Origin of the sequence: Vibrio artabrorum, from assembly GCF_024347295.1 — a bacterium.
Taxonomy (GTDB): Bacteria; Pseudomonadota; Gammaproteobacteria; order Enterobacterales; family Vibrionaceae; genus Vibrio; species Vibrio artabrorum.
Genome location: NZ_AP025459.1, coordinates 1211100 through 1268770 on the forward strand (window position 1 = coordinate 1211100; position 57671 = coordinate 1268770).

At 42.0% G+C, this 57671-nt stretch carries 53 protein-coding genes, 2 tRNA genes and 4 pseudogenes (2 of these 59 cut by a window edge); 21 read left to right on the top strand and 38 right to left on the bottom strand.

The window, feature by feature from the left end:
• A protein-coding gene (locus tag OCU36_RS19400) for an amino acid ABC transporter permease (RefSeq protein WP_261840127.1) crosses the window boundary here: on the top strand, positions 1-24 show its end. It extends 900 nt beyond the left edge of the window; 24 of the gene's 924 nt are visible here — the last part of the coding sequence; the start codon falls outside the window, past its left edge; it ends in the stop codon at positions 22-24.
• A 128-nt stretch (positions 25-152) separates the two neighbouring features.
• Here OCU36_RS19400 and OCU36_RS19405 read toward each other — a convergent pair whose 3' ends face one another.
• On the bottom strand, positions 153-491 hold the full coding sequence (locus OCU36_RS19405) for a zinc ribbon domain-containing protein YjdM (RefSeq protein WP_261840128.1): 339 nt from the start codon (positions 489-491) through the stop codon (positions 153-155).
• Positions 492-657: 166 nt separating this feature from the next.
• Positions 658-1821, bottom strand: coding sequence for a threonine/serine exporter family protein (locus tag OCU36_RS19410; protein ID WP_261840129.1), 1164 nt, complete (start codon positions 1819-1821; stop codon positions 658-660).
• A gap of 177 nt (positions 1822-1998) precedes the next feature.
• Between OCU36_RS19410 and OCU36_RS19415 the strand changes: the two genes are divergently transcribed.
• Positions 1999-2073 (top strand) — tRNA-Gly (locus OCU36_RS19415).
• 37 nt (positions 2074-2110) lie between these two features.
• Positions 2111-2185 (top strand) — tRNA-Gly (locus tag OCU36_RS19420).
• Between the two features lie 256 nt (positions 2186-2441).
• On the opposite strand, the pseudogene OCU36_RS19425 reads toward OCU36_RS19420, so the two are convergent.
• From OCU36_RS19425 to OCU36_RS19460, 8 genes and pseudogenes are all read right to left on the bottom strand, one after another.
• Positions 2442-3094: pseudogene (locus OCU36_RS19425) on the bottom strand (IS3 family transposase).
• Positions 3095-3163: 69 nt separating this feature from the next.
• Positions 3164-3334 carry a hypothetical protein gene (locus OCU36_RS19430; RefSeq protein ID WP_261840130.1) on the bottom strand — a complete coding sequence of 57 codons (171 nt, stop codon included), beginning with the start codon at positions 3332-3334 and terminating at the stop codon, positions 3164-3166.
• A 469-nt stretch (positions 3335-3803) separates the two neighbouring features.
• On the bottom strand, positions 3804-4898 hold the full coding sequence (locus OCU36_RS19435) for an ArsR/SmtB family transcription factor (RefSeq protein ID WP_261840131.1): 1095 nt from the start codon (positions 4896-4898) through the stop codon (positions 3804-3806).
• A gap of 95 nt (positions 4899-4993) precedes the next feature.
• On the bottom strand, positions 4994-6256 hold the full coding sequence (locus tag OCU36_RS19440) for a RidA family protein (protein ID WP_261840132.1): 1263 nt from the start codon (positions 6254-6256) through the stop codon (positions 4994-4996).
• Between the two features lie 56 nt (positions 6257-6312).
• Positions 6313-7218 (bottom strand): carbamate kinase, encoded by a 906-nt coding sequence (gene arcC / locus OCU36_RS19445; RefSeq protein WP_261840133.1) that lies wholly within the window; start codon positions 7216-7218, stop codon positions 6313-6315.
• A gap of 140 nt (positions 7219-7358) precedes the next feature.
• Positions 7359-8582, bottom strand: coding sequence for an arginine deiminase (locus tag OCU36_RS19450; RefSeq protein ID WP_261840134.1), 1224 nt, complete (start codon positions 8580-8582; stop codon positions 7359-7361).
• 107 nt (positions 8583-8689) lie between these two features.
• Positions 8690-9679, bottom strand: coding sequence for an ornithine carbamoyltransferase (gene argF / locus OCU36_RS19455; protein ID WP_261840135.1), 990 nt, complete (start codon positions 9677-9679; stop codon positions 8690-8692).
• Positions 9680-9692: 13 nt separating this feature from the next.
• Entirely contained in the window at positions 9693-10940 is a 1248-nt protein-coding gene (locus tag OCU36_RS19460; protein ID WP_261840136.1) for an MFS transporter, read from the bottom strand.
• A gap of 514 nt (positions 10941-11454) precedes the next feature.
• Between OCU36_RS19460 and OCU36_RS19465 the strand changes: the two are divergent.
• Positions 11455-12009: pseudogene (locus tag OCU36_RS19465) on the top strand (IS3 family transposase); the annotation flags it as partial.
• Between the two features lie 148 nt (positions 12010-12157).
• On the opposite strand, the gene OCU36_RS19470 reads toward OCU36_RS19465, so the two are convergent.
• The gene (locus OCU36_RS19470) at positions 12158-13522 is read right to left on the bottom strand and encodes an NCS2 family permease (RefSeq protein WP_261840137.1); all 1365 of its coding nucleotides are present in this window, start codon (positions 13520-13522) and stop codon (positions 12158-12160) included.
• Between the two features lie 211 nt (positions 13523-13733).
• Positions 13734-14108 (bottom strand): annotated as a pseudogene (gene copI / locus OCU36_RS19475) (copper-resistant cuproprotein CopI); the annotation flags it as partial.
• Positions 14109-14467: 359 nt separating this feature from the next.
• Between copI and OCU36_RS19480 the strand changes: the two are divergent.
• Positions 14468-14686 carry a hypothetical protein gene (locus OCU36_RS19480; RefSeq protein ID WP_261840138.1) on the top strand — a complete coding sequence of 73 codons (219 nt, stop codon included), beginning with the start codon at positions 14468-14470 and terminating at the stop codon, positions 14684-14686.
• Positions 14687-14723: 37 nt separating this feature from the next.
• The gene (locus OCU36_RS19485) at positions 14724-15242 is read left to right on the top strand and encodes a DUF6622 family protein (RefSeq protein WP_261840139.1); all 519 of its coding nucleotides are present in this window, start codon (positions 14724-14726) and stop codon (positions 15240-15242) included.
• 195 nt (positions 15243-15437) lie between these two features.
• On the opposite strand, the pseudogene OCU36_RS19490 reads toward OCU36_RS19485, so the two are convergent.
• From OCU36_RS19490 to OCU36_RS19505, 4 genes and pseudogenes are all read right to left on the bottom strand, one after another.
• Positions 15438-15608 (bottom strand): annotated as a pseudogene (locus tag OCU36_RS19490) (IS6 family transposase); the annotation flags it as partial.
• A gap of 687 nt (positions 15609-16295) precedes the next feature.
• Positions 16296-17408 carry an NADH:flavin oxidoreductase gene (locus tag OCU36_RS19495; protein ID WP_261840141.1) on the bottom strand — a complete coding sequence of 371 codons (1113 nt, stop codon included), beginning with the start codon at positions 17406-17408 and terminating at the stop codon, positions 16296-16298.
• A gap of 252 nt (positions 17409-17660) precedes the next feature.
• Positions 17661-18473 (bottom strand): crotonase/enoyl-CoA hydratase family protein, encoded by an 813-nt coding sequence (locus OCU36_RS19500; RefSeq protein ID WP_261840142.1) that lies wholly within the window; start codon positions 18471-18473, stop codon positions 17661-17663.
• A 100-nt stretch (positions 18474-18573) separates the two neighbouring features.
• Positions 18574-19767 (bottom strand): multidrug effflux MFS transporter, encoded by a 1194-nt coding sequence (locus OCU36_RS19505; protein ID WP_261840143.1) that lies wholly within the window; start codon positions 19765-19767, stop codon positions 18574-18576.
• Positions 19768-20033: 266 nt separating this feature from the next.
• On the opposite strand from OCU36_RS19505, the gene OCU36_RS19510 reads away from it, so the two are divergent.
• From OCU36_RS19510 to OCU36_RS19525, 4 genes are all read left to right on the top strand, one after another.
• Complete coding sequence (locus OCU36_RS19510; RefSeq protein WP_261840144.1) at positions 20034-21125, top strand: PQQ-dependent sugar dehydrogenase; 1092 nt, start codon at positions 20034-20036, stop codon at positions 21123-21125.
• A gap of 448 nt (positions 21126-21573) precedes the next feature.
• Entirely contained in the window at positions 21574-21783 is a 210-nt protein-coding gene (locus tag OCU36_RS19515) for a cold-shock protein (RefSeq protein WP_004737278.1), read from the top strand.
• 117 nt (positions 21784-21900) lie between these two features.
• Entirely contained in the window at positions 21901-22440 is a 540-nt protein-coding gene (locus OCU36_RS19520) for a YaeQ family protein (protein ID WP_261840145.1), read from the top strand.
• Positions 22433-23014, top strand: coding sequence for a hypothetical protein (locus OCU36_RS19525; RefSeq protein WP_261840146.1), 582 nt, complete (start codon positions 22433-22435; stop codon positions 23012-23014). Before OCU36_RS19520 ends, OCU36_RS19525 begins: the two co-directional genes overlap by 8 nt.
• 156 nt (positions 23015-23170) lie before the next feature.
• Here OCU36_RS19525 and folE read toward each other — a convergent pair whose 3' ends face one another.
• On the bottom strand, positions 23171-23824 hold the full coding sequence (gene folE, locus OCU36_RS19530; RefSeq protein ID WP_261840147.1) for a GTP cyclohydrolase I FolE: 654 nt from the start codon (positions 23822-23824) through the stop codon (positions 23171-23173).
• Positions 23825-24042: 218 nt separating this feature from the next.
• Between folE and moeA the strand changes: the two genes are divergently transcribed.
• The 7 genes from moeA to OCU36_RS19565 all read left to right on the top strand — a co-directional run bounded on the left by moeA (position 24043) and on the right by OCU36_RS19565 (position 33165).
• The gene (moeA, locus tag OCU36_RS19535; RefSeq protein ID WP_261840148.1) at positions 24043-25278 is read left to right on the top strand and encodes a molybdopterin molybdotransferase MoeA; all 1236 of its coding nucleotides are present in this window, start codon (positions 24043-24045) and stop codon (positions 25276-25278) included.
• A 12-nt stretch (positions 25279-25290) separates the two neighbouring features.
• On the top strand, positions 25291-26040 hold the full coding sequence (moeB, locus tag OCU36_RS19540) for a molybdopterin-synthase adenylyltransferase MoeB (RefSeq protein WP_261840149.1): 750 nt from the start codon (positions 25291-25293) through the stop codon (positions 26038-26040).
• A gap of 265 nt (positions 26041-26305) precedes the next feature.
• Positions 26306-28441, top strand: coding sequence for an LruC domain-containing protein (locus OCU36_RS19545; protein WP_261840150.1), 2136 nt, complete (start codon positions 26306-26308; stop codon positions 28439-28441).
• Between the two features lie 11 nt (positions 28442-28452).
• Positions 28453-29052, top strand: a complete 600-nt coding sequence (locus tag OCU36_RS19550; RefSeq protein ID WP_261840151.1) for a hypothetical protein — start codon at positions 28453-28455, stop codon at positions 29050-29052.
• A gap of 184 nt (positions 29053-29236) precedes the next feature.
• Positions 29237-29551 (top strand): hypothetical protein, encoded by a 315-nt coding sequence (locus OCU36_RS19555; RefSeq protein WP_261840152.1) that lies wholly within the window; start codon positions 29237-29239, stop codon positions 29549-29551.
• Positions 29552-29628: 77 nt separating this feature from the next.
• Positions 29629-30477 carry a sulfurtransferase gene (locus OCU36_RS19560; protein WP_261840153.1) on the top strand — a complete coding sequence of 283 codons (849 nt, stop codon included), beginning with the start codon at positions 29629-29631 and terminating at the stop codon, positions 30475-30477.
• Positions 30478-30861: 384 nt separating this feature from the next.
• Positions 30862-33165, top strand: a complete 2304-nt coding sequence (locus OCU36_RS19565; protein WP_261840154.1) for a bifunctional diguanylate cyclase/phosphodiesterase — start codon at positions 30862-30864, stop codon at positions 33163-33165.
• 86 nt (positions 33166-33251) lie between these two features.
• Here the strand turns inward: OCU36_RS19565 and OCU36_RS19570 are convergent, their stop codons facing one another.
• On the bottom strand, positions 33252-34256 hold the full coding sequence (locus tag OCU36_RS19570) for a sugar-binding transcriptional regulator (RefSeq protein WP_261840155.1): 1005 nt from the start codon (positions 34254-34256) through the stop codon (positions 33252-33254).
• Between the two features lie 458 nt (positions 34257-34714).
• On the opposite strand from OCU36_RS19570, the gene tal reads away from it, so the two are divergent.
• Positions 34715-35665, top strand: coding sequence for a transaldolase (gene tal / locus OCU36_RS19575; protein ID WP_261840156.1), 951 nt, complete (start codon positions 34715-34717; stop codon positions 35663-35665).
• A 90-nt stretch (positions 35666-35755) separates the two neighbouring features.
• Positions 35756-37750 carry a transketolase gene (tkt, locus tag OCU36_RS19580; RefSeq protein WP_261840157.1) on the top strand — a complete coding sequence of 665 codons (1995 nt, stop codon included), beginning with the start codon at positions 35756-35758 and terminating at the stop codon, positions 37748-37750.
• Positions 37751-37975: 225 nt separating this feature from the next.
• On the opposite strand, the gene OCU36_RS19585 is transcribed toward tkt, so the two are convergent.
• The 4 genes from OCU36_RS19585 to OCU36_RS19600 form a co-directional block, all read right to left on the bottom strand.
• Positions 37976-38167 (bottom strand): DUF3185 family protein, encoded by a 192-nt coding sequence (locus OCU36_RS19585; RefSeq protein ID WP_261840158.1) that lies wholly within the window; start codon positions 38165-38167, stop codon positions 37976-37978.
• Positions 38168-38412: 245 nt separating this feature from the next.
• The gene (locus tag OCU36_RS19590) at positions 38413-38769 is read right to left on the bottom strand and encodes a hypothetical protein (protein ID WP_261840159.1); all 357 of its coding nucleotides are present in this window, start codon (positions 38767-38769) and stop codon (positions 38413-38415) included.
• A gap of 129 nt (positions 38770-38898) precedes the next feature.
• A complete protein-coding gene (locus tag OCU36_RS19595; protein ID WP_261840160.1) occupies positions 38899-39279 on the bottom strand; it encodes a hypothetical protein in 381 nt (126 codons plus the stop codon).
• Positions 39280-39602: 323 nt separating this feature from the next.
• Positions 39603-40220, bottom strand: a complete 618-nt coding sequence (locus tag OCU36_RS19600) for a nucleotidyltransferase domain-containing protein (protein WP_261840161.1) — start codon at positions 40218-40220, stop codon at positions 39603-39605.
• Positions 40221-40443: 223 nt separating this feature from the next.
• Here OCU36_RS19600 and OCU36_RS19605 point away from each other — a divergent pair, with 223 nt between their 5' ends.
• Positions 40444-41112: a class I SAM-dependent methyltransferase gene (locus OCU36_RS19605; protein WP_261840162.1), complete on the top strand. Its 669-nt coding sequence runs from the start codon at positions 40444-40446 to the stop codon at positions 41110-41112.
• A 116-nt stretch (positions 41113-41228) separates the two neighbouring features.
• Here OCU36_RS19605 and OCU36_RS19610 read toward each other — a convergent pair whose 3' ends face one another.
• The 6 genes from OCU36_RS19610 to OCU36_RS19640 form a co-directional block, all read right to left on the bottom strand.
• Positions 41229-41765, bottom strand: a complete 537-nt coding sequence (locus OCU36_RS19610; protein ID WP_261840163.1) for a DUF4823 domain-containing protein — start codon at positions 41763-41765, stop codon at positions 41229-41231.
• 557 nt (positions 41766-42322) lie between these two features.
• On the bottom strand, positions 42323-42805 hold the full coding sequence (locus OCU36_RS19615; RefSeq protein ID WP_261840164.1) for a tetratricopeptide repeat protein: 483 nt from the start codon (positions 42803-42805) through the stop codon (positions 42323-42325).
• A gap of 134 nt (positions 42806-42939) precedes the next feature.
• Positions 42940-43461, bottom strand: a complete 522-nt coding sequence (locus OCU36_RS19625) for a GNAT family N-acetyltransferase (protein WP_261840166.1) — start codon at positions 43459-43461, stop codon at positions 42940-42942.
• A 178-nt stretch (positions 43462-43639) separates the two neighbouring features.
• Positions 43640-43882 (bottom strand): hypothetical protein, encoded by a 243-nt coding sequence (locus OCU36_RS19630; RefSeq protein WP_261840167.1) that lies wholly within the window; start codon positions 43880-43882, stop codon positions 43640-43642.
• A 207-nt stretch (positions 43883-44089) separates the two neighbouring features.
• The gene (locus OCU36_RS19635; protein ID WP_261840168.1) at positions 44090-44503 is read right to left on the bottom strand and encodes a VOC family protein; all 414 of its coding nucleotides are present in this window, start codon (positions 44501-44503) and stop codon (positions 44090-44092) included.
• A 182-nt stretch (positions 44504-44685) separates the two neighbouring features.
• Entirely contained in the window at positions 44686-45051 is a 366-nt protein-coding gene (locus OCU36_RS19640; RefSeq protein ID WP_261840169.1) for a hypothetical protein, read from the bottom strand.
• Between the two features lie 181 nt (positions 45052-45232).
• Between OCU36_RS19640 and OCU36_RS19645 the strand changes: the two genes are divergently transcribed.
• On the top strand, positions 45233-46258 hold the full coding sequence (locus tag OCU36_RS19645; RefSeq protein ID WP_261840170.1) for an IS110 family RNA-guided transposase: 1026 nt from the start codon (positions 45233-45235) through the stop codon (positions 46256-46258).
• A gap of 381 nt (positions 46259-46639) precedes the next feature.
• On the opposite strand, the gene OCU36_RS19650 is transcribed toward OCU36_RS19645, so the two are convergent.
• The 10 genes from OCU36_RS19650 to OCU36_RS19710 form a co-directional block, all read right to left on the bottom strand.
• A complete protein-coding gene (locus tag OCU36_RS19650; protein WP_258638835.1) occupies positions 46640-47131 on the bottom strand; it encodes a GNAT family N-acetyltransferase in 492 nt (163 codons plus the stop codon).
• Positions 47132-47741: 610 nt separating this feature from the next.
• Positions 47742-48170, bottom strand: coding sequence for a hypothetical protein (locus tag OCU36_RS19655; protein ID WP_261840171.1), 429 nt, complete (start codon positions 48168-48170; stop codon positions 47742-47744).
• Positions 48171-48319: 149 nt separating this feature from the next.
• Positions 48320-48727 (bottom strand): bleomycin resistance protein, encoded by a 408-nt coding sequence (locus OCU36_RS19660; RefSeq protein ID WP_261840172.1) that lies wholly within the window; start codon positions 48725-48727, stop codon positions 48320-48322.
• Between the two features lie 603 nt (positions 48728-49330).
• A complete protein-coding gene (locus tag OCU36_RS19670) occupies positions 49331-49834 on the bottom strand; it encodes a GNAT family N-acetyltransferase (RefSeq protein ID WP_261840173.1) in 504 nt (167 codons plus the stop codon).
• A gap of 141 nt (positions 49835-49975) precedes the next feature.
• Positions 49976-50659: a hypothetical protein gene (locus OCU36_RS19675; RefSeq protein WP_261840174.1), complete on the bottom strand. Its 684-nt coding sequence runs from the start codon at positions 50657-50659 to the stop codon at positions 49976-49978.
• Between the two features lie 140 nt (positions 50660-50799).
• On the bottom strand, positions 50800-51324 hold the full coding sequence (locus OCU36_RS19685) for a PTS sugar transporter subunit IIC (protein WP_130347454.1): 525 nt from the start codon (positions 51322-51324) through the stop codon (positions 50800-50802).
• 288 nt (positions 51325-51612) lie between these two features.
• Positions 51613-52763, bottom strand: a protein-coding gene (locus tag OCU36_RS19690; protein WP_261840176.1) for an IS3 family transposase whose coding sequence is annotated in 2 segments (ribosomal slippage) — positions 51613-52520 and positions 52520-52763 — 1152 coding nt in all. Because the reading frame shifts where the segments join, the coding sequence is not laid out codon by codon here.
• A 2367-nt stretch (positions 52764-55130) separates the two neighbouring features.
• On the bottom strand, positions 55131-55931 hold the full coding sequence (locus OCU36_RS19695) for a hypothetical protein (protein ID WP_261840177.1): 801 nt from the start codon (positions 55929-55931) through the stop codon (positions 55131-55133).
• Between the two features lie 1197 nt (positions 55932-57128).
• Positions 57129-57371, bottom strand: coding sequence for a hypothetical protein (locus OCU36_RS19700; RefSeq protein WP_049877489.1), 243 nt, complete (start codon positions 57369-57371; stop codon positions 57129-57131).
• 159 nt (positions 57372-57530) lie between these two features.
• Positions 57531-57671, bottom strand: the end of a protein-coding gene (locus tag OCU36_RS19710; RefSeq protein WP_050907594.1) for a DUF6602 domain-containing protein. The gene runs 633 nt beyond the window's last position; the window shows 141 of its 774 coding nt (coding positions 634-774); its start codon lies off the right edge, out of view; its stop codon occupies positions 57531-57533.

Here is a 57671-nt window from a genome sequence, read left to right on the forward strand (position 1 = left end):
TCAAATATTCAATTTAACCAATAACGTCATCAATTAGGTGCTACGCATTTTAGAGTCGGTTTGATAGCCAATATTAACAGCGAATAGGTTTGACCAATCACGGTTCATTCGCTCAACAGACTGTGACTAAACACGTGAGTTCCGGTATCAAGTCACTGCTTTTTTACGTATTTAGCCGTCACTAACATTTCACCACCACCATCAAGTTTACAATCCAGTTGGTGATCCTTTCCTTCAATGATGCGTCTGATAACGGCTTTGGTACCAATCTTCAGAACCGTCGAGCTTCCTTTCACTTTTAAATCTTTAGTAAAAGTCACTTTGTCTCCGGCATCTAATACTGCACCGTTGATGTCTTTAACTCGGGCAGCTTCTCTTGCTAGACGCTCCTCATCTGGGTTCCATTCATAGGCACACTCAGGACAGATTAGGTTGTTTTGGTCAGGGTAGACATATTCAGATTGGCATTGCGGGCAAGGAGGTAAAGACATAAATTTCGACTTCATTTAAATTAGAATTAGAGCCATTTTAATGACTCAGGGATGGCTTAGCGAGCACAAATCCGGATCGCTTTCGCTACGTGAGCCAATGGCTGTAAACAACACAGGCTAACACAAGCCCAGCGGCGAAGCTGTGTTTGTGTTAGCCATTGAAAAGTTAATGTTCCACTTTTGGCGAGTAGATAGAGTAAGCCGTAATTTGCCCCGCGACAATTGCCGAGAACATGAATAATGCAGATAAACCGATGCTGGGTATCGGCAAAACAGACTGCTCAAATACCGACTGGCTGGCACTGACAAGCACACGACTACCCGGTACTAGAATAATGATCCCTTGCACAATATAAATCGAGCCCGTCAGATCCATTTTCTTCGCAATCCAAGTTCCGTAAAGCGTAATCAGCACGGTTGTGACCCAAGTACCCACAACCCAACCGCTGTCAAAGCCCAGATAAAATGGCCCCCACATGCCCAGAACAGCAACCGGCAAGCCAAGCATGATATCTTTAGGACGCGCATTAAATATCACGCCGATAGACACTGAAATCAGCACCAAGCCTGATATGTGCATCCACATTGGGATCGCATTGGTATAATCGATGGATACCGCTTGTCCCCATATCGCTTCACCAATATTGAGGCCGATAATAATCCCAACAAACAGCTTAATCAGGGTTAAAGCACTCTGCCCAAGTAAACTGGTACCAGAAACTAGATCATTGAATGCTAGACACTCTAATGCGTTAGCGATGGACAAGCCCGGAACAAACAACACGATCGAGGCAATACACAAAGCCCATACCGGTATCGGTAAGCCCGTACTCGCTAAAAAGGCCACTGCAATACCGGTTAACAAGGCCGAAATGAACTCAACCGCGATGGCACGACGTGAGTGCAAAACTTGCTGACAGGCCCAAACCATCAACCCCAATAACGCAGAAAAACCAACCGCTTCCAATGTACTGCCTACCAACATCAAATACGCAGGTGGGATCCCCATATTGGCAAGTGCCGTTACAAATTTTGAATAGCCTACGGGTTCTGGTACCGGATCACTGCTCGGTTGATTAATACGAATAATCGTATTGGCTAACAAACTCAGGTTGATCGAAGCTATCTTTTGACGCTTGAGAATAACGGCGTTGTTATGATCAGGAAATTGATAATTAATCGCGGTTGGCGTCGCTTGGATCATGACATCAACACCATGCTTTTTTGCATAGAATTGAGTGTACTTTTCAAGCTTATATGGAGCACAACCACTACGGTGTAGAGTATCACCAATTTCAACAATTTTGTTAATTCGGTACTGGGAAGGCATGGGGACTTTAGGGGAGAACAAATGTGCGGTCAATGTACCAAACGATAGAAGGAATGACGAGACTTTTGCGTGAAAAACTAGCGTTGTGGTGGTTATACGAGCACTTAGAATAAAAATGAAAGAAAAAGGTTTCGTTTTCAGTTAGATGTGGCATTATCAAACTCGTTAAGACGATGCGCGTACATCGTATAATGGCTATTACCTCAGCCTTCCAAGCTGATGATGCGGGTTCGATTCCCGCTGTACGCTCCAGTCTTCTTAATGCCTCAGTCTTACTCTAAGACAGTGTGCGTGCATCGTATAATGGCTATTACCTCAGCCTTCCAAGCTGATGATGCGGGTTCGATTCCCGCTGCACGCTCCAACTTTTCTCTCCTGCTCGCAATATCCCAATCTTTTGAAATTAAAGCGCTTTTTTGCGTGATTTTGTTTTGCTGCTATTCAGGTTTTTAGATGATTCTATTTTGCCGATCTAGACTGGGGACCAAGTGAAAAATATACGATTTTGTCCTCATTGTTTCTGGCCCCTCAGAATTCACAAGTCCAATATTATAAAACCTAATGTCAAAAGTTGTGGTTTAGTTGTGAAATGATCTGCTCCAGTTAGACTGGACACTGCATTAAGCGACATATTGTTTTTCAAAGTTAACTGGGCTTAGATACCCAAGAGCACTGTGCCTCTTGTTCGATTATAATCAACTTCGATATACTCAAAGAGTGCTTGACGCATCTCTTCTCGCGTCATTATCGGCTCGTATTGGATGGCTTCTATTTTATTGAGTGGAAAAAGCTTTCAACAAAGGCGTTATCCCAGTAATTTCCCTTCCTACTCATACTTTGTTTTAAATTATGAGCTGCGATTAAGTCTCGGTCAGCAAGTTCGGAGCAACGGGAAGCCTATGCTTACTGTCTGTCGTGCATTTGAACTTACGGGCTGCCTTCGCAACTAATCCCTGACGCTTCATGCTCGCGGTGATGGTTTTTACATCGTGCTTATTACCATTTTCTTCAAGTTCTTTTTGAATACGCCTTGCACCATCACGTTCCTTTTTATCATCAAAGACTTTACGAACTTTGATATCAAATTACTTGCGGTGCTCGTTTCGTTGAGTGACTTTATTGCGATTATCAATCCAGTAATAAAACCCACTTCGAGAAACCCCAAACACATTAGCCATACGGACAATCTTATATTGCATCAGGTGTTCGAGCATAAACTCATAGCAATCTACTTTAGATTTTTCGTGAAGTAGATGGCGGCCTTTTTTACGATATCTAGCTTTTCAGCTTGCTCTGCTAATAATCGTTTGAATTGGGCATTTTCGGTGGCGAACTCCCTTTCTCAATCACTGACTTTCGCATCTTTTTTAACGGCTTTACGCCATCCATAGCTATGGGATTTATATAAAAATAGCTGCTGTGCAGCAGCGGCGACACCCACTTTCTCTGCTAACTTAAGTGCTTCAGCTTTAAGTTCAAGATCATGTTTGATTCGTGCTTTCTTAGTTGCCATTGTTCACCTCGTTAGTCATTGGACTCATTTAACTCAGTGTCCAAAACTTCTGGTGCGGATCACATCTTATTGATCTGACAAGTATTGTCTCTCATTTTGGTGTCCAGCGCCATTAGACCAGTACGTTTGAATGCACTACAAAGTGGGGACAAAAAGGGTAAAAAATTAATCTCAACCCTACAGATAACTAAAGCTTAATATAAGTTAGTGTGCAACTTATGTAATTTTCATATAATTCAAGCCCGTCCGTAACGACGATATAGAGCTTAAATTACGAAGATATAATAAACCCCTATTGCTTAGGCATACTTCACGACACATAGGGTTTGGAGTAAAATATACAATTTCCTTTAGGGTAGATAACCAAATAGGTCTGGTATAAAAAGAGAAAGCAATTTAGAACATCATTACCCTCCCTTATTTAATTAGCACCTAACAAAACGTCAATACTAGTCAATATAATATCTTTCTACTTTTTCATTAGACCACTATAATTAGTTACATCAATTAACCTGCTAATTATATTAGACAATTTTTCTTTGTCAGAAAAATAAAAAACCTCATGCTTAATTCTCTTCCTGTGAAGAAGATTTGCATTTCTAAGAATTTTTATATGCTTTGAGATATTCCCAATTGTTAAGCTATATCTAGCTGTCATCTGAGAAGTAGTCATAGGATTATCTCTAGTATCTATAAGTATTGATAGCCGGACTTTATCTGAGACAGATTTTAATTCATTCACCAGTTCTCGATCTACGAAGTTGTCTTCTGATTGGTTTTCATAAGACAGAGCATAGCTTAAGTTCAATTGCTCACTAAATGTATTCATATAATTATGCGGAAATAAAAACATCGAACTGTATACATTTATTTTCTTTATGGCACGATGAAAAGGAAAGTTAAACACAGGATATTCATTAATATTAGAGTATATAATTTGACCATATACGCAGGATAAGTTTTTATTTAATGATTTTAGAAGTATATTTGTATTACCATCCACTTTATACGATAAAGAAGATAGTGCAAAATCAGCACCCACCCTATTAGTGTGCCAGATAGAACGATAAACTTTTTTCCAAAACACGTTAATTGTATTAATTATTTGAGCTCTAATTTTATCCCGTGAGTATATAAAATTATACAGTTCTCTTTTATCGACATAAGAAGGATAAAACTGAGACATATCTAAAGATAATTCAGGAATATCAAGTAAACTCTGAAGCATTGCATCATCAAATTTGTGTTCACCAATTAAAAACTTACAGAACTCTAAATCACTGAGAGACGAAATATCCTCAAGAATGCTATCTATAGATCGCGGTATATTTTCTTTAGCATCAAGGCTAGTTACCATATCAAGTATCAACAACCAATCGTAAGTAATTTTTGAATAAGCAATAATATCGTCATAAAGCTCTTTAGAAATGACACTTACGATACTATTTAGCCTTTTATTCGTTATCTTTTTATCTTTGTTTTTTGCGATCGCATGTAAACAAGCCACCACATCAAATGCAGGACTATTCCGATAAGAGATCTTAATAGTATTGGTTGTACTCATTGCATTCATTGTAAAAAAATCCCACTACATTTTGTTAGCCTACAAGAAACGGCCACCATGATTCCAGAGTTTTAAGGTGACCGTAGTTCAAAGTATTATAACTTCGGTGGCGTACCTTCACCGTTGGAAAGAATCGCATCGATCTGTACTGAAGCACTCATTGGGATATCAGCCACACCAATCACGGTTCTTGCCGGCATATCACCCTTGAAGAACGTTGAGTAGATTTCATCTACTGCGTTTAAATCGGCAACATCTTTAAGCTGGATATTGATCTTAACAATGTCATCCATTTCATGACTGATGCTTTCAACAATCGCTTTGATGCTCTTCAGACATTGTTCTGCCTGCTCTTTCGCACCGCCAGCAACAAGCGCACCAGTTGCAACATCAACAGGAAGCTGAGCAGATACGTTGTTGTAGTGAGAAAATGCCACCGACTGAGTTGATAACGGGCTCTTAGGTGCTGCATCCGTGTTATTGGCTTTGATACCAATACCGTGTCTGTCTTCAACTGCTTGCGGTGGAGTACCGTCACCATGTGAAACTGTTGCATCGATTTGAACCAGTGCGTCCATCGGCAGGCCGGAAGCGGCAACCACTGAACGTGCTGGCATGTAACCAACTGTTCTTGCGATAGAAGAACTAGGAAAGAAGGTGGTGTACGCTTCATTTACCGCTTCTACGTCGTCCAGATTTTGAACATGAATGTTAATTTTGACGATGTCATCAAAAGGTACGTCGACACCTTCCATGATGGCTTTGATGTTTTTAAGACACTGAGTAGCTTGCTCTTTTGCGCCGCCAACTACGATGTTGCCTGTTTTAGGATTAACCGGTAGCTGAGCAGAGATGTGGTTGTAGTGCGAGAACGCGACAGAGTGAGTAGAGAGAGCGCTCACTGGTGCGCCTTCTGTGTTTCTTACTAACTTAATTAAGTCACACGGCTCCTGAGTACCAGAGCCTTCACCGTTAGTGATAACTGCATCCATCTGAACCAGAGCACCTTCCATTGGAAGGGCTGCTACTGCTAGTGCTGTGCGCGTTGGCAGATAGCCCGGGAAAAAGCCAATGTATTCTTCATCGATAGAATCAATATCCATGATATTTTTCATGTAAACATTGATACGAACCACATCAGTCATAGCGTGACCGATGCTTTCAACAATTGCTTTGATGTTCTCAAGACACTGTGCCGCTTGCACTTTTACGCCGCCTTCAACCATAGAACCGGTTTTAGGGTTAAGAGGAAGCTGTGCAGAGATATTGTTGTAGTGAGAAAATGCGACAGTTTGTGTAGATGCTGAACTTTCTGGTGCATTGCCTGTGTTTCGAGAATTTTTAATAATACCGCTCATGTCGATATTTCTCCTATTTATATAGGCCTAGTTTATAAGCTAACAGACTAGAAACGTTACTTGCTGATATGAGTACCTGTACTTCGGTTCATCACGTCTAAAGCCAGATACAAATCACCAATATGTCCAGTACCACCAGTTTCAGCAAAATTACAACATGCTGCTACTTTTGGACCCATTGAACCGGCCGCAAACTCATAAATTCCAATCTCATCAATAGTAACTGCTTCAAGTTTTCTTTCAGTTGGCAACCCCCAATCAACACACGCGTGAGTACCATCAGTAAGAATAAGAAGATCTGATGCTCCTACTTCATTAGCAATAAGCGCAGCGGTCATGTCTTTATCAATGACCGCTTCAAATCCGCTTAAAGTGCCTTTATTATCAATGACCGGAGCCCCACCACCTCCGCCACAAATTACAATGTGATCTTGCTCTAAAAGACATTTTATTGCATCAGATTCAACAATGGCCTTTGGTGCAGGGGAAGGAACTACCCGACGCCACTTATTGCCGTCAGGTTTTATCACCCAATTATTCTCTTCTGCTAATGAAACTGCTGTGTCCCGATCATAGATAGGACCAATAAACTTACTTGGATCAACAATGGCCGGATCATTCTCATCTACAGCTATTTGTGTTAATACTGTTGTAACATGCTTACCTGGTAATTTATTTTTAAGACTCTGTTGTATTAAGTAACCAATCATGCCCTGAGTTTCAGCCCCTAAGACATCAAACGGATATGACGGGCAATCTTGATATGCTAAGTTCTGAAGCGCAAGTAAGCCCACTTGCGGACCATTTCCATGAACAACTACCAATCGATATTTTTCATGTAATTTTGCCAAAGCTTCTGAAGTAGCAGAAATGCTCTTTTTTTGATTATCACAACTCATTATCTCACCACGTTGTAATAAGGCATTCCCACCGACAGCTACAACTAAAATTGGCTTGTGCATATTAAAAACCTCATTGATTGATATCATTAAACTTACTTAATTTTAGTTTAATAAGGTGTTGAACGAACAAATATTCATTCATTTAATATATCTAATTATTCAACACCTAATATTTTAAATTTCACTTAGGATTTTCGTTACTACAGTGCTTTAACTCTTAGTAAAGGCATAGACATACAACGAGGACCACCTCTTCCTTTTACTAGCTCAGCATCCGGAACTTTGATTACTTCAATACCAATATCTTCTAATTGTTTATTTGTAATATCATTACGAGAAAAAGCGATTACCTTTCCCGGAGCCAAAGTTAGTACATTCGCGCCTAAATTCCACATTTCACGAATGCCATCAACTAAATCACCATTTCCACAACTAATTAGCGTAACATGCTCGACTTCCAGAACTTGCTCAAAAATAGTTTTTAACTCTCCGCTCATTAATTCAATACTTAACTGTTCATCAAATAACTCAACACAGTAAACATTTATTTTTTCGCGGTCATCCATCATGGCATTTATTATAAACTTGTCGTGATCAACCATGGTCATGATGTCATCTAAGTGCATAGTTGATCGTTTTTTCTCAACCATATCAAAAACAACGACTCGTTCGAATCCATTTCTTAGCAGCTTTTCTGATAGGTTCTCAATTGCTCCGAAAGTCGTTCGTTCAGAACAGCCAATAGCGACCACTTTTTCAGACAATACCGCTACGTCCCCACCTTCAATACCATATTCTGCATCATCGTCGTACCAGTACTTAATATCGGAATTCACAAATCTTGGAACATATTTATGAATATATTTCAGTAGAAGTGGCTCTCGTTCTCTGAATCGCTTACTCATTCTAGAAATAATAGTACCATCACCCACACTTATGCTATTGTCACGCATATAATATACTGCTGACAATGGATCAACTACGTATGGATAATCACTCATAAGATAATTCGCCAGAGTTGGTTTATCAAATGAAAGTTCGTCTTTCCTTATACCTTGTAATACAACATCAATAAATTCTTCCTGTTTTTTTTCGATATATAATTTTTTAACTGCTAACTTTATAATTTCCGATTTTATATGACTTAAGCTAATAAATTCATTGATAAACTCTTCTTTTGCCTGAGGAATAAGCATTGCCTCAGAAAATAGATCTCTCATATAGACTACTTCAACACCGTTTTCTCTTAGCGCATTAGCAAAAAAATCATGTTCTTTTTGAGCAACCGGAAGGTACGGAGTGTCTTCAAACAACATATCTTGCAAATAGTCTGGATGAAGACGATTTAATTCTTCTCCAGGTCTGTGTAGCAGAACTCGCTTAAGTTCTCCAATTTCAGAGTGCACTTGAATATATTTTTCCATTTTAATAGCCTCTCAAAGATATAGCAGGCACAAACAAATCGAACATCATACCTGCATATTATTTTCCGTTTATTTAATTTTTAAAGTATCTATAAAAATATAGAATATTAGATGGTGGCAACCATAATAGATTTGATAGTGTGCATCCTATTTTCAGCTTCATCGAATACTACTGAATATTTCGCCCGGAACACTTCATCAGTCACTTCCCTACAATCAATATCCTGCTCATCAAGCGCTTTTTTAGCGAATGTAGTTTCAAAGTCATGATAAGCCGGCAAACAGTGCATAAAGATACAATCTTCAGTCCCAATATTGCTTACTAACTCTTGTGTTACCTGATATGGCTTCAGCAACGTTACACGTTCACGTAACTTATCTTCTTCACCCATTCCGGCCCATACGTCTGTGTAAATGACATCTACATCATTCAGTACTTTTTCATCGCTCACCAGTTCAATTTGGGCTCCAGTTTCTTTGGCAACAGCGTTTACTTCCTTAAGAATCGTTTCATCTGGATACAGTTCTTCCGGACCAAGAGCCACAAAGTGCATTCCCATCTTAGCTGCGCCATACATCCATGCGTAGCACATGTTGTTTCTCGTATCGCCAACAAAAGCAATTTTGACTTTATTTAATGGTTTATGAACATGCTCTTCAATAGTCATTAAGTCTGCTAAAATCTGTGTTGGGTGATCTACGTCTGTTAATCCATTCCACACAGGTACACCTGCGTATTTAGCAAGCTTTTCGACAACACTTTGTTCGTAGCCTCTGTACTCAATACCATCATAGTATCGACCTAGTACTTTCGCCGTATCTTCTAATGACTCTTTCTTACCCATTTGTGAGCTATTCGAATCTAAGAATGTTACATGAGCACCTTCTTGTCCTGCACCAACTTCAAACGCGCATCTAGTACGTGTTGATGTTTTTTCAAATAAAAGAACAATTTCTTTTCCATCAAGAAGTTTATCATTTATACCAGCCCGACATTTAGATTTCAGGTCATGAGATAAATCTAGTAAATACCTAATTTCCAATGGTGAAAAATCCATTAATGTTAAGAAACTACGACCTTTTAAGTTGATAGCCATATTTATATATCCCCTATGATTGAGTTGATTCAATGAAGTAAAAATTTTGTTGTTTAACTTGACGGTATAAAATTGCTGCAATTACAAATCCAAGGAAGGAAATAGCGATCATATAAGAAAATATATAATGATAACCCTTAATGCCTGGATAGTTGTCAATTAACCACCCAAACAATATATACACAAATGATTCAGGCATAAATCCGATAAGAGAGATAAAACCCATTGCTGCCCCGCTGTATCTTATTGGTACTTTTATTTCGTCTACAATTGCAAAATAGACACCGCGAGTCATGAATACAGCCAAGCCTAGCAGACATATCAGTCCAGTAATTGGAATAAGCAAATTTTCTGACTGAGGAAAAACAATAAATGCAGCCAGACATAAAATAGGAACAATATTTGCAAACATTACAACTCGGACTTTAGATCCTGTTTTATCCGCAATAAAACCACTTATCAGCCCGCCAAATAAAGCTAAGCCATATGTTCGTATGAGTCCTACTGTCGCAGCTAGTGACGCAGACGCTCCATAGTAATTAGTAATGTATGGTGTAAAATAACTTAGGCCGCTATACAGTGTATATGATGAAAAGATTATTAAAGCCAACATCCAAAGTTCTTTACTTTTAGTTACTACTAAAACTTCTTTAAGAGTTGCTCCCGTTTTCTCCCCTTTAGTTGCATCCTGACTAGGTATCGCAATCCAAACAAACACAGCCCCAATAAGCTCAAGCACTGCATAGCATAAGATTACATTTTGTAACCCTAAAACTCCGGCTCCGAAGTAGTTAAAGACACCGACAATCAATAGTCCATAGATTATTGGTAGTAACCCACGACCTCCTTCTAAGATTCCAAATAATTTTCCTTGATCTTCGCTACTTCCCAACAACCTTGTTGCTTTCATCAATGCAGCCCAAAATGTAAGAGATGTAGTAGCACCCCATATGGAATAAATTAATACCAAAGATGTAAATGAGGGCGGTAATGTATAAAACCATAAGCCTATTATTCCTCCTGAAAAAAGAGAAAAACTCAGCAAATATCTTGCAGATACTCGGTCTGCTAACCATCCCCCAGGAAAATAACCTATCATGGCTATAAATCCATAAACACTCATCAATATACCCATTTCGGTATTATTTATATTCAAACTTTCCAACAATAAATCATAATAGATATAACTCAAATAAGGTAATTCATAAATAACAGAACCACTTATTATAAGAGCAATCATTGCTTTTATTTTATGCTTCACAACAACTCCATAAATTTAGTTTCAAACTAGGAATTATTATATAAATCTAACCTTAACTTTATATAGACCAGAAAAGAATCAGAAAATCACTTATAAAACAAACACTTAAACCACAAGCCCAATCGATCATGAAATTTAAACCCCATAAAATCAATAGGTTAAGTTAAGATTAAGAACGCAACAAAAACATAATAATTGTTCTACCGTGTAATCATCATCTCAGTTTTGCTACCATTCTTTTACCATTTGGAAAAACTCAACTTAGCTTCTAACAATAATAATTACTCAGAAATTACCTATTGCGTACTGTTGTTCGTAAATAAAGAACTACTTTTAGGTACGAGTAACCTATCATCTTCTTTATAGAAGCATATAAAAGAAATCAGCATGTAGATTGACCAGAACAGATCGGATAATTCAAATCCTGCATAATCAACTTGGTTAGAAAATGTCTGACGTTTAATCTGAACTTGATGAACACTTTAGCTATGAAAAACGTACCCCTGTACCTGACAATAAAAGTCATGACGGTGCAAGGCGTATTCAAAAAGAACTTGAGGCAAATGGTAATAAGCACGATGTAAAAACAATTGCCGTGAGCATGAAACGCCAGAGCTTAGTCGCGAAGGCCGCCCGTAAGTTCAAATGTACGACAGACAGTAAGCATAGGCTTCCTGTTGCCCCGAACTTGCTTGAACAAGACTTTAATGCGACAGCACCAAATCAAAAATGGGCTGGAGATATCACCTATCTCGCGACTAGCGAAGGTTGGATGTATTTAGCCGTTATTATCGACCTGTACTCACGGCAAGTCGTTGGTTGGTCAATGAGCACCAGAATGACCGCCACTCTGGTCTGTGATGCACTATCAATGGCATTGTTCCGCAGAGGCAGCCAGAAGACGTGATTATCGATAGTGATAGAGGGAAGCCAATATTGCTCAAAAGACTACCGAGATTTAATCGCAGCTCATAATCTAAAACAAAGCATGAGTAGGAAGGGGAATTGTTGGGATATAGAGGTTATATTCTATGATCTTAGTAACCGAGTTCTGACTCATGCTGGAATTGACTATTTTACCGATTCCATTTAGTGCCGCTATTAAGCTACTCGTCATAAGACAGGGTGACGAACAACCTCACCTTTTATTCTGCTCGCCATAAAAAAATACCCAGCGAAAGGCTAGGTATTAGTGAAAAGTGTTTTAGCCATTTGCTTTAAATTGCCCAGCCACCCGCGTAGAAAGCAACGAGAGCTATCGTGATCAAGACGATACCTAAGTTTAACTTTTTCCATTCGCCTGCAAATACGCGACCGACCACTAAACATAAGAAACCAAGCATAATACCGGTTACAATGTTACCCGTCAGTACAATGAATACTGCACACACCAGACCGGCTAGTGCATCCACAGAGTCATCGAAATTCAGTTTGCGAACGTTACTCAACATCAATAGACCAACATACATCAGTGCAGGTGACGTTGCGTAAGCCGGAACTAGGTAGCTAATTGGGGCCAAGAACAATAGGAATAAGAAAAGTACACCTACCACTACTGCTGTTAAACCCGTTTTACCACCCGCAGCGGTGCCCGCTGCAGATTCAATGTAAACCGCTGCTGGAGCGCCACCGACTGCGCCAGAAACAATACTTGAAACCGAATCAGTAGTGAGTGCCTTACCGCCATCGATAATGTTGCCATCTTTATCAAGAAGGTTTGCTTGGCCGGCTACTGCGCGAATCGTACCTGTCGCATCAAAGATAGCGGTCATCACCAACGCAAGCACACTTGGCAGAACGATAGGATTAAGCGCCCCCATGATATCCATAGAACCTATCAAAGAGTCTTCACCACCAAAGCTTGGTAGAGCAAAGAAGCCTTGATATTGAACAGCAGGGTCAAAGATCAAACCAAATGCTGAGATAGCGATGATCACCAGTAAGATCCCCCCCGGCACCTGACGTTTCTCTAAGCCGAAAATAGCCGCAAGACCCAGCATCGACATGATAACAGGGAAAGACGTGAATTCACCGAGTGTTACTGGCAAGCCCTCTACTGGATTTTTGATCACCAAGCCAACACCGCTTGCTGCGATAAGCAGTAAAAATAAGCCAATACCGATGCCAGTGCCGTGTGCAATACCTTCAGGTAAATTGGTTAAGATCCACTGACGCACACCTGTCACGGTGATAGCAGTAAAGATAAGGCCCATAAGGAAGACTGCGCCCAGCGCAACGGGGATAGAGATGCCCTGCCCGAGTACCAAACTGAAAGCAGTAAAAGCGGTCAATGAAATGGCACAACCAATCGCCATTGGCAATTTTGCCCAAAGCCCCATCAACAATGAGCCAAATGCTGCAACCAAACAAGTGGCAATAAATACTGAGCTTTGATCAAAACCTGCTGTACCTAACATGCTTGGTATAACAATGACTGAATAGACCATAGCCAAGAAGGTTGTTAACCCAGCTAAAACCTCACGACGTACATTACTGCCACGTTGTGAAATTAAGAAGAAGTTATCTAACCAACGACCTTTTGCAGGTGTATCACTTGCTTGGGGGACGTAATTCTCGGACATGCTATTTCCTTTGTAGTACTAAAGAATGCTCAATAAGGAGCGTTCTTAATCAAAAATTTGAGTGACAATTTTAAAGGCGAGAAAATACAGGTAAACGTTTACGTCTGCAATAGTTATCACTAAAGGTTTAGTGTTTTAAAGCTCTAACCCAGTAGCTAAGCAGCATACCTAGCTGTTATTTATTCCAACTAGGTATGCACCTATATTCAAACTATAAAGTAACTTTTTTCACCATCCCCGCTTCCGCATGACCAGGAATATTACATGCAAACTCTACCTTGTTGTCACCATGAAAATGCCATAGCAACTGCTTCGCTTTTCCCGGCTTAACGGTGACGGTACTACCCGAATCATGGGCGTGATTCCCCATATTTTTCATCATTTCACGGTGTACTAACTGCTCTGAGGCAGAGCCAATCGAGAACTCATGATCAATCTTACCAGTATTCATGACAACGAATTGCACCACGTCATTAGGTTGAATATCCACTTGATTTTTGAATGTTATTTTCATGTCATCACTCAGCAGAACATAAACAACTTTATCGGGATTCGCGCCTTTAGCTGGCATACCTACTTCAGACATCAAGCAACTGAATAAATACTTAAAATCCTTGTCCTTTCGCCCTTCATATCAATGATATTAGAGTGTATAGGTAGATAGAAAAACTTAATTCCCATACCAATCAAATGACTCACATTCTTACAATCCTATGTCGGAAATTTTGGCGGTTCCGGCGTAGACCCCCTATATGAAATGATTTAGCAAAATTTTGGCGGGTTCCGGCTTACAACCCCATTTCGGGGGTTGGGCAAAAACAGCCCAATGAATCAGAACAATTGTATTGGAAAAACTCTAAAGTCATGACTAACTTTGCTTGACCACTTAAAGTCTAATATGTAGACTTATTTCTCTATTAAGGTCTATTTTTAGGACTTGCAAATATGACACTTAATGAGTTTACTAAGAAGAAACACATTAAAATAAGCGATGTTGTCGCAATGAGTGGCTTTGGCCGTAGCACCTTGTTTAACTGGTGGAGCGATCCTAAAACACGCACTAGAGCTATAGTGGTAATTTTAGGTTGTGTTGAAGCAAAAAAATACACACTTTTCCTAAATAATGCCGAAGTTAGAGAGCTTATTATTTCGTTAGATACGTAGTTTAAGTAAAGATTTCGCCTGTAAAAGAGATTAAAAGATGTTTATTGAAATAGTTAGGAATACACCTGTTTGGGTATGGTTTCTTTTTGCCTATTTAGTCCGTCGCGGGATTACATCATTAAGACCAAGGGAAGTGTCTGTTGGAAGATTATTGATTATACCTATGCTTTTCTTTATATGGGGTATTTATGGCATCACAACAACTGTACCGTTGACTAGCTTAACCTTAACCATAGTTGTCGCTTCTCTTGTGGTAGGAGTATTAGGTCTTCTATTAGTTAATAGAGTCTTCATTAGTCAGGCTAAATATGACCCCAATACGATGATGTTAACACTACCGGGACAACCCATTTCTCTATTACTGATACTCTTTGCTTTTATTTCACATTATGTATTTTCTGCTTTTATTGCAGTTGATCCCCAAATCGTGAGCTCTGCTTCTTTTATCACAGTTTTCTGTGTTTTATCAGGAGTTAGCATCGGTTCTTTTTGGGGCAATACGTTAGGAAACCTTAATGTTGTAGTAAAAACGAGAAAATCAACTACTGCAGTTTAAGATGTATCGCCGATTCATTCGTATTAGCGATACATAGTTGTTCTTATGGCAATATAAGAACTCTCGCCTGTGACAGCGTAGCTGCTTAGGGCAGGAAGAGGTCAGAGAAGTATCTTCGAAAAACTAATAGACGAGCTAAAACGGTTCTGTCGCAAATCTAATTAGAGGCGTGGCAGACCAACCCTACAGATACAATTATACTGCGAGTGCGTAGAATCGCTCAAAGGCCGTCTGCCCTTCAATATCTATCTGCTCTTGTTTTAACATCGTCCACACTTCTCGACCATGCAAACTGGCCAAGGCTCCTTCCGTTGACTTCCAACCCAGCGCTTGACGTGTTTTTTGCTTCACCCAACGGTTGAACTGGAGGCAAAGCTAGACATCAACATCGTAACGATGCTGAAAACCGTAATCCAAGTGATTCGGAATGTGTTTGTCATAGCTTACCTTTGATTTTGGAGCGCAAAGTATAAAGGTTTCCCTAAGGGTAAGGTCAATGCCATTGTGCTGATATTTGCCTGACCGTTGAAAAAGTTCTCATTTACAACCATCATTTGTCGATTATTTGACCTTAAAGCTTATATACTTTCAAAGATAGTTCTGAATACATAAAAAGTGCAAGTGGCCAACTGATTTAACGTGTTTTTCAATATAAATGGGACACAGGTCTTTTGACACAAATCTGTGGTTATACTTTATCAACAGCTGTCGTAATCCGTTATCGCCGACTTTAGCTTTGAGAAATCTGAGTCATACCAATCACAGTAAGTAAGTGCTCAAAAATAGCGCAGGATAAAAACTTGAGAACAAGGCCGCTCTTTTCGACAAGCAGCTTCGATAAGTCGTTATTCTACAAGCAAACATTCTAACGAAGTTATCGAGGTTTTTAACAAGCTAAAATGACCCGTGATTGACTACGATGAGTATTACATGAATACAGTTTCAAATTCCGTTTCATAGAATACGAAATAAATAAAAGCCTGCGCGATTACACAGGCTCAAACTTAGATTCGGCGATAAATTTCGGCTCTCGCTCGGAGTTGGGTTCAGCAACTACATACGAGCAAGCTGCACTTTTCGGTCTTTATTCACCACGCAGAAGTTACCACGCTTAGTACGACACTTAGAGCATCGCTCACATTCTACCGGGCTTCTATCTCCGTCCTTCCAACGCTTAACTAAATGCGGTTCAGAAAGCAGCGGTCTTGAAAGGGCAAAGTATTCTATGCCTGTGTTGTTGGCAATTGCTTCGATAGCATCAAAATCCGTCAGGCCGCCAACCGTGATCACGGGAATATTAACGTCTTGGCTGATCGCATCGCCATACTCATGGAAGTAGCCTTCTGCTTGAATGGTAAAACCATCGTGCGACTCGCCAATCATAGTGTCTGCTTTACCATGAATATTACCTGATACGACAATGCCATCCACGCCCACTTGTTCAAGCTTTTTACACACAATACGTGTTTCGTCAAAGGTGACACCACCTTCAAAAAACTCCGATGCAGTCAGCTTAACTAATATAGGGAAATCATCCCCCACCAGCTTACGCGTCGCGGTATAGATCTCTAACAAGAATCTCATGCGGTTTTCTAAGCTACCGCCGTATTCATCTTCACGTTGGTTGTAATAAGGACTTAAGAACTGGTTAATCAGGTAAGTGTGAGCGGCATGAATCTCAACGCCATCAAAGCCTGACTTTTGTGCTCTCAAAGACGCTTGAGCAAAGGCATCAACAATGTAGTCGATCTCGTCTTTGGTCATCGCTTTGCCTAGCGTTTGAGTTCCTTTTTCTGGCACTTCACTTGGTGCGTAGATCACGCGTTCGCCAAGATCATACGTGGTTTTGGTGCCACCATAAGCCAATTGCATCACGATTTTAGAGTCGTTATCGTGCACTAGTTGAGTCAGCTTTTGATACTCTGCAATGAATGAATCGTTATACATCCCCATCATGCCTGCATTTGGCTTTTCTTCTTCAACGATGTTCGCGTAACCCGTCACGATCAGGCCGACTTCGCCTTGAGCCAGCTCTTCATAGATAGCGTACAGTTTATCTGTCATATGCCCATCTTCAGTGGCCATATTTTCCCACGTTGCACTTCTCATGAAGCGGTTCTTTAGTCTCATCTTGCCAATGTGGGTTTCTGTAAACAAAGTGCTCAAGTGTCTTCCTCTCAAAATCGTATTACGCGAGTTACCCATTAAACATGGGCACTGATTCAGTGCGGATACTACCGAGAATAAGATAGGGAAAACTTAATCTAGATTAAGAGAGTGGCACTCTCATATGAGAAAGAGAGAAAAAAGATAGGGAAATGAGAATACACGAAGGGCGCCCAGTTTTAATAAACGACTGTGTTCAATTTTATTTAGACTAAGCCAGTAGTTCTCACAAGAGCTGCGACTTGCTAATGGCTATTTAAACTTTCTGGCGACGTATGGGCGTGGTTTGTCTGGATGCATTTCACGTTGAGCAGCAATCGCCCTGTTCTTACCTAACCCTACCTTTATCTGATACCAAGTCTCGTAGAACACAGCCATGCCAGGGCTTGACCACCAAGTCTTGTTGTAGAGTTTCTTGTTAGCAGCGACAACATCTGGCGACCGATGCGCGCACTCAAGTGCCAATGCATAGGCTTCTGCGTAAGGGTCTTCGGCAATCTTTGTCACCAATCCATATTCTTTCGCGGTTTCACAGTCGATCACTTTAGCGGTCATTGCCATTTCTAAAGTATGATCTTTACGCATTAACTCTCGAAATGCGATAGCGCCCCCCATATCCGGAATCAACCCCCACTTTGCTTCCAATATTGAGAAGTTCGCATCGGGGCTAGCAATTCTAAAATCACCGCCACAGACCAATTGCAGACCACCTCCCCAACAACGACCATGAATCGCAAAAATGACCGGGCATGGAATATCTCGCCAACCCAGTGAAAAGCGTTGTGCAGCGTTAGGCAATATCGGTAGCCATTTGAACAAGAGCTTCATTGCCCCAGATTTACTCGTTAAAAGGGACTTAACATCAAGCCCTGAACAAAAATCAGCTCCCTCGCCTTTCACTATTACGGCGCGAATTTCGGTGTTCTTTTTCAGCTGAGTCACCATATTATTCACGCCTTGGAACATTGCCATATCAATAGCATTGAGCTTATCGGGCCGATTCAACACAACCGTCGCAATTTGGTTTTCATCGATAGAACAAGTAATACGGTCGAGATTTGGCATGGTGGCTACCTTTTTAGTGGTCAGACCTTTAGGTTATACATTTTATTAACCTATGCCAAATTTACACATTCAGAAGCGAGAACTGTGTTGTTCTCACTCATTAGCTTAACTGAGATTCTCTTGCTTCTTGGGTGCCAAAACCACGAAAAATATTAAACAAAGTAATCAGTGTGAAAACAGTGATCACAATCGATAAGTGCCACGCTTCGCCTAAACCTAGCTTAACCAATCCCATACTCACGATCGAAGACACGATCATTTGCCCACCGCCAGACATGGCAGCAGCGGCACCAGCATTCTTATGATATGGCAACATCACTAAAGACTGAGCACAAGGTAACGCGATACCATTACCCAATATCATCAAGAATTGACCAAGCATTAGGTACAGAGGATCAAGTGGACAAAAGAAAAGCCATAAGGCCGCGGAAAAGTGTAATACCGGCGTACACAGCAGTGTTTTCTTGTTGCCTAATATAGGACGGATACGACTACAGAAACTCGTTCCTCCGAGCATACCTAGCGCAGGAATCACCGCCCACATGGCATATTGATCCGACGTCATACCAATCTGGTTTTGCATGATGAACGGCATCACTGAGACCGTCGTGATCATCAAGCTAAAGTTAAGCCAACCGATGCTCGCAAAACTCATAAAATAACGAGAGGTCAGTAACGCTTTATATTGAAAGAACATGGTCTTGGGGGAAGGGATCGCCGAGAGCCTATTCACGGTCTCATTAAACTTGAACACCAATACAAACCAAGCAAGTGAGACGTATCCAAGTAACGAAATAAACACCATGTGCCAGCCGAAATGGAAGTTAATAAAACCACCAATAACCGGCGCGAATAGAGGCGTTATCGATGCAACCATCGCGATATAAGACATCGCCAAGGGCAAATCTGCCCCACTGAATCTATCTCGCGTGGAGGCGCGAGCCAAAACCGCGCAACAACCAGTCCCCAAACCTTGCAGGAATCGCCCCATCACCATACTGGTAAAGGAGTGACTGAAGAAGATGATCATCAATAATCCAAGCATAGCGATTAATAAACCACTCAGCAGAACCTTTTTACGCCCTAAAGCATCCGAGATAGGACCATAAATAAACTGAGAAGGCCCGAAACCTAACAAATAGACACTCACCAACAACTGAGCTTGCTCTAGCGAGACATCAAAATCTTTCGCGATCCAAGGTAAAGAAGGAAACACCAAGCCCATACTGAGCTGGCCAATACTGATGACCAAACATGCCAATAAGATAGATTTAAAATCAAATCCACGGCTCATAATGTCATGTGTCCAAGATAAGAGATGGCTTTGTTATCTGCAGGATAAAATAAAGACAAAGAAAACAGATGAGATGTTGCAGAGTGAATATTCATTGTGAGCCGAATTAACCAAAAAAAGGTGTTCGTGTAAACATACGCTAGCTTGTTTATTCATACAATATTAGTTGAGTAAATATGTGGATAGTCACATTTTACTCAAGCGAACGGTCCACTTGTCACCCACAAGCTAAACTAATACAACATCATCACATCCGAGGTGCTTTAATGATCACTTATCGCCCAGCGCTCTACCTTGCCAAAGTACTCATTGCATCAAGCGCAGTCGCTTCCCCCTCTGCTTTGGCATGGCAAGCCGAAAAGATCACTGACGGACTCAAAGTTCCTTGGGGGCTGGCTTATGTCAATGAGAGTTCTATGCTGATCACAGAAAAAGCGGGAAGCATTAAACATGTTGATTTGCAAACGGGGGATCAAAAGACGTTATTTAGATTGCCAAATGTTTGGGCCAAAGGCCAAGGTGGATTATTGGATATCGCACTGTCCCCTTTTGAAATGAGCAAGTTCTACGTCACTTACAGTAAAAACATCGATGGTGAAGGCGTAACGACACTGGCTTCTGCTAATTACAGCAATAATGAAATCACCAATTGGACAGACGTGTTGGTGTCGAAATCCAGAACGGGCACCGGACGTCATTTTGGTAGCCGTATCACCTTTGATGATAGCCACCTGTATTTTTCAATCGGCGACCGTGGTGACCGAGACAACGGCCAAGATACCATGACTCACGCCGGATCAATATTGCGATTGAATGCCGATGGCAGCACACCCAGTGATAACCCATTCACGGATAACAGCAAGGTGCTCAATGAGATTTGGAGCTATGGTCATCGTAACCCTCAAGGGCTGTATTACGATTTCCCGACACAAAAGCTGTGGTCGATTGAACACGGTCCGCGCGGTGGTGATGAAATTAACCTAATCAAAGCCGGCGCCAACTACGGTTGGCCAATCACCTCCCACGGAAAAGAGTATTGGGGCCCTATTAGCGTTGGCGAGTCTGCAACCAAAGAGGGTGTTGCAGCACCTAAAAAAGTCTATGTTCCTTCAATCGCTCCGGGCAGCTTGGTGGTTTACCAAGGAGAGAAGTACCCAGAACTAAAAGGCAAGCTGCTGGCTGGCGCACTAAAACTGACTCACATCAATATTGTGACCGTCAATGAACAAGGTGAAGCCATCGAAGAAGAACGCATTTTAGAGGCGTTGGGGGAAAGAATAAGAGACATCGAAACGTCACCAAACGGCGACATCTTCTTCAGCACCGATAATGGCAACCTGTACCGCTTGAAAAAGTAGTCGAGAGCTCTTTCAAGTAAACGCGTTTGCCTTACCACGGCATTGATCAATACAAGCCGTTAAACGCAGTCTCAACACCCAATGAACGGCTTTTAATTTGCAAAAATGAACGCACCAAAACAGAGCAATTACTCCAAATTCGTCATCAATTTCAACTGCCTTTTTCACAAAAACAACAACAAACCGCCATATAATTGTAACTCTATGATATTTAAGGAATGCAAAGTTTGACTGGTCCCAAATTTCTGTAATCTTTACCTATGGATTCGATTGACTATCCCTTAATTTGATTTAGACTCCAAATCGGCTAGAAAGAAAGTTCTTTGTATATAAACATTTCGTTGGATTACTAGTAACCCCGTTGTGTTGTACGCAATAGCAATAAACTTTTCCACGCTATCAGTGCCACAATTGGCTCAAAATAAAAATTTAATTTTAGGATATCATCATGTCTAACACAGTTACTGGTACAGTAAAATGGTTCAACGAAACTAAAGGCTTCGGCTTCATTCAACAAGAAAACGGCCCAGACGTATTCGCACACTTCTCTGCTATCACAGGCGAAGGTTTCAAAACTCTTGCTGAAGGACAAAAAGTTGAGTTCGTCGTATCTCAAGGTCAAAAAGGCCCACAAGCTGACAGCATCAAAGTACTTTAATTCAGTATTTTAAAGCTTTCTAAAAATAGCCAGCCTCTGCTGGCTATTTTTTTACCCGCTATTCAGAGATTTAAGGTAATATTCCCCTTCACTATTTCTACCTAAGACACCCTCTCAATGGCTCTCAAACCGACAATCTATAAGTTTCGTATCTCTTTAACCGATATGAATCGCGACTATTACGACTCTTTTAATCTAACGGTTGCACAACACCCTTCTGAAACAGAACAGCGCATGATGGCGCGTGTCATGGCTTTCTGTATCAATGCCTCTCCTGAACTTGAGTTCACTAAAGGGTTGTCTAGCATTGAAGAACCTGATTTATGGCAGAAGTCGTTAGATGACCAAATCCTAGAGTGGATTGATGTTGGCGAACCCGATCCAGAGCGTGTGAAAAAAGCGACTCGCTTATCAAAGTCTGTGCGCGTCTTCAGTTTCAACACAAAGTCGAACGTGTGGTGGGAGCAAAACAAAGGCAAATTCGGTTATCTAAAAGCTCAAATTGTCCGCTTGGATAACACCGGTATCGAGCAGCTCGCTGAAATGACACAGCGCACAATGGATCTTTCTGTCATGCTATCGGGTAACTCTGCGTTCGTTAACAGCGACACGCAATCGGCAGAAGTCACGTGGGAAGAGCTACAGAGTAATGATTGAGAGCCCAAATCAGACTGAATCTCAGCCCCAAACTCAACTTGAAGCTTGTTTGCAGCTTGCTGGTCTCAATTCAGTCAAAGCGTTGAAGACAGACTATGAAAAAGAGTTAAAGTCATTTATTGACGAAAACCATGCTCTTTTTAAACACGCCCGTGATAATAAGCCTGACAACTCAGAGCGACAAACTTTGCTTGGACTGCTAACGAAAATTCATATCGATGTCAGCTACCGTTTTGAAAGTAGCAAAGAAGTCAGCGAAGTGATGCAAAATGTCTTCGAGAACACCTTGGGCCAAGAGCATAGCGGCAAGTTTCAACATTCTCACTCACAGCAATTAAAATTGGTGACGCACTTGTGGTTATTCATTCAAGGACGACTCGGAATGGATTACAGCTTGGCTAATGATCACGCGGCAGTCACGGCCAAACTCCTGTCTCGTTTATCACGAAGCACAGACGATGAAATTCGAGTGGCGTTCATGGGCAGCTTTTATGATGGTTTGCATCTTTATCAAGCAGAAAACAAACCATCAGGGCTTTATCACCACTTAAAGCGCCTATTTAACCTTTCTTAAGTATGCCACCAGCGGCTGAGTCGGAAGCAACTATCCCCACAGCCGCAAACTCATCCCACAGACACAAAAAAGCCCCGCTATTGCGAGGCTTAAGTATTTTCAATCAACATCCGTTTACAGCGGACAAACTGGGTTCATTGAATCATACCAGTATCATTAACGCAGACCGTGTAAAAACTCGTGTCGCGTTGCCGGGTTCGATTTAAAAATCCCCCCCAGAGCTGTGGTCGTCGTTTCACTGGTTGCATCCATAACACCACGCGATTTCACACAGTAGTGGACCGCATCCATCGTAACAGCCACATCATCGGTTTCGAGTAGCGTTTGTAATGCAACCAAGATCTGCTGAGTCATACGCTCTTGAACTTGTGGGCGCTGTGCGAAGAAGCGAACGATTCGATTGATCTTTGAAAGACCAATGATCTTACCTTGAGGAATGTAAGCAACTGCGGCTTTACCATCAATTGTCACTAAATGGTGTTCACAAGTACTGGTCACGGTAATGTCTTTTACGCGTACCATCTCACGAACGCCCATCTTGTTTTCAATGACGGTAATTTTAGGGAAGTTGGCGTAATCCAAACCAGAGAAAATTTCATCAACGTACATTTTAGCAATACGTTGCGGTGTTTCTTCCAGGCTATCGTCCGTAAGATCAAGTTCAAGGAGAGTGAGAATCTCGCGCATATGGTGTTCGATTCGTTCCTTCTTCTCTTCTCGGCTAACCTGATTAGGACGCATTGGTGTCTCTAACCCGCGGCTTGCTAGCGCATCTTTAACTAACTTCGCTGATTCGCTAAGACCTGACATTGAACTTCCTCTTTTATAACCCCTTCTGGATGGCAAACAAGGATACTAGGAATTTTGAATAAATACAGCCATATTTTAAAGGCGGTCATTATTTACGGGGCCTAAACTATGCTAAAGTGGCGGTAATTTCACGGGTGAATTAGGCGTAATGTGATCATTAATGAGTCACCATCGCCAACCACAAAATCAAAAATAATGACTATCAAAGGATTTCAATTATGGGCTGTTGCGACGCTCCGGGCTTGATGCCAATTGAAGATGCGCTAGATAAGCTGCTATCACCAATCAAACCCATCCAAACGACTCTGTCTCTGCCTCTTGCTGAAGCTCTCGGTTATGTCCTTGCTGAAGACATTCTTTCCCCTATTTTTGTTCCTCCTTTTGATAACTCAGCAATGGATGGTTACGCGCTGCGCCTAACGGATCTAAAAAACAGCAGAGTCCTGCCATTAGCGGGCAAATCTTTTGCGGGTCAACCGTTTGAAGGCGAATGGCCTAGCAACACCTGTATTCGCATTATGACGGGAGCCAAGATCCCTGAAGGGTGTGACGCTGTCATCATGCAAGAAAATACCGTCGAAACGGACGCTGGGATAGAGATTCAACAAGACGATATCAAGCTGAACAATAACATCCGCCCAACTGGGGATGACATCAAACAAGGTGATATTGTGCTGAGCCGTGGCGAACGTTTAACGCCTCGCGATATTCCAATGATTGCGTCGTTGGGGGTCAGTCACGTGACGGTGTTACATAAGCCGAAAGTCGCTTTCTTCTCTACGGGTGATGAGTTAAAGCCATTAGGTCAGCCTCTTGAAGACGGTCAAATCTACGACAGCAATCGTTACGGTATTAAACCGCTGATTGAAGCGTTTGGTTGTGAAGCGATCGACCTCGGCATCATCCCCGACTGCCCAGCAACACTGAAAGAAACCTTCGAGAAAGCTCAAGAACTCGCAGATGTTGTCATCACGTCTGGTGGTGTGAGCGTTGGTGAGGCGGATTACACCAAAGACATCCTTGAAGAGCTTGGTCAAATTGGCTTCTGGAAACTGGCAATCAAACCGGGTAAACCGTTCGCATTCGGTGAATTGGATGACGCATGGTTTTGCGGCCTGCCGGGTAACCCAGTATCAGCGATGATGACCATGTATGTTTTGGTCCAACCAATGCTGGCTAAATTAGCCGGTCACTCGGCATGGACAGCGCCAGAATCGATTCCAGCGATAACAAAATCTGCATTCAAAAAAGCCCCAGGCCGCACGGATTACCAACGTGGTATCTACTCGATTGAAAACGGTCAGTTTGTCGTCGAAACAACAGGTAACCAAAGCTCCGGCGCTTTCCGCTCAATGAGTTTAGCAAACTGCTTTGTGGTACTGGAGCGTGAACGTGGTCGTGTTGAAGTTGGTGAAACAGTTCAGATTCAATTGTTTAACTCGACGCTTTACTAACGAGGCTTGCTGATGGAAATACTGTCTGATGCAGAAATGCTTCGCTACAACCGCCAGATCATTCTTAAACAGTTTGACTTTGAAGGCCAAGAAGCGCTGAAACAGAGCTCGATCTTGGTGTTAGGCGCCGGCGGCTTAGGTTGTGCCTCTGCTCAATATCTTGCAACGGCAGGCATTGGTAAGCTGACGCTTATCGATGATGATGTTGTCGAACTTTCAAATTTGCAGCGACAAGTGCTTCACACTGACGCTGATATTGGTAAGAAGAAGGTTAATTCAGCTGCTGAGTCTTTACAGGTGTTAAACCCGCACTTGACCATTGAAACGGTTGATCGCAGGCTTGATGACCCAGCGCTTGCTCAGTTGATTGAAGCACACTCACTGGTACTGGATGCCAGTGATAACGTTGAAACGCGCAATCAATTGAACCGTTTATGCTACGCATCGAAAACGCCTCTCGTATCGGGGGCTGCAATTCGTATGGAAGGCCAAATCAGCGTATTCACTTATCAAGATGAAAATGCACCGTGTTACCAGTGCTTGAGCGCTCTATTCGGCAACGCGGCTCTAAGCTGTGTCGAAGCCGGCGTTATGGCGCCTGTTGTTGGCATGGTAGGCGCGGCTCAGGCTTTAGAAGCGATTAAAGTTATCGCCCAGTATGGACAACCCAAACAAGGCAAGCTGTTGATTCTCGATGCCATGTCTCACAGCTGGCGTGAAATGAATTTAATGAAGATGCCTAATTGTTCGGTGTGTAAATAGCCTGAGCCAACGAGCCATTTTCTCGATATTCAAGCCATCACTTTCAGCCTTGATGTAATTCAGGGCTTTTTTGTATCTAAAATTCGACCACCAAAGGAGCATCATTTTGCAATAACCGATATAAAAGTCGTTTTATTTAAATTCTCATTTTGAGAAAGTCCCCCTAAATCGAAACTTTCAATACAAAAAAGACCAATAATCAACACCTTAAAACTGGCACGTAACTTGATTGAGTACCTAGACCTTCCATGACAAGGATGTAGATATGAGAATCACAACGTTAAGTTTGCTATTAAGTGCACCATTGGTCGCCAACGCAGCGCCATTCGATACCTGCCCGAGTCAGGCTTACTTGTTTCAGTCAAAGCCCGTCGAAGTTTGGGGCGTGAACCTAGTCACTGGATCAACCACTCTGTTAGAAGATGATACGGGGATGGATGGCAACATCAATGGTGTAGGTTTCGATTTTGCAGACAGATACATCTACGGTTACGACACCACCAACAAACGCCTAGTTCGTCTTGGAAAAGACTTCCAAGCAGAAGTCATCAATACCAGTGGATTACCAACCGATCACACCTTCTATGTCGGTGATGTCTATGACCACGTGTATTACCTTTATCGTACTGGTAAAGGGTTATTCACGGTTGACCTTTCTCCTTTAGATAGCAACCCAAATGCAACCGTAACGGTAACTAAAGTTTCAGGTAGCCCTGCCACCGTCAATTTGACTGACTTTGCTTTCCATCCAAGTGATGGTTCGCTGTATGGTATCGATAATAACTCGGGTGGCTTGTACCAATTTAACCCAACCACAGGTGCAGAAACTTACATTGGAAACACCGGAGAAACGGGGACATTCGGCGCAGGCTATTTTGATGTAAACGGCTACTATTATGTATCTCGAAATCAAGACGGTAAGATCTACCGAATCAACTTATCTCCCGACAACGCAACCAATATTGCAGCGGGGATTGTTCCAGCCGTTGAGTTTGTCTCGAATGGCCCTTCGTCTAATCAAAATGATGGCGCGCGTTGTGCGAATGCGCCGGTCGTCGATGAAGATTCCAACATCGACTTCGGTGACGCGCCAGACAGCTATTTAACGTTACTGGCCAGTAACGGTCCTCGACATGAACTGGATGGTATGACTTGGCTAGGCACAAACGCTCCCGACGCCGACCTCGATGGCTACGTAACACCACAATCGGATGAAAGTATCGGTATTGATGATGAGTGGGCAAACGGTGGTATCGGTTTTGTCACCGCTCTGGAGGCTGGACTGGATTCAAAAGTGGTGATTGAAGCTTCAACAACCGGTTACCTTTCGGCTTGGATAGACTGGAACCAAGATGGCCGCTTCGATGGCGCCAACGAGCAAGTATTTACAGACTATCTGTTAGCTGCTGGCGAAAACGACCTGTTCCTCAATGTCGATATCAACGCACTGACCGGAACGACATGGGCTCGATTTAGATTCAGTCAACAAACCAACTTAAGTTACTTTGGCGGCTCAACCTCTGGTGAAGTGGTCGATATTCAAGTCGATGTCCTTAACGATGGTGCCACAGCTCGTTACTTCCCTAGTGCTTCTGGCTACGCAACGCTCGCATACGAGGATAACTGGCCATATAAAGCTGACTACGACATGAACGACGCCGTAATCCTGTATCGAATCACTGAGATCCTTAAAGACGGTAAAGTGATTAAATCAACGATTGATGGGCGCTTGGCTGCGGTTGGAGCAAGTTACAGAAATGGTTTTGCGGTTCGCCTACCAAACTTGGCGCCATCGTCTGTTGATAGCGGCAACTCTTACATGAAACATAACGGCGTCTTCACGGGTTTAGATATGGAGGATGGGCGCAGTGAATCGATCTTTATTGTCGCTGACGACTTAACGTCTAAAATCAACACGTCATGTACGTTCTACCGAACCCGCAATTCATGTAAAGACAATGAGCAGTTCTCTTTTCAAATCGGTATCAGCTTATCTGACTCTGGCATCAGTACTGCCACATGGACGGATATGCCTTACGACCCGTTCATCTTTGCAACGCCCGGTTACTACCATGGAGAAAATCTGCCTCTGCACCCCGGACGCAGTTGGGAAGTTCACTTGCCAGATCAAGCGCCAACGGAAGCCTTTGATGCTGCTAACCTCTTCGAGGCTGGGTTAGGTGTCGATGACAGCAATCCATCAACTGGCAAATATTTCAAAACGACAGAGAACCACCCTTGGGCGTTACTCATTACATCAACGGATGAATGGGATTGGCCTCGAGAGGAAGTGGATATCGTCACCGCTTATCCAGAGTTTAAACAATACGCAGAATCCGGCGGAGAAACGAACCAAACATGGCACCAATTCCCTGCAGACAATCAACGTTACGAACCATAAGGAGCGACGCTATGAAGATTCACACTCAACAATATCGAGACAACCATTGTGTTAATTCAAGTTGCAATCTCTGTGAGGAAGAACGTATGTCTGTCCAACACACTTGGCACATAAAGAAATTATTCACCGTTGTTTTAGCTGCAGCGCCACTGGTATTAGTCGGTTGTGGAGGGGGCGATGGAGGAGACAGTACATCGACCCCATCAACAGCCACACCATCGACGCCAGACACTGGAACGCCATCCCCCTCCCCATCGACAGCGACAAGTGCGGCAGCGACACCTACCTATACTATGAGTGATGTGGTGGTGCCTGATGGCTTTGATTACAGCTCGATTGAACCGTTTGACCTCAACATTGACATTAGCCGCATTTCAACCGCTCGCTCTTTTGTCACCGTTTATAGCCGCTTCAGTACTCGAGATGACTCTACTTTGAAACCAGACTACTCAAGCAAAGTGATTGCAGGCTCGTTAAATAACGGCGTATTTGTTTCCAACTTTACGGCTCCAGTCAATCAAGACTCACTACTGGTCGAAATTTGGTTTTACGATGGTCAACCACCACTGCAACGGGTGGTATCAAGCCGTGATTCTCAGATCATTTGGTAAAACATAGAGACATTGGGGTAATCGATAAATTCAACACTGGATCGGTATCAATAGAAAGTGAGCTGAAAGGCTCACTTTTTTGTATTCATCGAATATAAGTGGAGTTAATTTTTCTGATTGATTTCATTCACTTTGACGCCAATCTGACTTATCTTTTAAAAATAACTTTCAAATACTTACTCTCATGAGACAATTAAAAATAGGTCTATTTATCCTAATGTGTGGTGTGGGTGTGTTATTGGCTCTGACCTATTTCCCACTAACATCAGAGACAGGGCAACGCATTCAAGCCAAAGTAATGTCGAACACCCTCACTCAATCGCTAGACGGACACCGGCGCTATCTCACGGTTCAAACTCAAGACAATCAAATATTTCGCGTTTCCATTGCTCCAACCACTGACTGCCCTATTGATTCTGTCGTTGCGCTTGATACCTTAAACAATCATATAACCGGACAAAGCAGCTATCAGTTCATTCACTGTCGAGCTGCACCGTAGCCATTGCTCAAACCGTTGTATTCGCTAAAACAATCAACAATCGTATTCGTCAAACATCAATTATGGATCAAACAATAATGAATCAGCCGCTTATCTCACCAGAACAACTTCAACAACGTTTGCTAGAAAAAGACGACCTCATCATTCTCGATGCCAGTATCGAGTTTCAGATTCCGAGCGAGCCAGAAAAGATCAAAGGACAAATGATTCCTGGGGCGATGCGTTTTGACTACGATAAAGACTTTTGTAACAAACACACCCTGCTTCCTCACATGTTCCCGACCGAAAAACACTTCAACAAACGCGCACAAGAAATGGGGATCAATCAAGAGAGTACCATTGTCGTTTACGATAACTCAGGAACCTTTGCTTCCCCTCGTGCATGGTGGATGTTTATGGCGATGGGGCATAACAACGTATATGTCTTAGATGGCGGTTTACCCGCTTGGATCGAAGCCGGCTACTCGACAGATACTGACTACAAAGCACAAGAAAAAGCGGGCAATTTTGAAGGTCATATTCAAAGCCGCTATTTTGTCAATGCTCAACAGATCGAACGTTATTCAACGGACAAGAGCGCAAACATTGTCGATGCTCGTTCTCAAGCTCGCTTCGATTCAGAAGTTCCAGAACCACGTGAAGGCTTACGCAGTGGACATATTCCAAACTCCCTTTGTCTACCCTTTAAACAAGTACTCGATAACGGCCAGCTCAAACCTCAAGATGAGCTTATCAATATCTTTTCAACGTTAACATTAACCCCTTCTCTACCTATGTTTTTTAGCTGTGGCTCTGGAGTAACAGCCTGCATCATATTATTGGCGGCTAAACTCGCTGGCTATACTGGTGAAATGGGCGTTTACGATGGTTCATGGACGGAATGGGGGGCTAACGACAAACTGCCTATCGCCGTGACTCACAAGTAATTCAACTTCGCTTACTGCTACAGTTAGAATATAATGCGCACGCATAAGGCATTTCAATTTCTTAGGTGGTTTAAACTCGCAAAAATTAAACACTTTGCTACCAAGTTAACGCTATCTTCATTTGAATCGAGAACTAAATTAACGTTGTTGCGTCATTATGCGACAATCTTTTTCAGCTCTAAACCGTCAGGAAGCATCGGTTAATCGTTCTCTGTATTTTTTAAATGTTCAGGTTTCACGCAAGCATCTCATTCAGTCGTGGTAGCACGATTGAATCACCGAAACTTTGATCATGATTATTTTCAACCAACATGAATCATGCTGACAAACTGTTACTTTGTCACTTGTACTCAGCTAAAAATCGTTACCAATAAAAGGCATCTCATGGCTCTATTTAAGAAAAATATCTGGTCGCTGTACGCTCTTATCGTACTGCTTACCCTGATACTTTTCGCCGTGTTGGGCGTCACCAAATGGCAATCAAATAGAAATGAATTCACGGAGCAACAACACCTTCAAGTCGAGTTATTTTCAAGCTCTGTCAACTCACTATTAACAAGCCAAGAAGCCTTACTTGAAGTGGTAGGAAACCATCTCGCACAGCAGTCGGACTTTACCCGTACGGCTTCTTTTCAAATTCGCCCAATTCTGGATAAATTGCTTGATACCCACCCGGCTATTGCCGCGTTTAGCTTACTCAATACTCAAGGTAATTACCTCGCGGTCAGCTCTAACCTGCAACTCTCTGGTCAGAAGAACCTACTTCAAGACAAAGCCACTAAGGATTCATTTTTAGAGGCTATAGCGAGTGAAAAAATGGTGTTAGGTCGAACTTACTATCAAAAGTCTCTAGATAGCCTTGTCATCCCATTGAGAAAATCCATTTCTATTGATGGGCAGAGCATTGATGCGGTCATGACAGCGGATTTACGTTTAGACAGTACGATTGTCTTTGAAAATAATGCGCATACTGGCCGTTTTAATACGCTCACCTTACTTCGCTTCGATAACTACCGTCAGTTCGTTTCCAGTGATATCGACTCTCTCGATGCCTACTTAGAACCTGAGGGAGCGGACTTGATGAAACACATCACTCAGAGCTTTGTGCAACAAGTCGGGACCGATGTAAATGAAGCTAAAACAAGCAAAGAGACCTATTCTTTCATCATCAATGATGAAAAATATCACGCGTTAGTCAGTGTTAAATACATACCAGACTACAAACTTTGGGTCATCGGCCAAACCGACCTCACTCATGTGAATAGCCTCTTCTTTACAGAGTTTGGTATTCTCTTTATTGCCTTTGTTGTCTTACAAGTCAGTTTCTACACCTTGGTTAAATCCATCGCCAAAAACGAACAGCGCACACGAAAAAAACTCATTTATCAAGCAAATCACGACCCATTAACCTCCCTGCCAAATCGTTTATACATGCGTAGAAATATTGATAAGTGGGTTAAAAATGAGTCAGAGCCGTTCTCATTGTTGTTCATCGATATCGATAATTTCAAATGTGTCAATGATACTCACGGACATGACTTCGGGGACAAAGTACTGAAACAGATCGCTTTACGTTTAATGAGATTTCGTTCTCGCATGAGTTTAGTGGTGCGAGAATCTAGCGATAAATTTTTGTTCCTAACACCAGTCACGAATGAGTCGGAAATTAAACGCCTCGCAGGACGAATAATTCAAGTGCTGTCTCAACCCTATGAGGTTCAACACGCTCAATTTTCGTTGGGTTGTAGTATTGGTATTGCTCGTTTCCCTGAACACGGAAAAGATTTAGATAGCCTACTTCGCTCTGCCGATATTTCCATGTACAAAGCGAAACAACAGCAAAACTCCTACAGTATGTTTACTGCGGCGATGCAAGACGCTCACCTTTATAAAGTTAAAGTCGAACAAAGACTGCGTCTTGCTATTGAAAAACAAACACTATTCATGGTTTTTCAGCCTCTGGTTCGCACTGACAAAAGCGTTCATGGGGTTGAGGCTCTCGTTCGCTGGATTGATGAAGAGCTCGGTTTTGTTCCACCCGATGTCTTTGTACCTGTCGCTGAAAGCACTGGATTAATGCAAAAGCTGGGGGCTTTTATTATTGAATCCAGTATTATGCAGATCGCCCATTTACACAGAACCACCGAACAAAAGATTGGGCTGTCGATCAACATATCAGTTCGTCAATTTTCGCATCAATCCTTCTCTGATCACTTGCTGGCAACGCTCGAAAAGTATCAGCTATCTCCGAGCTGTTTAACGCTAGAAATTACGGAGAGCTTGTTCATTGAAGACGTGACTGTCGTTAAGCCTATTTTCGAAGCTCTTAAGGCAAACGATATTAAAATCTCTTTAGATGACTTCGGTACGGGCTACTCTTCATTAAGCATGTTGAAAGCACTGCCTATCGACGAACTTAAGATTGATAAGAGCTTTATTGAGAACATCGCGGTGGATCAACAGTCACTCACTATGGTGCAAAACATTATTGCGATTGGTAAAAACTTTGGCATGGTGGTTTTAGCGGAAGGCGTAGAATCAAACGAACACTTCTCGATTCTAAAGGCCTGTGACTGCGACTTGATGCAAGGCTACTACTTCTCTCGTCCTATCCCTTACGATGAGCTATGTCACTATCTGGCGACAACTCAAGTAAAAAAAACAGAGCTGCCTCTCGCACCGGTTTAAGCGTTTGTGGGCTTGGCATCACATAATGGTACACACTAAAATGGGATCCTAACTGGATCCCTTTCTATCGTAATACCGCTCATACCTTAACGATTGCCTTCTAACTCAACGTGTTTCATTTGCTCATCTAAGTTTAGCACCGTCAAAGCGTTACTTACGCTGGTTGCAATCACGTCGACCACGCCGGTTCTTAGTGCACCTAGCAAAGCAAGGGGTTTACTGTTCTCTGCTGCGATAGCGATGACCTCAGCGATTGGGCGAAACTCTTCCAAGGCCAAACCAATTACACGGTCACTCATTACTGTGTTTGCGGTTTTGCCGTGAACATCAAAAAAGTCATAACCCGCAAAGTCACCGACGACACCTTGTAATAAACGAGATTGAACGACCTCCCCGGCGGTAAACCAGCCTAAGTCGACCATATAGCTATTTTCACTCATATCACCAATACCCACTAAAGCGACATCGGCCTTACGAGCAAGATCGAGCGTTTGCTTCACAGTACTGTTTTCCATGAATGCGGTTTTTTGCGCTTTATTCTCTGCATAAGCGGGCGCATACAAGGTTTCGGATGAACCGCCATACTTCTTGGCTAACTGTCTGCATATATGATCCGCGTTAAACTTCCCTCCCCTTGGGTGAATACCACCGATGCCACAGACGAATTTACAATCACGTGGCGTAATGACACCAGTATGATGAGCAACAGACGACACGTTTCGGCCTTGTCCAACTGTGACCACCATACCATTTCTCAGTGTGCTCGTTAGATAGTTCGACACCAAGCCTGCCACCTGCAAGCGTTGCTTTTCTTCAGTTGGTTGATCTAATGCCACAAGCGCACGCTTCACACCAAAACGCTCAATCAAACGTTGTTCGATCTTGGCGCTGAATACAGGATGATATTTTACCGTGATGTCAACAATTCCTTCATCACGGGCTTGTCTGAGCATTCGACCAACCTTTGCACGAGAGATAGAGAACTTTTTAGAGATCTCTTCTTGAGTCGCACCATCTTGATAATAAGCAACCGCGATTTCCGTTAGGAGATCAGTGTTTTGTTCGGAAACATCTTGGATATTGTTACTCATCTACCACCCACCCTATATTTAACAATTACTTTACCTACTTGGAGAACAAATGTCCGATGCCTAAGCAAGTGATACGCAAGTTTACTCCTGAGCATATGTAACATCAAGGATCATTTGCTCAGCTTGATAACCTTGATTTTACTGTTGATTAATTCGCCTCACTTTACGTACTAAACGTTTGCTCGCATAGGGCATGATTACTAGAGCGAAATATATTTGACTGAAGTCACCATACCGCACTATTTACCGTTGACTTTGATGCTAGATAGGATAAATATGGCTACATCATTTACTCATCGAGCGATCAAATGTTCTGTGCAAATGTTCGTTCGGAGAAAAATTTAAATTAATATAAGTTTGGTTCACTGGTACAACCATTGAGAACTTCATTAATTCGCTTGCAAATGCCCACACCTCTCCCATTAATGAGGTGTTATGCGATACATAGGATGATCAAAATGAGCAATAAATTAGAGCAACTTCGTAAACTAACAACTGTTGTCGCTGACACTGGCGATATCGAAGCGATCAGCAAGTACACTCCGGAAGATGCAACAACTAACCCATCTCTAATTCTTAAAGCTGCTCAAATTGCTGAGTACGCACCTCTAATCGATGCTTCTATCGAATACGCTAAAGCGCAAAGCGACGACAAAGCACAGCAAGTTCAAGACACTTGCGACATGCTTAATGTGAACATCGGTAAAGAAATCCTGAAAGTTGTACCGGGCCGTATCTCTACTGAAGTCGATGCTCGTCTTTCTTACGACATGGAAGGCAGCGTGGCTAAAGCGCGTCAACTGATCAAAATGTACAACGACGCTGGCATCACTAACGACCGCATCCTTATCAAACTGGCTTCTACTTGGGAAGGCATCCGTGCTGCTGAAATTCTAGAGAAAGAAGGCATCAACTGTAACCTAACGCTTCTATTCTCTTTCGCTCAAGCTCGTGCTTGTGCTGAAGCTGGCGTATTCCTAATCTCTCCTTTCGTTGGTCGCATCATGGACTGGTACAAAGCGAAAGAAGGTCGTGATTTCGAAGCTTCAGAAGATCCAGGTGTAATTTCTGTTTCAGACATCTACAACTACTACAAAGACCACGGTTACAAGACTGTTGTTATGGGCGCAAGCTTCCGTAACATCGGCGAGATCCTTGAACTTGCTGGTTGTGACCGTCTAACTATCGCTCCTCAACTTCTCGCAGACCTAGAAGCCGCAGAAGGCGAAGTCGTAGAGAAGCTGATCGACTCTAACGGTACCAAAGAGCGCCCTGCTGCGATGACTCACGCTGAGTTCCTTTGGGACCACAACCAAGATGCAATGGCTGTTGAGAAACTGGCTGAAGGCATCCGCAACTTCGCCATTGACCAAGGCAAACTAGAAGACATGATCGCAGCTAAGCTGTAATCACTACCTAATAAATAAGAGGAACGAATTTCGTTCCTCTTTTACATCTATCCACGAATTTTTAATTTCGAATCAATTTTGGAAGCAATTATGAACCGCAAACATTTAGCTAACGCTATTCGTGCTCTAAGCATGGACGGTGTACAACAAGCAAACTCTGGTCACCCAGGCGCACCAATGGGCATGGCTGACATCGCTGAAGTACTTTGGCGCTCTCACCTAAACCACAACCCGTCAAACCCAGAGTGGGCTGACCGCGACCGTTTTATCCTGTCTAACGGCCACGGCTCTATGCTAATTTACTCTCTGCTTCACCTATCAGGTTATGAGCTTTCGATTGAAGATCTTAAGAACTTCCGTCAACTGCACTCTAAGACTCCAGGTCACCCAGAGTACGGTTACGCACCGGGTATCGAGACAACGACAGGTCCTCTAGGTCAAGGCATCACCAACGCTGTTGGTATGGCAATGGCTGAGAAAGCGCTTGCGGCACAGTTCAACAAAGAAGGCCACGACATCGTAGACCACTACACTTATACATTCATGGGTGATGGTTGTCTGATGGAAGGTATCTCTCACGAAGCCTGTTCTCTAGCCGGTACGCTAGGCCTTGGTAAGCTGGTTGCTTTCTGGGATGACAACGGCATCTCTATCGATGGCGAAGTAGAAGGTTGGTTCTCTGACGATACACCTAAGCGTTTTGAAGCTTACGGCTGGCACGTAATTCCAGCAGTTGATGGTCACGATGCTGACGCTATCAACGCGGCTATTGAAGCTGCGAAAGCGGATCCTCGCCCGACTCTAATCTGTACTAAAACAGTAATTGGCTTTGGTTCTCCAAACAAAGCAGGTACGCACGACTGTCACGGTGCACCATTAGGCGCTGACGAAATCGCAGCAACTCGTAAGCAACTAGGTTGGGAGCACGGTCCTTTTGAAATTCCGTCGGAAGTTTACTCAGAGTGGGATGCGAAAGAAGCAGGCGCAGCTAAGGAAGCAGCGTGGAACGAGAAACTTGCAGCTTATGAAGCAGCATACCCAGAGCTGGCAGCAGAATTCAAACGTCGCGTAAACGGTGATCTTCCTGCGCAGTGGGAAGAGAAAGCAAACGCAATCATTGCTGATCTTCAAGCTAACCCAGCAAACATCGCTTCACGTAAAGCTTCTCAAAATGCACTAGAAGCGTTCGGTGCTATGCTACCGGAATTCATGGGCGGCTCTGCTGACCTTGCACCTTCTAACCTGACTATGTGGTCGGGTTCTAAGTCGCTTGAAGCAACTGACTTCTCTGGTAACTACATCCACTACGGTGTACGTGAATTCGGTATGACAGCGATCATGAACGGTATCGCTCTGCACGGTGGTTTCGTACCTTACGGCGCAACGTTCCTAATGTTCATGGAATACGCACGTAACGCAATGCGTATGGCGGCTCTGATGAAAGTTCAGAACATCCAAGTTTACACTCACGATTCTATCGGCCTAGGCGAAGATGGTCCGACACACCAACCGGTGGAGCAGATCGCGTCTCTACGTTTGACTCCAAACATGAGCACATGGCGCCCATGTGACCAAGTTGAGTCTGCCGTGGCTTGGAAACTGGCAATCGAACGTAAAGAGGGTCCTTCTGCACTTATCTTCTCTCGTCAAAACCTTGCACAACAAGATCGTGACGCTGAGCAAGTGGCTAACATCGCTAAGGGTGGTTACATCCTGAAAGATTGTGCTGGTAAGCCAGAGCTAATCATCATTGCAACGGGTTCTGAAGTTGAGCTTGCGGTTGATGCCGCTGCACAACTCACCGCTGAAGGTAAAGCAGTACGCGTAGTCTCTATGCCTGCCACTGATGCGTTCGACAAGCAAGACGCACAGTACCGTGAATCTGTACTTCCATCAGACGTTACAGCGCGTATTGCTGTTGAAGCGGGCATCGCTGACTTCTGGTACAAGTACGTGGGTTTCGGTGGCAAGATCATCGGTATGACAACGTTCGGCGAATCTGCACCAGCAGGCGAACTGTTCAAGATGTTTGGCTTCACGACTGAAAATGTTGTCAATACAGCGAAAGAGCTTTTAGCGAAATAGTGATGAACTTAGGGCATATTAAAATCCCTGAATAAACATGCTAGTACCGTTCATATAAGATAACTTGAACAGTCTATTAATAAAAAATCTCCATTAACGTTGTTGATGGGGATTTTTACTAAATGCAATCGCGAGAGGGAGAACTATGTGGGATAAACAGCGCCAAAATTAAGTGATTGACGCTATACAGTTTGCTAGAGTTAGTTACTCGCTACGAAGTAATCATTATTTAACTCTTTTGATACCAATTATAATTGCCACTATACCGCCAACCATTCCTAACCATGCCTCGATTGGTGAATGACCACTGAATGCACGTGTCAATTGAGATTCAGCAGAATCGTAAATATTGTATCCCCAAAATGCTAGAAAAATACCTGCAATGATAAGTACAATCCCGATAAGCTTATTGTTCATTTCTACTCCAAAACACTAATTAAACTCGACACATAACCCCTGCATAACTCGTTGACTACTACACAGATTAAGTCCAAAGTTACCAGTTAATATGAGAAAATCCAAAGATAATCTGCAATGACGAATTTATTAATCGTATTAATGTATGGGTTATATCCTACTAAATGAGTGAGTTTAATTTAACGGTAATGAGTCCTACTTTGTCCGTGTTGCTCTTCAAGGCGTGATTCTTGAGTAATTTAGTTTTATTGTTCACAGATCTCCACAGCTTTAACTGCAGAGTTCTCCCCCAGATTTAACGATTCAGTATAGACTGTCACCTGACTTCCCTTCGAAATCTGTTCTATATCAGCCAAGTGAACCAATACGCCATCCAGATATTGTGTGACTTCATAACCTGAGGGTAACGTTCGCGAGTTTACAATCGGGCTGTAAAGGAAGTAATCTACATTCTCCCATTTTTCGGTAATGCAGCCCGCTAAAACAGAGGCCTCTCTCATACTCGTCGACTCGAAAACAGGGGCTGAATTACGAAGTTTTTGAGGTGTTGTGGCACATGCATTGAGTAATACAGCAATACTTATAGCGATTAAGAATTTCATTCGCACCTCATAACAACTAACGCTCTATTAAATAGTGAGCAACGCCACCCTACTGAAAGCTTGCTACCTTGCTCACAAAATCCAACCAAACCAAAAACGTCGAACGTTAGCGAGTCTGTCTTGAAAACTTTATCCGGTAATAGCTCGCTTAACTGCATTGACTTGTTTTTCAAATATCGTTTTTGACTCTGGTTTACTGGAACCTGCAACAGAAACCCATTGCAAACCCGTTTCATCAATATGCTCAAACTCGACCTGAAGCTCATACTTTTTAATAGTGAATATAGTGAACACTACGCCTAAAATGAAGGCTATCGGTGCTATAACAATCCCAAAACCTTCGGGACAGATAACCCATACAACGCTTGATACAATAGCCCCCATTAAAAACAGCTTTAAAGCATGATCCTTCACAGTATTCAATTTAACTCTCGCGTTTTTTATTTTAGATAAAGGAAATTCATCGCGCTTGTATCGAAAGGCTGTATTTCCAATTTCAAAATCATCCATTGATATCATTTTCCCTCCATTCCCCAATAACGGCATAATTAAGTGAACTACGATGCAATTATACTGAACATTAATGCCTTAAAACGAGAAACATTCGGCAAACGGAGATTACCGATCATCGTAAATAGGATTAATTCAATCATTACGACGCAGCTCTCATCGCACATTATACCGAACATGCTCACCTCAAACTGACCCAGCTATATAGCAAAAACTCGCGTTATGAGTGGCTTAGTTTGTGACCTTAAATTCAATGCCAAGAGACCATTCGATGTCGGATAAATAGAGCCTCAAAAATTAATCATTGCCGCCGTAGTCTTTTGTTAGTTACGGACGACTTGTTTGGCTAATTTTCTCAATAAGTTAAGATTTAATGGATCTTTGTAAACTTGCTCAAAAAGACGGTAAACGGCTTCATCATGCGTCTGTAAATAATTAAAACTCTTCTTGGATCCCAAAAACCACATGCCACGAACCTCAAAATATAACTCCAATAATTCGTATTGAAGCCAAGTTCGACGATAATTTCCGTCTAAATTACCATCACTTGCTCGCTCAAGCATTTTAGTCACCCACTCTTGAATATGTACTCTATTTACGTCAGACATTGGTTCCTTACCGCCGGCAAGCTTTTGCTTAACTCTGGTAAGGTAGCTCTCGCCTAAACCGCGAGCATCATGGATGACTTTCCCGTCTCCAAACCTTAACGATGCCTCTGGAATGGTATCAAGAAATGCAGTGGGATAAATCCACACATCAAGAAATGTACCGTGAAACAATCTCGCATCTTTATGTTCTTCCGGATTGTCCCAAATACAGGCAATATCGATATCACTTGTCTCTGTTGCTTCATTTCGAGCATAAGAACCGTAAAGGATAATCGTATGGGGAGCATATTTTTCTTTCAGTTCTTCTACTACTAACTCTAAAATATCGTTCATTTTACCTCCAAGCCCATTACGCCCTGTAACGGTATGAGCAACGCTCGCCCCCAACACATCATCGACACTTAAGCTGAAATGCCAAGCATTGGCAATCAACCTCAAACACGGATTAAATACCTTGCACTAAGCTCAATTTACTCTATTCTGAGCATACTTTTTGTTTCGTCATCTATGGATTATTAGTATTTGGCTTAGCTTTGCTATCTAACCAAGAACCATTATGACAACCAAACTTCGCATTTGTTACCAAACAATTGTCATTGGAAACAATGATATACATTTATGCACTTTACGAGATAAACAACAGTTTAGCGACCCTAAAAACACGGCAAAAAACTTAGGCATTTCTTCTGCTTCATGGCCGATTTTCGGGGTGGTTTGGCCATCCAGTTTAGTTCTAGCCCACCACGTACTTAACTTAGACACTCATAGCAAACGAATTCTTGAAGTCGGTTGCGGCATTGGGCTATCAAGCTTACTTCTAAATGAGCAAATGGCAAATATCACTGCCACTGATTATCATCCCGAAGTAAAAACCTTCCTAGACAGAAATACTCAACTGAATAATCGAAAAAAAATTGCTTTCGAACGTGTCGACTGGGCAGATACGAACTGTCAGCTCGGCCTTTTTGACTTAATTATTGGTAGCGACCTTTTATATGAGGACCAACACATCTCATTGTTAGCTCAGTTCATTCAAAACCATGCTAATCAGACATGCGATATTATTCTTGTTGACCCAGACCGAGGACGTAAAAATAAACTGAGCTCGAAAATGAGTGAATTTGGATTTACGAGTGATCACATCAGACCTGACAATACTGATTATCTAGAACAAAAATTTAAAGGCCATATACTGAGGTTTTCACGCAAATCTGAAAGCATTTAATGCCGGCATAACACGTTTTTTCTACCATGCAGCTCAAGATCAAAATGACCACTTAATGCAGTAACTAGAATGCCAAATGTAGCCAATCGTGTTGATGCATTTGTTTTAGCGTGTACTTAATTTTGAACTGGTGCTGCAAAAAGAGTATCAATATACGCGTTAACAGGCTCAGGCAATAAGTCTTGTGGATGATCGCCACCCAATGTTGCAAGCCCGCTTGAGCCATCAATAATCACCGAGCTTAGTTCAACATTATGTTTAATATCCCAAGTCACAATTTTCACTTTAACTTTATCAGCTTTACCCGACCATTCCGTTGCTCGATCTTCCCAATGCATAATTGTTGGGTAAAACAAATAATCTGAACCATTGCTTTCAGCAAGCTTAATCGATTCTTTCAATGAGCCAGCGTCGTTAGCAACCGTGACATCGTTCATTTTAGTCAGTAAGCCCGACTTAATAACATTACTTAATAATGCTCCAGAACCTTTATAGTCTTTCTCGCCATAACGTCCATCCTCTGATAATGCGACATAAACAGATGAACTTGCTGATATTTTATTAACTACTTCGGTATTAGACATATTTAAATGATGAGAGTCAGCACAACCCGCTAGAGTAGCAATCAAACCTAGAACCAATAATTTTTTCACGATAGTATCCTTATAAGCATTAGGTCTAAATATTACCACATAATACAGCCGCCTAAAAAACGATATAAAACTTTGTTAAATAAGTTATTTTTAATCCTGCTGATTCAAAATGCCAAGCGTTTGTGACCACATAATTAACTAATTCCAACCGTTAGGCATACCTTCATTGCTATCATGCTCCGCATTACAGACCTTACACCTGAAATAGCTAACCTGCGATTCTGATTTACTTGAGCCCAATAGAACACCAAAAACGATATTGAGAATTCGAGACTTGGTACTATTTTTTACTCGCTGCAGTGCTTCGACTTCAGATGCACTTAGTCTTCTATGACCAGTCTTCTGGTTACAGTTTCCACAATGTAGAAGCATTTCATCCTTAGACATTTACCTCTTCCTTTATCACGAACTTTGAACCTGTGTGCTAACGCCGCATTAAGTGGTGAAACGTCTAGCACCAGACCTAAACCATTGTGCTATAACACTAAATCGATTGAAGTGAGGGCACCAAGCATTGTGAATCACCTTTAAAGTTCTTGTTATAAGCGTCCTTCATGTTACCACGTTCTATCTAAATCTTGTGCGTATAAAGAAATAGCTCGCTGATACTCTTTAATGGCATCACTGTTCGTGGTCGATACTAAAAGCTCGAGTAACAAAGATGTTGCTTCTTTATGGCGTCCCAAGTTGTAGAGACACATGGCATAGAAAGGCTGAACTTCAATACAACTCGGGTACTCGCTTAGAGTTTGCTCGAAATAGCTTGACGCCTCCGAATACATGCCGAGACTTCGATAGGTGCTCGCTAATCCAAACAAAGCATCAAACCTTTCTACCGAAGGTAATAGGCCTGAAAGAGATGACAGATAATGAGCAACCGCTTCTTGCTCTTTACCCTCATTGTCGTACGACCAAGCAATTTGCAAGTGAGCCTTAGCAGAATAAGTCTCATCGTCCAATAGCGTTTTTAGCAAAGCTCTCGACTCTTGATACTTAGCCTCTTTTCGAAATTCAATTGCTTGTTTGATGATACTTTCCATAATTTTCCCCGAAGCTTATAACGCCAAATTAAGGCGTGAGGCACGCAATACCGATGCCACAACATATCACCTTAATCACGAAGATTAACGCACAGTAAAAATACAACACGTTGCGAATCAACCCTAAAGGCTTGTTAGTTGCGTTCTAACCACTCCGAGCGCAACACCCCATATTTGACTGAATCATAATACTCGCCATTGTAATAACGAACTTTTCGCAGCCTAGCTTCTTGCTGAAAACCCAATTTCAAAGCCAATGACATCATTCGAAGATTACCTGACCAAGTAGTAAAACCAACCCTTTCAATTTCCTTACTTTCGAACAGATACGACACCCATATCGGAATCGCTAAAGCAGCAATGCCTTTACCCCAATACTCTTTATCGTAAATAATAACACCAGCTTCAAGCCAACGAGTTTCTTCACATTCCCAGTAACAACTGACCATTCCCACTGGAATATCATCAACTGTGATCAATTGCGAATCTAAGCCCAATAAAAGACGCTGAAATGAAGAGTTTTTAAACTGCTCTAAGGATGGATGAGAGTATGGAAAATAAGGCCCATTGAACTTAGTCCATTCGTCATTTGAGATAACCAAAGCGTGGATAGAATCCAACTCATTTTCTCTTGCAGGTCTAATACTTACTTTCATTTCTTACACGAAACCCCTTGGTTCTTTGTCGCAAATTAGCACCAAAATAAAGTGTGAGCAACATTGCCACCGACCTAAAGCATGGTGCCATAAACACTAAATTTAACGTAGAAGCAAAAATGCCTAGCGTTGAGAATCCGTCTCAAATTGATTGTTCGCTCTCTGTATGTCGCATAAGCTATTGAAACTCTTGACCATGATTTTCTATGGTTGCTTTACCACAAATTGTACAAACAACATACCTGTCAGTTAACTCTAGAGAAGCACCTCCAGGTAAAGAAGCAGCGGGACCACTAAAAAAACCATCTAAAAATGCTTTGAACTGTTCTTTTTTTGACTTACCGTATTTCGATGGTTTTTGCTTCATAACTTCTTTGTGTTCAGTATCCTTCCCACATTTTTCACAAAACCTAGTGTTCATAATTCCTCCTGAATCGATTGCTATAAAGAACGTCAAATCCACCACGATTTTTGACTTTGTGATGAAGCTCATAAGAGAGCTAGCGCCCTGTTAAGGTGTGAGCAACGTAATACGATAGCTCACGCATTGTGACATAACCACTAAACAGATTTGAAGTGAAGGCGCCAAACGTTGTGAATCACTCTTAAATTTATTGTTATGTGCGTGCTAATGGGTTGCGCTGTTTAGTTGTAATAAGTCCCACTTAGTTCCATATAAATCTTGGAACACCACAACGGTGCCGTACTCTTCTACTCGCGGAGCTTCGAGGAATACCACACCATTTGATTTCATTAATTCATAGTCTCGCCAGAAATCGTTGGTTCGTAGAAACAAAAATACTCGACCACCAGTTTGGTTACCTACTGCTTTAGATTGTTCCTCGGTGCTCGCTTGAGCCAAAAGAAGATTTGTACCATTGGAATTTGGAGGGGAAACCTGAACCCAGCGCTTACCACCGCCTAAGTCGGTGTCTTCAACTAATGTGAATTGAAGTTTTTGCGTATAAAACTCGATAGCATCATCGTAATTCTCGACGACTAGAGCTACATTACCGATTTGCTGCTGAACGGGCTTAGACATAGTGGTTCCCAATTATCTCAAAACACTGATTCTACACTACTTTGTCGATTTTCCGATAAAGCACATAACGCGCAATTAACGTGTAAAGCACGCGACCACAAAACTCAATTTGAACACCGTCAACACGGAACTAGACCCAAACCAAAATTGCCGGGTATGCTGAATCACTGTTGAATGGTTTGTTATATGCCAGACTTCAAGTACACGCCTTCCTGACGGAATTGTGCTCGTAAATCTAACATTTGTACATTCGTTGATATCATCGAAAACAGATTACCAATGGCTACGGCAAACATTAAGCCTGCTGCATATCCATTCCATAGCCCAAGAGCTCCTTGAGAGAGCATGTTAAATGCCAGACAAAAGAAGATGATACTGGAAATAAACATTCTTAATTCCCCACAACTAAATTTGTAGGTGTTATTCGTATAGTCATACTTAATTTGAACTCTTGAACTGAGGCCACCAAGTTTTATATACATGGTACTTTCACTGCTTTCATAAGCAATGTCATTGAGATCTAGTACTTTTTCTATTCGTTTCAACATAACTTTAAGCTCTCTAAAAATTGATTACTTTGAGGTTATTCCTCATAGCATTCTATTTCATAAGATATTTGAAATTTCTCAGCCCAAGTCACGTATAAAGCAGGCTCATAACGAATGACATGGATTCCCCCTACCGAGGATCTGCCACACTTATGTGGTACTTAAATGCATCGGAGGCACCATGTCTGATTATTCTTATTTCTGCGGTATCGACCTAGCTAAAAACCACTTCAGTCTTCATGCCGTAGACCAAAATGGTAAGGTCATACTTCATAAGTCGGTAACTCGCTCTAAACTACTGACTACAATAGCAAATATGCCACTCATGCGTATAGGCGTTGAAGCGTGTGGTGGTGCACATTATTGGGCAAGAACACTCCATAAAATTGGGCACGACGCCCGCATTATGGCCGTTAAATACGTAATTCCTTATCGAACTAAAGGAAAGAACGACCTTAATGATGCTGTTGCCATATGCGAAGCTGTTCAGCGTCCATCAACTCGCTTTGTACCCGTAAAATCCCCCGAGCAACAAGCCATCTTATCGGTACATAGAATGAGAGAGCATTGGGTTCGTGAACGCACCGCGCTTATGAATCGCATGCGCGCCCTACTCTCTGAGTTCGGGTTAATCATTCCTGTTGGCCGCTCTTCATTGCTGAAACACGTTCCCTTAATCCTTGAAGATGCAGAAAATGAACTGCCACATCTCGCAAGAACGGTGATTGCCGATGCTTATCACCACCTTGGAGAGTTGAATCAACGTATCGCCGATACAGAGCAAGTCTTTGACTCTTTTGCTAAGGTCAGCGCTAATGTTCAACGAGTGATGAAAGTTCGAGGTATTGGACCGCAAACCGCTACTGCGATACTTGCTTCGATAGGCAATGGTCCTCAATTTGATAAAAGCCGTGATTTCTCTGCTTGGCTAGGACTCGTACCAAAGCAATATTCGACGGGAGGAAAGCCTCGCTTAGGTCGGATAACCAAACACGGCGACAAATACTTGCGAACACTATTAGTTCACGGGGCAAGGACAGTCATTGCTAACCTTGGCGACAAGCAAGATAAGCTAAGTCAGTGGTGTCGAGGCGTTCTAGAACGAAGAGGAATGAACCGAGCGATAGTGGCACTTGCCGCGACGAACGCACGAATTATATGGTCGCTTTTACACAATCAAACCGAATATGAAAACTATGCTGCTTAAGTAGAAACCTAAGCAGCATAAAGAGTTAAACCCACCGGATCATTGCAGACGCTAATGATGGAGATAGGTTAAGACCACTTGCGGAGAGCCTGTTAATGCGGCGGACACACTAGATGTCATCTAACGAATAAGGCATCGCAGTCGCGCAAGTCATCAGGGCCACGACGTATGCGAATCGTCGATAAGTAGGCCGAATGTAGAGCGACAGTCCAAAACCCATCAACATAAGTTTAGCGGATGTTTGACAACCGGGGGAATCCATGTAGCCGCGTTAAGTAGTGAGCAACGCCAACCACCTAACCTAAACCATTACGCCATAAACACTAAGCCCAACCTTGAACTGAGAACGCCAAGCGTTGGGAATCTGCCTTAAACGCCTTGTTATGAAACAATATTTTCGTAATTGTATATATGGTCTGCGTACAATTTTCCACCAATTTGATAAGCTTCCGGCACGACCTTGGTTAGAGAAAACCCAGCCTTGGTCAGAACTTTCTCTGAGCCAATATTACCTTCCGTGACTATTGCGCCGAAGGAACGAATTCCTTGCTCTTCAGATGCCCATGAAATCAACGCTTTTAACGATTCAGTACCAAAGCCTCGACCGTGATATTTAGGTAGAATCAGATAACCCACTTCTGCACTACCATCGGCGATACGGAAACCAGTAACACCTATTTTCTCACCAGTTTCAGTCAGAGTCATCGTCAAGCACAACCAGTGCTCAGAACTGTTACTCCAAACAGGTAGCCTTGACTCAAAACTTTCCCTAATTGCTTCAGGTGATGGTTCATCGAAGCATAAGCTTATTACTTCTGGATCTTGATTTAGAGACTGAAATAAATCCCAGTCATCAGCCGTAATTTGAACCATTTCTAATCTATCTGTTTGTATATTCAATTGCTAAACTCTCCTTGTTTCATAACGCTTTGCTAAGTGGCTGGCAAAGCACCTAACCAGAAGCAACGCACCTTAATCATTGAACTCATTGGAACTGAAAATGCCAAGCGTTGCCAGTCCATTTAAGCAATTTGTTATGAAAAGGCGCTAAACCGCGCCACTTAACTCAATGCCAACGCCCTAGCCTCTGAAATAAGCGCCGACTGCTGGCCCACAATGATTACCTGAAAGTCACTCCAAGCAAACGCAAAAAGTGAGGAAACAAAGAAGTGCCGAACGATAAACTCACGGTGAAGATAATTGCCACAACTCGATCTAGTTTTAGAGCATAAAGTCACATGGCATATTATTCTTTCGACATATCCCAATAGGCTTAAAAGCAAAGGAAACAGCAAGATTTAAGCCTAAGAGGATTTTAATTAGATGGTAGAAAAGCACAGCCTTTGAAGAACAAAACCACCTACAAAAAGATACGTTAACAGCAGCTTCATAACGCCGCATTAAGGTGTGAGCGGCGCTTGGCTATACTTGAGCGAAGCGAAACTGCCAAGCGTTGCGAATCACTCTTAAATGCTTTGTTAGGCTACTGTGCCGAGAGTTTAGTTTCCACACATTCCATTTTCGGTTCAGGAGCTCTCTTACCGGACTCAGAGTCAAAAAAAACAAGGTCTAGACTCGCTTCACCAAGCATCATTTTTTCAGCTTGTTCTAAAGCAGCAAAATAACCGGGAGGTGAGCCAAATTCATACTCCCCGCTTCGAAAGGTATCGATTCGTAGAGATGAGCGCAATTTTCGAAACGCTTCAGGTGTTTTTTGAAATGTAGCAACAACGCCCTTAAAACCTTTTTCTAATTCTGAGTCAGAAAAATAGCCTGTTACATTACAAAAGCTACGATCCAAAGCGCAATTAACTTTAAAGACATTTGCTTCATCTTTTAATTGCATCGAACAAAACCCAGCCTGAGCCCCAAAAGAAAATAGAATAAATGCGACAGATAAATATTTTTTCACTTTGCCTCCTTTGTAGCCTAACGCTAAGCTAAGTGGCTAACAAACCTACCACCTAACCCAATTTGAGCACCTTAATCACAAAACTAAACCGAACCGAAAATGCCAAGCGTTTGTTAGTCCGTCTTAAGCGCTTTGTTATGTGAATTTTATCAGCGTACATCCTGACAAAAACGAAACAAGTAACCATCAGGGGTTTGAGCTATAAATTGCTTTTGAGTTACCACCGAATCTCCGCACTGATAAGACTTAGATTCCAGAGGCAAATATATCGAATCCAATGATTGCTCACGTACACGAGCATAAATGCGCTCAATATCCGCGACATCCCATTGAAAGTTAACCCCTCTACCTAAAGGTGCTTCAAATTTACCAGGAACCCACTTGCGACTATTACCATCAATTCCCTCCAGCATGATATCTACGCCGTCGAGAGTTAAGTAAGCAAACTTTTCGTCAATACGTTCATACTTTAGAGCAAAGCCTAACACATTGATAAAGTAAGATTTACTAACATCCATATCGAAGCAATATAATTCTGGCACTACTCGTAATGTCATAATTTCCCTATTCACATAACGCCCTGTTAAGGTGTGAGCAACGCAACACCAGAGCCGCCGCATACCACCTTAAAAACTAAACGCAACGCATGGTAAAAATGCCAAGCGTTGCGAATCACTCTTAAACAGATTGTTAGGCATTTACACGCTATAGCTATAATGTTGGGACGTTTCGTAATCATATATTGATACTGAGCCGCCATTTACTGTGCCGCTATAGTGATTGCCCGAGTCATAGTCATACCCACTAAACTGGCTACCATTCATGTTCAGTTGTATATGCGCACCATTTCCGTAATCATAAAGGCTGTTAGCACTTCCTGTAATATGACAACCACGATCATAGTCATAAACATTTACGGTACTTTCAGTTACTGTGCCACTGACACTTATGTGTCTTGATTGGGAATAATCATAAACTGAACTCGCAGTTCTGCCATGAAGTAAGCCAGTGATATACGCTATACATGCCCTAGTGTTACTGTTCATATATCCTCCTGATGCCTAACGCCGCAATAACACGTGCGAACGCCTTAATTACCAAACCAATTATACTTCAAACCACAAACGCCGAGTGTAATTAGCATCGTGTTGATTGCTTTGTTATACGAATTGCTCAACAGATAGAGTGACTAACTTCTCATCATTATAAATGACTACTGAAACATCAATTTCCATGCCTAATTTTTCTAGGATTTTAATTGAGGGGATATTATCTTTTACTGCCACACCATATATCTTCTTATGATTGCCCAACCCAAATGTAAACCTCAAAACAGCGTTAGCAGCTTCATATGCATAACCCTTTCCTTGAGCGTTTTTCATAAAGCCATATCGAATATCACTACATTCAACATTTGGCGAGGTTTCTACACCAACATAGCCGAGCTTAACCTCTGGATTAACTTTTGAATAAACAATAAAAGAGCCAAAACCCAGCTTCCAGTGTTCAATTCTTTTAGCTACATGCTGAAAGATTTCATCATCATTATAAGGTGCAGATTTTGGAAGATATTGGCTCATCAATGGGCAAGACATGATTTGCTTATAGATATCAATATCCTCAATCATTACTGGTTTTAGTATTAGCCGTTCTGTCTCGATCATCCTTGTATCCACCTTATTCGTATAACGCCCAATTAAGGGGTGAGCAACGCTACCCCCCAACCTAAAGCATTGTGCCATAAACACTAAACTTGAAGTAGAAGCAAAAATGCCAAGCGTTGGGAATCCCTCTTAAATTGTTTGTTAGGCTACTGACTCCGGCTTTACTAGCCTAAAATCGATCGAAAATGGTAGGTCGGCGGGAACCCAACTGTTATTGCTGAACTCAAATGTACGCAAGTTGCAACTTGAAGTCATTCCGTTCTCAAAGTAGTTGTATGAGTCTATCGTGTGTAGGTTTACTGTTTCGTTTTCAACAGAGTATTTAGGCTCAATAGCACACAGTTCAATATTAAATTGAATCCTAAGATCATAAAGAGCGATTAGCGTATTAATACAATGTTCAAGATCCTGTAGAATACAGAACTCCCTACCACCTTCGTCACGAAGTTGAGGAGCGTAAAAGTAGTCATATACCTTGCTATCGGTGTACACATAGGCACACAGAGGGATGACTAAATCAAATTCGGAGTAGTTCTGATTGCTCACACGTCCGTGCTTTTCCTTGATTCCAAAGCTCAAGACACGGTGAAAAGCTCCGTCGTCTTTGTTTAGCACATTACGCTTTGTTATGCCATGCTCTGTTGAAAACTCCGGCTGTTCAAACACATGCAATACTTTTGCGCACACCCGTCCCAGCTTTTCTTGTAGTAGTGAATACTGGTCATCATTGTATACAGGAAGGGATTTCTTACCTACAAGATGAAATATCTCGTTTATGGGATGAATAACATTCCAAATAAAATATCTTACTTTATTATCTAGCACAGTTTTCTCCTGTAGCCTAACGCCCTGTTAAGGTGTGAGCAACGCAATACCGAAGCCACCGCATACCACCTTAAACACTAAAAACAACGCATGGTAAAAATGCCACGCGTTGCGAATCACTCTTAAACAGTTTGTTATATTTATGCTGCCGACTTACTTTCCTTTACCGTTTTCTTTGGATGTATGGACTCAACCTCACTAGCTTCATTCTCAAATGAACCTTTGTCGAAGTTATCCTTAAACTGTTTAGGGAACCACTTTGTCAGCATAAAGCGCAGATAAAAAAGTATTGCCAAAGAAACTGCGAATAGGAAAACAGCAATTGAGTCATAAAGCATACTGTCTGTTTTAGCTGAATTTTCGTCAGACATCACCAACAATGCAGTTCCTGCAATACCGAGAATCAATGGATCGACTGCTTCATCAGGACCAGGGGTGAACAACATATAAGCTAGCTCAATTGCAGCTGAAACCATTACAGCCTGACTAACTAGGGCTAAGATGCTCGTCGAAAGAACATATTTGATAATTTGGTATTCTTCTATGGAACCTGTCGGCAAACCAATAAATGACCAAGCCTTAGTCATCAGAAACAGAAATATATACGCCCCAACACAATACTGCAGACCCGATTTAAACTTTTCGACCACTTTTTCTAATGACATTTAGTACCAACTTACTCCAATAAATATAACGCTGCGTTAAGTGGTGAACAACGCTACCACTCACCTAAAGCATTGTGCCGTAAACACTTAAGCACAAGCAAATTGAAAATGCCAAGCGTTGTGAATCCGCCTTAAACGCTTTGTTATGACTATGGTATCTCAAATCACCACCAAGCAAGTCAAACACTGTCTTTAACAAGGAATTTTAGCAACGTCTTTAGTTTCATTTTATGTCACCATTGTTGCTGTCTTTCCGCCTGATCTGCTCCAGTCAGACTGGACACCGCATTAAGCGACATATTGTTTTTCAAAGTTAACTGGGCTTAGATACCCAAGAGCACTGTGCCTTCTTGTTCGATTATAATCAACTTCGATATATTCAAAAAGCGCTTGGCGCATCTCTTCTCGCGTCATTATCGGCTCGTATTGGATGGCTTCTACTTTCATTGTGTGGAAAAAGCTTTCAACACAGGCGTTATCCCAGCAATTTCCCTTCCTACTCATACTTTGTTTTAAATTATGAGCTGCGATTAAGTCTCGGTAGTCTTTTGAGCAATATTGGCTGCCTCTATCACTATGGATAATCATTCCTTCTGGCATGCCTCTGCGGAACAAAGCCATTGATAGCGCATCACAGACAAGAGTTGCGGTCATTCTTGTACTCATTGACCAACCAACGACTTGCCGTGAATACAGGTCGATAATAACAGCTAAATACATCCAGCCTTCGCTAGTCGCGAGATAGGTGATATCTCCAGCCCATTTTTGATTTGGGGCTGTCGCATTAAAGTCTTGGTCAAGCAAGTTCGGGGCAACGGGAAGCCTATGCTTACTGTCTGTCGTGCTTTTGAACTTACGGGCGGCCTTCGCAACGAGTCCCTGACGCTTCATGCTCGCGGCGATGGTTTTTACATCGTGCTTATTACCATTTTCTTCAAGTTCTTTTTGAATACGCCTTGCACCATCACGTTCCTTTTTATCATCAAAGACTTCGCGAACTTTGATATCAAGTTGCTTGCGGTGCTCGTTTCGTTGAGTGACTTTATTGCGATTATCAATCCAGTAATAAAACCCACTTCGAGAAATCCCAAACACCTTAGCCATACGGACAATCCTATATTGCATAAGGTGTTTGAGCATAAACTCATAGCAATCTACTTTAGATTTTTCGCGAAGTAGGTGGCGGCCTTTTTTACGATATCTAGCTCTTCAGCTTGCTCTGCCAATAATCGTTTGAGTTTGGCATTTTCGGTGACGAGCTCTCTTTCTCTATCACTGACTTTCGCGTCTTTTTTGACGGCTTTACGCCATCCATAGATCTGGGATTCATATAACGATAGCTGCCGTGCAGCCGCAGCGACCCCCACTTTCTCTGCTAACTTAAGTGCTTCAGCTTTAAATTCAGGAGTATGTTTGATTCGTGTTTTCTTAGTTGTCATTGTTCACCTCGTTAGTGATTGTACTCACTTAACTCAGTGTCCAAAACTTTTGGTGCGGATCAATATGACCTAAGTCTCCTGGTTCTAATGTATTGCTAATTATCATTACTGCTCCCTCGCGATGATTTTGACTGTATTTATAACGCTAAGCTAAGTGGCTAACAAACCTGCCACCTAACCCAATTTGAGCACCTTAATCACAAAACTAAACCGAACTGAAAATGCCGAGCGTTTGTTAGTCCGTCTTAAGCGTTTTGTTAGTTTGCTACCGCGATAAACCAAAGGTTTAGCGCCAAGGTGCTGAATTGACAACCAAACTACTGGCTTTAAACGAAGATGTAAAATTGAAAACTACGAATATCAAATTCATACAACAAAACGGGCTTGGCTAAGAAGACTTTCATAGATGCCGACAACCACAAATGCAATTTTCAATGCTCACACTTAACTTTCAAAACCAAAGAAGCAGCGCGCAAGAACATTGAGAAATGAATCTTACTAACACGAAAGAAATGAATAACACAGAAGCTAATTAACTGAAAAACAGGCTACGTGAGATGCCTATTTCGATGAAAAGTCTTTGGGAGATAACAGGTGTATAGCTAGAACGCAAAACCCAGCTTTTAGACCAAAACGCTTTTCTGCCCCTTGCAAACTAACGCTAAGCTAAGTGGCTAACAAACCTACCACCCAACCCAATTTGAACACCTTAATCACAAAACCAAACCGAACCAAAAATGCCAAGCGTTTGTTAGTCCGTCTTAAGCGTTTTGTTAGTTTGCTACCGCGATAAACCCAAGGTTTAGCGCCAAGGTGCTGAATTGACCATCAAACTACTGGCTTTAAACGCAGATGTAAAACTGAAAACGACAGAACTCAAAACCAACCAACAAAACGAGCTTGGCTAAGAAGCGACATGCGCCAGACAACCACAGTTTGAAGGATTAGAGCTGACAAAGGATTCGTTCGATGAACTTAACAGCCAAGTGCGACAAAGCCAGTTAAGAACAACTTAGCCGCAACGAAAAAGAAGCCGCGCAAAAGAACGTAGCGAAAAAGTTAGAACCCGTAAACGACTAACCCACAACAAACACTTCCAACATAGTGCCACCGGAAAGTTCGTGAGATTAGAAAACGAACAGGTGTATAGCTAGAACGCAAAACCCAGCTTTTAGACCAAAACGCTTTTCTGCCCTTTGCAAACTAACGCTAAAGCTAAGTGGCTAACAAACCTGCCACCCAACCCAATTTGAGCACCTTAATCACAAAACTAAACCGAACCAAAAATGCCGAGCGTTTGTTAGTCCGTCTTAAGCGTTTTGTTAGTTTGCTACCGCGATAAACCCAAGGTTTAGCGCCAAGGTGCTGAATTGACTACCAAACTACTGGCTTTGAACGGAGATGTAAAATTGAAAACTACGAATATCAAATTCACACAACAAAACGGGCTTGGCTAAGAAGACTTTCATAGATGCCGACAACCGCAAATGCAATTTTCAATGCTCACACTTAACTTTCAAAACCAAAGAAGCAGCGCGCAAGAACATTGAGAAATGAATCTTACTAACACGAAAGAAATGAGTAACACGGAAGCCAATTAGCCGAAAAACGGGCTACGCGAGATACCTATTTCGATGAAAAGTCTTTGGGAAATAACAGGTGTATAGCTAGAACGAAGAACCCAGCTTTTAGACCAAAACGCTTTTCTGCCCTTTGCAAACTAACGCTAAGCTAAGTGGCTAACAAACCTGCCACCTAACCCAATTTGAACGCCTTAATCACAAAACCAAACCAAACTGAAAATGCCGAGCGTTTGTTAGTCCGTCTTAAGCGTTTTGTTAGTTTGCCACCGCGACAAACCAAAGGTTTAGCGCCAAGGTGCTGAATTGACTACCAAACTACTGGCTTTGAACGGAGATGTAAAATTGAAAACTACGAATATCAAATTCACACAACAAAACGGGCTTGGCTAAGAAGACTTTCATAGATGCCGACAACCGCAAATGCAATTTTCAATGCTCACACTTAACTTTCAAAACCAAAGAAGCAGCGCGCAAGAACATTGAGAAATGAATCTTACTAACACGAAAGAAATGAGTAACACGGAAGCCAATTAACCGAAAAACGGGCTACGCGAGATGCCTATTTCGATGAAAAGTCTTTGGGAAATAACAGGTGTATAGCTAGAACGAAGAACCCAGCTTTTAGACCAAAACGCTTTTCTGCCCTTTGCAAACTAACGCCGCATTAAGGTGTGAGCAACGCTACCACAAAACTTAACCAGACCACCGTAAACACTAAACCCAACGATGGAATGAAAAATGCCATGCGTTGGGAATCACTCTTAAATGCTTTGTTAGCAATATCTTACTCGCTGTCTGCGATATCACCAGCATTAAAATTAGATGTATCTTCGGTAGAGATCTGCCACGTAGGTTCTACTGGCATCGATGGTGGTGGCGGTGGTGCTTTTGGAGCTTCATTTTTTTCGTCAGACATAATGACCTCATCTGTTGTTAGTTCTGGAATTGTAGATTTTTGAAATAGTGCACTAGATAGAACTGAGATTTCCTTTGCAACATTTTTATCTTGAATAAGGGTGTTTTTCCGAGGTGAGGAAACATCTAAATCAGCGACTACAAAAACAGCTGAAAGTAGACCTAAGGGTACAATAGATTTAATCAACCATTCAATTGAACACTTTATTGCAATTCTTCTAGATTCATTTATAGCTGAATTATGATCAATACATTGAGTAAGCAGGCGTATCGTAAACCTATCAGTGTGCTTGTCGGGATCTGGTGTAAGTTCTTTTGTACCATATGTTTCATTGTATTTAGCAATTTCGTCAACACGTTCGTGAAGCTTAGTGTTGTACTCTAGTACTTCGGTCGCCTTAGAAAAATTTCGATACTCAGCCCCAACAAAAGCAATTTTTGTATACTTCATTGAAAGAATAATCAAGATTAAGAAGATTAACCCAAACACATAGAATGAACCAATTGCATATAGATTAGAGTCGTAATCCATCATCCGCACCATATATGCAAACATAGCTAGAAAAGTAATATAGACCCCTAAGTTAATCTGGACTCTAGGAATCATTTGTTCTCGAACTTGCTGTTCATGAAAGTATATGCCTTTCAATACATTATATGTTTCTTTCATCTATCTCCACCGAATGGGTGACTAGTATTGCTAACGCTAAGCTAAGTGGCTAACAAACCTGCCACCTAACCCAATTTGAGCACCTTAATCACAAAACTAAACCAAACTGAAAATGCCGAGCGTTTGTTAGTCCGTCTTAAGCGTTTTGTTAGTTTGCTACCGCGATAAACCAAAGGTTTAGCGCCAAGGTGCTGAATTGACTACCAAACTACTGGCTTTGAACGGAGATGTAAAATTGAAAACTACGAATATCAAATTCACACAACAAAACGGGCTTGGCTAAGAAGACTTTCATAGATGCCGACAACCGCAAATGCAATTTTCAATGCTCACACTTAACTTTCAAAACCAAAGAAGCAGCGCGCAAGAACATTAAGAAATGAATCTTACTAACACGAAAGAAATGAGTAACACAGAAGCTAATTAACCGAAAAACAGGCTACGCGAGATGCCTATTTCGATGAAAAAGTCTTTGGGAAATAACAGGTGTATAGCTAGAACGAAGAACCCAGCTTTTAGACCAAAACGCTTTTCTGCCCTTTGCAAACTAACGCTAAGCTAAGTGGCTAACAAACTTACCACCTAACCCAATTTGAGCACCTTAATCACAAAACTAAACCGAACTGAAAATGCCGAGCGTTTGTTAGTCCGTCTTAAGCGTTTTGTTAGTTTGCTACCGCGATAAACCCAAGGTTTAGCGCCAAGGTGCTGAATTGACAACCAAACTACTGGCTTTGAACGCAGATGTAAAATTGAAAACGACAGAACTCAAAACCAACCAACAAAACGAGCTTGGCTAAGAAGACTTTCATAGATGCCGACAACCACAAATGCAATTTTCAATGCTCACACTTAACTTTCAAAACCAAAGAAGCAGCGCGCAAGAACATTGAGAAATGAATCTTACTAACACGAAAGAAATGAGTAACACGGAAGCCAATTAACCGAAAAACGGGCTACGCGAGATGCCTATTTCGATGAAAAGTCTTTGGGAAATAACAGGTGTATAGCTAGAACGAAGAACCCAGCTTTTAGACCAAAACGCTTTTCTGCCCTTTGCAAACTAACGCCGCATTAAGGGGTGAACAACGCCACCACCTAACCTAACCCATTGTGCCGTAAACACTAAAACCGATTCAAACTAAAATTGCCAAGCGTTGTGAATCCCTCTTGAATGCTTTGTTAGCCTTTTTGTTTTCAATGCTTCTCTACTTTGCCGCATTTGTCACAACGGTATAGTTTTTCTTTAGCAATATAGTAAGAAGAGCCGACTAAACTTCGCCAAAAAACTTCGAAAGAGAAGCCAAGCGCCCGGATAAATGAAAACGCACTTGGCTTCTCTTTACTTTGTTCATCATCGTTAAATGTTGAAATCAAAGTATGAGGAGTTAATGCATTACAAGATGAACAGTTTAATGGGTATTTTTGGTACTTATTCATGTGCATTTCCTCTATTTGATTCCACATGCTTGGAAAGAAGGCTAACGCCCTGTTAAGGTGTGAGCAACGCAATACAAAAGCCTCCGCAAACCACCTTAAACACTAAGCACAACGCATAGTAAAAATGCCACGCGTTGCGAATCACTCTTAAACAGTTTGTTATGTGTGTTGTTTTTTCAATGACCCTGGCGATTTTTCCCCTAACTTCTCAGCTATACCCGTAACATCAACACCTTCATAATCCAACTTTTTAACTATGCGGCTTCTTACACTTTTTAAATATTCAAGAAGATGCAATAC

Coding starts and splice junctions, on each gene's coding strand:
- OCU36_RS19405 (WP_261840128.1), bottom strand. CDS start 491: ATGTCTTTACCTCCTTGCCCGCAATGCCAATCTGAATATGTCTACCCT.
- OCU36_RS19410 (WP_261840129.1), bottom strand. CDS start 1,821: ATGCCTTCCCAGTACCGAATTAACAAAATTGTTGAAATTGGTGATACT.
- OCU36_RS19430 (WP_261840130.1), bottom strand. CDS start 3,334: ATGGCAACTAAGAAAGCACGAATCAAACATGATCTTGAACTTAAAGCT.
- OCU36_RS19435 (WP_261840131.1), bottom strand. CDS start 4,898: ATGAGTACAACCAATACTATTAAGATCTCTTATCGGAATAGTCCTGCA.
- OCU36_RS19440 (WP_261840132.1), bottom strand. CDS start 6,256: ATGAGCGGTATTATTAAAAATTCTCGAAACACAGGCAATGCACCAGAA.
- arcC (WP_261840133.1), bottom strand. CDS start 7,218: ATGCACAAGCCAATTTTAGTTGTAGCTGTCGGTGGGAATGCCTTATTA.
- OCU36_RS19450 (WP_261840134.1), bottom strand. CDS start 8,582: ATGGAAAAATATATTCAAGTGCACTCTGAAATTGGAGAACTTAAGCGA.
- argF (WP_261840135.1), bottom strand. CDS start 9,679: ATGGCTATCAACTTAAAAGGTCGTAGTTTCTTAACATTAATGGATTTT.
- OCU36_RS19470 (WP_261840137.1), bottom strand. CDS start 13,522: ATGTCCGAGAATTACGTCCCCCAAGCAAGTGATACACCTGCAAAAGGT.
- OCU36_RS19480 (WP_261840138.1), top strand. CDS start 14,468: ATGACACTTAATGAGTTTACTAAGAAGAAACACATTAAAATAAGCGAT.
- OCU36_RS19485 (WP_261840139.1), top strand. CDS start 14,724: ATGTTTATTGAAATAGTTAGGAATACACCTGTTTGGGTATGGTTTCTT.
- OCU36_RS19500 (WP_261840142.1), bottom strand. CDS start 18,473: ATGCCAAATCTCGACCGTATTACTTGTTCTATCGATGAAAACCAAATT.
- OCU36_RS19505 (WP_261840143.1), bottom strand. CDS start 19,767: ATGAGCCGTGGATTTGATTTTAAATCTATCTTATTGGCATGTTTGGTC.
- OCU36_RS19510 (WP_261840144.1), top strand. CDS start 20,034: ATGATCACTTATCGCCCAGCGCTCTACCTTGCCAAAGTACTCATTGCA.
- OCU36_RS19515 (WP_004737278.1), top strand. CDS start 21,574: ATGTCTAACACAGTTACTGGTACAGTAAAATGGTTCAACGAAACTAAA.
- OCU36_RS19520 (WP_261840145.1), top strand. CDS start 21,901: ATGGCTCTCAAACCGACAATCTATAAGTTTCGTATCTCTTTAACCGAT.
- OCU36_RS19525 (WP_261840146.1), top strand. CDS start 22,433: ATGATTGAGAGCCCAAATCAGACTGAATCTCAGCCCCAAACTCAACTT.
- folE (WP_261840147.1), bottom strand. CDS start 23,824: ATGTCAGGTCTTAGCGAATCAGCGAAGTTAGTTAAAGATGCGCTAGCA.
- moeA (WP_261840148.1), top strand. CDS start 24,043: ATGGGCTGTTGCGACGCTCCGGGCTTGATGCCAATTGAAGATGCGCTA.
- moeB (WP_261840149.1), top strand. CDS start 25,291: ATGGAAATACTGTCTGATGCAGAAATGCTTCGCTACAACCGCCAGATC.
- OCU36_RS19545 (WP_261840150.1), top strand. CDS start 26,306: ATGAGAATCACAACGTTAAGTTTGCTATTAAGTGCACCATTGGTCGCC.
- OCU36_RS19550 (WP_261840151.1), top strand. CDS start 28,453: ATGAAGATTCACACTCAACAATATCGAGACAACCATTGTGTTAATTCA.
- OCU36_RS19555 (WP_261840152.1), top strand. CDS start 29,237: ATGAGACAATTAAAAATAGGTCTATTTATCCTAATGTGTGGTGTGGGT.
- OCU36_RS19560 (WP_261840153.1), top strand. CDS start 29,629: ATGAATCAGCCGCTTATCTCACCAGAACAACTTCAACAACGTTTGCTA.
- OCU36_RS19565 (WP_261840154.1), top strand. CDS start 30,862: ATGGCTCTATTTAAGAAAAATATCTGGTCGCTGTACGCTCTTATCGTA.
- OCU36_RS19570 (WP_261840155.1), bottom strand. CDS start 34,256: ATGAGTAACAATATCCAAGATGTTTCCGAACAAAACACTGATCTCCTA.
- tal (WP_261840156.1), top strand. CDS start 34,715: ATGAGCAATAAATTAGAGCAACTTCGTAAACTAACAACTGTTGTCGCT.
- tkt (WP_261840157.1), top strand. CDS start 35,756: ATGAACCGCAAACATTTAGCTAACGCTATTCGTGCTCTAAGCATGGAC.
- OCU36_RS19585 (WP_261840158.1), bottom strand. CDS start 38,167: ATGAACAATAAGCTTATCGGGATTGTACTTATCATTGCAGGTATTTTT.
- OCU36_RS19590 (WP_261840159.1), bottom strand. CDS start 38,769: ATGAAATTCTTAATCGCTATAAGTATTGCTGTATTACTCAATGCATGT.
- OCU36_RS19595 (WP_261840160.1), bottom strand. CDS start 39,279: ATGGATGATTTTGAAATTGGAAATACAGCCTTTCGATACAAGCGCGAT.
- OCU36_RS19600 (WP_261840161.1), bottom strand. CDS start 40,220: ATGAACGATATTTTAGAGTTAGTAGTAGAAGAACTGAAAGAAAAATAT.
- OCU36_RS19605 (WP_261840162.1), top strand. CDS start 40,444: ATGACAACCAAACTTCGCATTTGTTACCAAACAATTGTCATTGGAAAC.
- OCU36_RS19615 (WP_261840164.1), bottom strand. CDS start 42,805: ATGGAAAGTATCATCAAACAAGCAATTGAATTTCGAAAAGAGGCTAAG.
- OCU36_RS19625 (WP_261840166.1), bottom strand. CDS start 43,461: ATGAAAGTAAGTATTAGACCTGCAAGAGAAAATGAGTTGGATTCTATC.
- OCU36_RS19630 (WP_261840167.1), bottom strand. CDS start 43,882: ATGAACACTAGGTTTTGTGAAAAATGTGGGAAGGATACTGAACACAAA.
- OCU36_RS19635 (WP_261840168.1), bottom strand. CDS start 44,503: ATGTCTAAGCCCGTTCAGCAGCAAATCGGTAATGTAGCTCTAGTCGTC.
- OCU36_RS19640 (WP_261840169.1), bottom strand. CDS start 45,051: ATGTTGAAACGAATAGAAAAAGTACTAGATCTCAATGACATTGCTTAT.
- OCU36_RS19645 (WP_261840170.1), top strand. CDS start 45,233: ATGTCTGATTATTCTTATTTCTGCGGTATCGACCTAGCTAAAAACCAC.
- OCU36_RS19650 (WP_258638835.1), bottom strand. CDS start 47,131: ATGGTTCAAATTACGGCTGATGACTGGGATTTATTTCAGTCTCTAAAT.
- OCU36_RS19660 (WP_261840172.1), bottom strand. CDS start 48,727: ATGACATTACGAGTAGTGCCAGAATTATATTGCTTCGATATGGATGTT.
- OCU36_RS19670 (WP_261840173.1), bottom strand. CDS start 49,834: ATGATCGAGACAGAACGGCTAATACTAAAACCAGTAATGATTGAGGAT.
- OCU36_RS19685 (WP_130347454.1), bottom strand. CDS start 51,324: ATGTCATTAGAAAAAGTGGTCGAAAAGTTTAAATCGGGTCTGCAGTAT.
- OCU36_RS19695 (WP_261840177.1), bottom strand. CDS start 55,931: ATGAAAGAAACATATAATGTATTGAAAGGCATATACTTTCATGAACAG.
- OCU36_RS19700 (WP_049877489.1), bottom strand. CDS start 57,371: ATGAATAAGTACCAAAAATACCCATTAAACTGTTCATCTTGTAATGCA.